The organism is Halomonas cerina, assembly GCF_014192215.1.
GTDB lineage: Bacteria > Pseudomonadota > Gammaproteobacteria > Pseudomonadales > Halomonadaceae > Halomonas > Halomonas cerina.
Map to the genome: position 1 here is coordinate 284,770 of NZ_JACHXP010000001.1, position 54,965 is coordinate 339,734.

Annotated in this window: 52 protein-coding genes, 1 tRNA gene and 1 pseudogene (1 of these 54 running past the window's edge); 29 read left to right on the forward strand and 25 right to left on the reverse strand. The window is 65.9% G+C overall.

What is annotated here, in order from left to right:
• Positions 1-387, reverse strand: the start of a protein-coding gene (gene xdhA, locus FHR94_RS01230) for a xanthine dehydrogenase small subunit (RefSeq protein WP_183323714.1). It extends 1,107 nt beyond the left edge of the window; only the first 387 of its 1,494 coding nucleotides appear in the window; it begins with the start codon at positions 385-387; its stop codon lies off the left edge, out of view.
• 184 nt (positions 388-571) lie between these two features.
• Between xdhA and FHR94_RS01235 the strand changes: the two genes are divergently transcribed.
• Positions 572-1,255 (forward strand): TetR/AcrR family transcriptional regulator, encoded by a 684-nt coding sequence (locus tag FHR94_RS01235; protein WP_183323716.1) that lies wholly within the window; start codon positions 572-574, stop codon positions 1,253-1,255.
• Here FHR94_RS01235 and FHR94_RS01240 read toward each other — a convergent pair.
• Positions 1,242-2,615 carry an NCS2 family permease gene (locus tag FHR94_RS01240; RefSeq protein WP_183323718.1) on the reverse strand — a complete coding sequence of 458 codons (1,374 nt, stop codon included), beginning with the start codon at positions 2,613-2,615 and terminating at the stop codon, positions 1,242-1,244. The genes FHR94_RS01235 and FHR94_RS01240 overlap by 14 nt on opposite strands.
• Positions 2,616-2,791: 176 nt before the next feature.
• Between FHR94_RS01240 and hrpB the strand changes: the two genes are divergently transcribed.
• Complete coding sequence (hrpB, locus tag FHR94_RS01245; RefSeq protein ID WP_246389774.1) at positions 2,792-5,239, forward strand: ATP-dependent helicase HrpB; 2,448 nt, start codon at positions 2,792-2,794, stop codon at positions 5,237-5,239.
• 3 nt (positions 5,240-5,242) lie between these two features.
• Here hrpB and FHR94_RS01250 read toward each other — a convergent pair whose 3' ends face one another.
• Entirely contained in the window at positions 5,243-7,999 is a 2,757-nt protein-coding gene (locus FHR94_RS01250) for a cation-translocating P-type ATPase (RefSeq protein ID WP_183323721.1), read from the reverse strand.
• A 330-nt stretch (positions 8,000-8,329) separates the two neighbouring features.
• Between FHR94_RS01250 and FHR94_RS01255 the strand changes: the two genes are divergently transcribed.
• The 7 genes from FHR94_RS01255 (at position 8,330) to FHR94_RS01285 (ending at position 14,507) form a co-directional block, all read left to right on the forward strand.
• On the forward strand, positions 8,330-8,866 hold the full coding sequence (locus FHR94_RS01255) for a DUF1269 domain-containing protein (protein ID WP_183323723.1): 537 nt from the start codon (positions 8,330-8,332) through the stop codon (positions 8,864-8,866).
• Between the two features lie 50 nt (positions 8,867-8,916).
• Positions 8,917-10,296 (forward strand): c-type cytochrome, encoded by a 1,380-nt coding sequence (locus tag FHR94_RS01260; RefSeq protein WP_183323725.1) that lies wholly within the window; start codon positions 8,917-8,919, stop codon positions 10,294-10,296.
• A 3-nt stretch (positions 10,297-10,299) separates the two neighbouring features.
• On the forward strand, positions 10,300-12,090 hold the full coding sequence (gene ctaD / locus FHR94_RS01265) for a cytochrome c oxidase subunit I (protein ID WP_183323727.1): 1,791 nt from the start codon (positions 10,300-10,302) through the stop codon (positions 12,088-12,090).
• Positions 12,087-12,755, forward strand: coding sequence for a cytochrome c oxidase subunit 3 (locus FHR94_RS01270; protein WP_183323729.1), 669 nt, complete (start codon positions 12,087-12,089; stop codon positions 12,753-12,755). Before ctaD ends, FHR94_RS01270 begins: the two co-directional genes overlap by 4 nt.
• 14 nt (positions 12,756-12,769) lie before the next feature.
• Positions 12,770-13,480, forward strand: coding sequence for a cytochrome c oxidase subunit 3 (locus tag FHR94_RS01275; protein ID WP_183323733.1), 711 nt, complete (start codon positions 12,770-12,772; stop codon positions 13,478-13,480).
• A gap of 35 nt (positions 13,481-13,515) precedes the next feature.
• On the forward strand, positions 13,516-13,833 hold the full coding sequence (locus FHR94_RS01280) for a cytochrome C oxidase subunit IV family protein (RefSeq protein WP_183323734.1): 318 nt from the start codon (positions 13,516-13,518) through the stop codon (positions 13,831-13,833).
• Between the two features lie 65 nt (positions 13,834-13,898).
• On the forward strand, positions 13,899-14,507 hold the full coding sequence (locus tag FHR94_RS01285; protein WP_183323736.1) for a DUF938 domain-containing protein: 609 nt from the start codon (positions 13,899-13,901) through the stop codon (positions 14,505-14,507).
• A 68-nt stretch (positions 14,508-14,575) separates the two neighbouring features.
• On the opposite strand, the gene FHR94_RS01290 is transcribed toward FHR94_RS01285, so the two are convergent.
• Complete coding sequence (locus tag FHR94_RS01290) at positions 14,576-14,767, reverse strand: DUF2188 domain-containing protein (protein WP_183323738.1); 192 nt, start codon at positions 14,765-14,767, stop codon at positions 14,576-14,578.
• A 184-nt stretch (positions 14,768-14,951) separates the two neighbouring features.
• On the opposite strand from FHR94_RS01290, the gene FHR94_RS01295 reads away from it, so the two are divergent.
• On the forward strand, positions 14,952-15,899 hold the full coding sequence (locus tag FHR94_RS01295) for a metallophosphoesterase (protein WP_183323740.1): 948 nt from the start codon (positions 14,952-14,954) through the stop codon (positions 15,897-15,899).
• 87 nt (positions 15,900-15,986) lie between these two features.
• Entirely contained in the window at positions 15,987-16,652 is a 666-nt protein-coding gene (locus tag FHR94_RS01300; RefSeq protein WP_183323742.1) for a metallophosphoesterase, read from the forward strand.
• Positions 16,653-16,737: 85 nt separating this feature from the next.
• Here FHR94_RS01300 and FHR94_RS01305 read toward each other — a convergent pair whose 3' ends face one another.
• The 4 genes from FHR94_RS01305 to FHR94_RS01320 all read right to left on the reverse strand — a co-directional run bounded on the left by FHR94_RS01305 (position 16,738) and on the right by FHR94_RS01320 (position 20,132).
• A complete protein-coding gene (locus tag FHR94_RS01305; RefSeq protein ID WP_183323744.1) occupies positions 16,738-16,950 on the reverse strand; it encodes a hypothetical protein in 213 nt (70 codons plus the stop codon).
• Positions 16,951-17,175: 225 nt separating this feature from the next.
• Complete coding sequence (locus tag FHR94_RS01310) at positions 17,176-18,474, reverse strand: TRAP transporter large permease (protein WP_183323746.1); 1,299 nt, start codon at positions 18,472-18,474, stop codon at positions 17,176-17,178.
• Between the two features lie 13 nt (positions 18,475-18,487).
• On the reverse strand, positions 18,488-19,039 hold the full coding sequence (locus FHR94_RS01315) for a TRAP transporter small permease (protein ID WP_183323748.1): 552 nt from the start codon (positions 19,037-19,039) through the stop codon (positions 18,488-18,490).
• A gap of 91 nt (positions 19,040-19,130) precedes the next feature.
• Complete coding sequence (locus FHR94_RS01320) at positions 19,131-20,132, reverse strand: TRAP transporter substrate-binding protein (RefSeq protein WP_183323750.1); 1,002 nt, start codon at positions 20,130-20,132, stop codon at positions 19,131-19,133.
• Between the two features lie 191 nt (positions 20,133-20,323).
• On the opposite strand from FHR94_RS01320, the gene FHR94_RS01325 reads away from it, so the two are divergent.
• The 5 genes and pseudogenes from FHR94_RS01325 to FHR94_RS20020 form a co-directional block, all read left to right on the forward strand.
• Positions 20,324-21,079, forward strand: coding sequence for a 5-oxoprolinase subunit PxpA (locus FHR94_RS01325; protein ID WP_183323752.1), 756 nt, complete (start codon positions 20,324-20,326; stop codon positions 21,077-21,079).
• Positions 21,076-21,795 carry a 5-oxoprolinase subunit PxpB gene (gene pxpB, locus FHR94_RS01330; RefSeq protein WP_183323754.1) on the forward strand — a complete coding sequence of 240 codons (720 nt, stop codon included), beginning with the start codon at positions 21,076-21,078 and terminating at the stop codon, positions 21,793-21,795. The genes FHR94_RS01325 and pxpB overlap by 4 nt, the downstream gene beginning before the upstream one ends.
• Positions 21,792-22,733 (forward strand): 5-oxoprolinase subunit C family protein, encoded by a 942-nt coding sequence (locus tag FHR94_RS01335; protein WP_183323756.1) that lies wholly within the window; start codon positions 21,792-21,794, stop codon positions 22,731-22,733. Before pxpB ends, FHR94_RS01335 begins: the two co-directional genes overlap by 4 nt.
• Positions 22,734-22,850: 117 nt before the next feature.
• On the forward strand, positions 22,851-23,240 hold the full coding sequence (locus FHR94_RS19435) for an RNA-guided endonuclease InsQ/TnpB family protein (protein WP_221188311.1): 390 nt from the start codon (positions 22,851-22,853) through the stop codon (positions 23,238-23,240).
• A gap of 18 nt (positions 23,241-23,258) precedes the next feature.
• A pseudogene (locus FHR94_RS20020) lies at positions 23,259-23,525 on the forward strand (zinc ribbon domain-containing protein); the annotation flags it as partial.
• A 75-nt stretch (positions 23,526-23,600) separates the two neighbouring features.
• On the opposite strand, the gene FHR94_RS01345 reads toward FHR94_RS20020, so the two are convergent.
• The 3 genes from FHR94_RS01345 to FHR94_RS01355 form a co-directional block, all read right to left on the reverse strand.
• On the reverse strand, positions 23,601-23,813 hold the full coding sequence (locus FHR94_RS01345; RefSeq protein WP_183323758.1) for a hypothetical protein: 213 nt from the start codon (positions 23,811-23,813) through the stop codon (positions 23,601-23,603).
• A gap of 109 nt (positions 23,814-23,922) precedes the next feature.
• Positions 23,923-24,609, reverse strand: coding sequence for a DNA-binding transcriptional regulator CsiR (gene csiR, locus FHR94_RS01350; RefSeq protein WP_183323760.1), 687 nt, complete (start codon positions 24,607-24,609; stop codon positions 23,923-23,925).
• Between the two features lie 141 nt (positions 24,610-24,750).
• Positions 24,751-26,463, reverse strand: coding sequence for a SulP family inorganic anion transporter (locus tag FHR94_RS01355; RefSeq protein WP_183323762.1), 1,713 nt, complete (start codon positions 26,461-26,463; stop codon positions 24,751-24,753).
• Positions 26,464-26,593: 130 nt separating this feature from the next.
• Here FHR94_RS01355 and FHR94_RS01360 point away from each other — a divergent pair, with 130 nt between their 5' ends.
• Positions 26,594-27,868 carry an O-acetylhomoserine aminocarboxypropyltransferase/cysteine synthase family protein gene (locus FHR94_RS01360; protein ID WP_183323764.1) on the forward strand — a complete coding sequence of 425 codons (1,275 nt, stop codon included), beginning with the start codon at positions 26,594-26,596 and terminating at the stop codon, positions 27,866-27,868.
• 35 nt (positions 27,869-27,903) lie between these two features.
• Here FHR94_RS01360 and rarD read toward each other — a convergent pair whose 3' ends face one another.
• The gene (gene rarD, locus FHR94_RS01365; RefSeq protein ID WP_183323766.1) at positions 27,904-28,812 is read right to left on the reverse strand and encodes an EamA family transporter RarD; all 909 of its coding nucleotides are present in this window, start codon (positions 28,810-28,812) and stop codon (positions 27,904-27,906) included.
• 131 nt (positions 28,813-28,943) lie between these two features.
• Here rarD and FHR94_RS01370 point away from each other — a divergent pair, with 131 nt between their 5' ends.
• Both FHR94_RS01370 and FHR94_RS01375 read left to right on the forward strand, forming a co-directional pair.
• Positions 28,944-29,759, forward strand: a complete 816-nt coding sequence (locus tag FHR94_RS01370) for an amidohydrolase (protein ID WP_183323768.1) — start codon at positions 28,944-28,946, stop codon at positions 29,757-29,759.
• Positions 29,759-30,460, forward strand: coding sequence for a pseudouridine synthase (locus FHR94_RS01375; RefSeq protein ID WP_183323770.1), 702 nt, complete (start codon positions 29,759-29,761; stop codon positions 30,458-30,460). The genes FHR94_RS01370 and FHR94_RS01375 overlap by 1 nt, the downstream gene beginning before the upstream one ends.
• A gap of 116 nt (positions 30,461-30,576) precedes the next feature.
• On the opposite strand, the gene FHR94_RS01380 is transcribed toward FHR94_RS01375, so the two are convergent.
• The 6 genes from FHR94_RS01380 to gloB form a co-directional block, all read right to left on the reverse strand.
• Complete coding sequence (locus tag FHR94_RS01380; RefSeq protein ID WP_183323772.1) at positions 30,577-32,175, reverse strand: ABC transporter ATP-binding protein; 1,599 nt, start codon at positions 32,173-32,175, stop codon at positions 30,577-30,579.
• Positions 32,165-33,268, reverse strand: a complete 1,104-nt coding sequence (locus FHR94_RS01385) for an ABC transporter permease (protein WP_183323774.1) — start codon at positions 33,266-33,268, stop codon at positions 32,165-32,167. Before FHR94_RS01385 ends, FHR94_RS01380 begins: the two co-directional genes overlap by 11 nt.
• A 3-nt stretch (positions 33,269-33,271) precedes the next feature.
• Positions 33,272-34,342: a microcin C ABC transporter permease YejB gene (locus FHR94_RS01390; RefSeq protein WP_183323776.1), complete on the reverse strand. Its 1,071-nt coding sequence runs from the start codon at positions 34,340-34,342 to the stop codon at positions 33,272-33,274.
• Between the two features lie 70 nt (positions 34,343-34,412).
• Positions 34,413-36,242, reverse strand: coding sequence for an extracellular solute-binding protein (locus FHR94_RS01395; RefSeq protein ID WP_183323778.1), 1,830 nt, complete (start codon positions 36,240-36,242; stop codon positions 34,413-34,415).
• A 44-nt stretch (positions 36,243-36,286) separates the two neighbouring features.
• Positions 36,287-37,477: a transglycosylase SLT domain-containing protein gene (locus tag FHR94_RS01400; protein ID WP_183323781.1), complete on the reverse strand. Its 1,191-nt coding sequence runs from the start codon at positions 37,475-37,477 to the stop codon at positions 36,287-36,289.
• A 73-nt stretch (positions 37,478-37,550) separates the two neighbouring features.
• On the reverse strand, positions 37,551-38,318 hold the full coding sequence (gene gloB / locus FHR94_RS01405; protein WP_183323783.1) for a hydroxyacylglutathione hydrolase: 768 nt from the start codon (positions 38,316-38,318) through the stop codon (positions 37,551-37,553).
• A 94-nt stretch (positions 38,319-38,412) separates the two neighbouring features.
• On the opposite strand from gloB, the gene FHR94_RS01410 reads away from it, so the two are divergent.
• Genes FHR94_RS01410 through nudC form a run of 4 tightly spaced genes read left to right on the forward strand, consistent with a single transcriptional unit; the run spans position 38,413 to position 41,224 of the window.
• Positions 38,413-39,183 carry a class I SAM-dependent methyltransferase gene (locus FHR94_RS01410; RefSeq protein ID WP_183323785.1) on the forward strand — a complete coding sequence of 257 codons (771 nt, stop codon included), beginning with the start codon at positions 38,413-38,415 and terminating at the stop codon, positions 39,181-39,183.
• Complete coding sequence (gene rnhA / locus FHR94_RS01415; protein ID WP_343064620.1) at positions 39,180-39,650, forward strand: ribonuclease HI; 471 nt, start codon at positions 39,180-39,182, stop codon at positions 39,648-39,650. Before FHR94_RS01410 ends, rnhA begins: the two co-directional genes overlap by 4 nt.
• Positions 39,651-39,686: 36 nt before the next feature.
• On the forward strand, positions 39,687-40,451 hold the full coding sequence (gene dnaQ, locus FHR94_RS01420) for a DNA polymerase III subunit epsilon (protein ID WP_183323787.1): 765 nt from the start codon (positions 39,687-39,689) through the stop codon (positions 40,449-40,451).
• Positions 40,451-41,224: an NAD(+) diphosphatase gene (gene nudC / locus FHR94_RS01425; protein WP_183323789.1), complete on the forward strand. Its 774-nt coding sequence runs from the start codon at positions 40,451-40,453 to the stop codon at positions 41,222-41,224. The genes dnaQ and nudC overlap by 1 nt, the downstream gene beginning before the upstream one ends.
• Before the next feature lie 11 nt (positions 41,225-41,235).
• Here nudC and FHR94_RS01430 read toward each other — a convergent pair whose 3' ends face one another.
• Positions 41,236-41,547 carry an SCP2 sterol-binding domain-containing protein gene (locus FHR94_RS01430; protein WP_183323791.1) on the reverse strand — a complete coding sequence of 104 codons (312 nt, stop codon included), beginning with the start codon at positions 41,545-41,547 and terminating at the stop codon, positions 41,236-41,238.
• A 146-nt stretch (positions 41,548-41,693) separates the two neighbouring features.
• Between FHR94_RS01430 and sohB the strand changes: the two genes are divergently transcribed.
• Positions 41,694-42,731 carry a protease SohB gene (gene sohB, locus FHR94_RS01435; RefSeq protein ID WP_183323793.1) on the forward strand — a complete coding sequence of 346 codons (1,038 nt, stop codon included), beginning with the start codon at positions 41,694-41,696 and terminating at the stop codon, positions 42,729-42,731.
• A gap of 42 nt (positions 42,732-42,773) precedes the next feature.
• On the opposite strand, the gene FHR94_RS01440 is transcribed toward sohB, so the two are convergent.
• Entirely contained in the window at positions 42,774-43,112 is a 339-nt protein-coding gene (locus FHR94_RS01440) for an ArsR/SmtB family transcription factor (RefSeq protein WP_183323795.1), read from the reverse strand.
• Positions 43,113-43,446: 334 nt separating this feature from the next.
• Here FHR94_RS01440 and FHR94_RS01445 point away from each other — a divergent pair, with 334 nt between their 5' ends.
• From FHR94_RS01445 to FHR94_RS01455, 3 genes are all read left to right on the forward strand, one after another.
• On the forward strand, positions 43,447-45,360 hold the full coding sequence (locus FHR94_RS01445; protein WP_183323797.1) for a propionyl-CoA synthetase: 1,914 nt from the start codon (positions 43,447-43,449) through the stop codon (positions 45,358-45,360).
• A 169-nt stretch (positions 45,361-45,529) separates the two neighbouring features.
• Positions 45,530-46,213 (forward strand): 7-cyano-7-deazaguanine/7-aminomethyl-7-deazaguanine transporter, encoded by a 684-nt coding sequence (locus tag FHR94_RS01450; protein WP_183323799.1) that lies wholly within the window; start codon positions 45,530-45,532, stop codon positions 46,211-46,213.
• A gap of 27 nt (positions 46,214-46,240) precedes the next feature.
• Entirely contained in the window at positions 46,241-47,020 is a 780-nt protein-coding gene (locus FHR94_RS01455; RefSeq protein WP_183323801.1) for an alpha/beta fold hydrolase, read from the forward strand.
• Between the two features lie 55 nt (positions 47,021-47,075).
• Here the strand turns inward: FHR94_RS01455 and FHR94_RS01460 are convergent, their stop codons facing one another.
• Complete coding sequence (locus FHR94_RS01460) at positions 47,076-48,239, reverse strand: ABC transporter substrate-binding protein (RefSeq protein ID WP_183323803.1); 1,164 nt, start codon at positions 48,237-48,239, stop codon at positions 47,076-47,078.
• A gap of 152 nt (positions 48,240-48,391) precedes the next feature.
• Between FHR94_RS01460 and FHR94_RS01465 the strand changes: the two genes are divergently transcribed.
• Complete coding sequence (locus tag FHR94_RS01465; protein WP_183323804.1) at positions 48,392-50,098, forward strand: potassium/proton antiporter; 1,707 nt, start codon at positions 48,392-48,394, stop codon at positions 50,096-50,098.
• A gap of 75 nt (positions 50,099-50,173) precedes the next feature.
• Positions 50,174-50,263 (forward strand) — tRNA-Ser (locus FHR94_RS01470).
• A gap of 520 nt (positions 50,264-50,783) precedes the next feature.
• On the opposite strand, the gene FHR94_RS01475 is transcribed toward FHR94_RS01470, so the two are convergent.
• From FHR94_RS01475 to FHR94_RS01490, 4 genes are all read right to left on the reverse strand, one after another.
• Positions 50,784-51,047, reverse strand: a complete 264-nt coding sequence (locus FHR94_RS01475; RefSeq protein WP_183323806.1) for a hypothetical protein — start codon at positions 51,045-51,047, stop codon at positions 50,784-50,786.
• An 85-nt stretch (positions 51,048-51,132) separates the two neighbouring features.
• Complete coding sequence (locus tag FHR94_RS01480) at positions 51,133-51,744, reverse strand: recombinase family protein (protein WP_183323808.1); 612 nt, start codon at positions 51,742-51,744, stop codon at positions 51,133-51,135.
• 700 nt (positions 51,745-52,444) lie between these two features.
• Positions 52,445-53,326, reverse strand: a complete 882-nt coding sequence (locus FHR94_RS01485) for a hypothetical protein (protein WP_183323810.1) — start codon at positions 53,324-53,326, stop codon at positions 52,445-52,447.
• A gap of 251 nt (positions 53,327-53,577) precedes the next feature.
• Positions 53,578-54,870, reverse strand: a complete 1,293-nt coding sequence (locus FHR94_RS01490; RefSeq protein ID WP_183323812.1) for a DUF6538 domain-containing protein — start codon at positions 54,868-54,870, stop codon at positions 53,578-53,580.
• Positions 54,871-54,965: the final 95 nt, after the last annotated feature.

Consider the following 54,965-nt stretch of genomic DNA (forward strand, 5'->3'; position numbering starts at 1 on the left):
CGGCTGGCGGCGCTGGTTCTCGTAGAGGGTGAACAGCGACATCACGATGCCGGGCGTGCAGAAGCCGCACTGGCTGGCGTGGCAGTCGACCATGGCCGCCTGGGCCGGATGCAGACGCTCGCCGGCGGCCAGCCCCTCCACGGTGACCAGATGGCAGCCGTCGAGCTGATGGGCCGGGGTGATGCAGGCATTGGCGTTGTGGTAGACGAGCTTGCCGTCGGCATCCGGCTCGCCGATGGCCACGGTGCAGGCGCCGCAGTCACCGGAGGCGCAGCCCTCCTTGGTCCCGGTCTGGTCGAGCCGCGTGCGCAGCAGTTCGAGGAGGCTGGTGTCGGCGGTCACGTCCTGGCAACGCTGCCGCCTGCCGTTGAGGTAGAAGTCGATCATGGCCGGCTCCGATTGTGGTTATGTCAGCCGATAGGCAAGGGATGGCTTGATTCTTGACCATATGGTCAGCTTTCGCAAGTTTCCGAGGACATTTTTTCGTCCCGCCGCCCGCCCAATTGCCTTGATGGCGCCCTCTCAGGCAAGCTCTGGCCCCGAAGAGACCGTCTTCGAGAAGCGAGGGCCCATGGCCAAGGCAGACCACACCAGCGAACCGGAAGGCGGCGCCATCCGCCGGCGCAACGAGCAGACGATCCTGACAGCGGCGGAACGGGTCTTCGCCCGGCATGGCTACCGCGGGACCAGCCTCCAGGAGATCGCCGAGCAGGCGGGCCTGCCGAAGTCCAACGTCCTCTACTACATGGGCAGCAAGCGCAAGCTCTACGTCCGCCTGCTCGAGCGGATGATGGAGCGCTGGAACGTGATGCTCGACGATATCTCCGCGGAGGACGACCCGGTCGAGGTGCTCTCGGCCTTCATCCGCTCCAAGATGCAGATCTCACGGCGTCACCCCGAGGGGTCGCGGTTGTTCGCCAGCGAGATCCTCGGCGGAGCACCCTTCCTGCAGGAGTACCTGAGCGGCGAGCTGCGCGACTGGGTACAGAGCCGTGCCACGGTGTTCCGGGAGTGGGCCGACCGGGGCTTGATGGATCCGGTCGACCCGGTCTGGCTGATCTTTTTGATCTGGTCCTCCACTCAGCACTACGCCGACTTCGAGGCCCAGGTGCTGGGCATCACCGGTCGCGACTCGCTCAGCGACGACGATCTGGAGCACATTATCGAGTTCCTGACCCGGGTGGTCATCAAGGGCTGTGGGGTGAAGCACCCCGCGCCCCGGGCCAAGGATCCGTGGACCCTCACTGAGCGGTGACCAGCATCAGTACCGACAGTGCGGCGGAGACCCACATCGCCGGCTTGATCTCGCCGACCCGTCCGGTGAGCGCCTTGATCAGCACGAAGCTCATGAAGCCGAAGGCGATGCCCAACGTGATCGAGTAGGTCAGCGGCATCAGGATGATCGCCAGGAAGGCCGGCAGGGCCTGATCGAAGTGCTGCCAGTCGATCTTGCCGATGGGCGCCATCATGAACAGGCCCACCAGCACCAGGGCCGGGGCGGTGGCGATGCCGGGCACCAGCGACAGCAGTGGCGACAGGAACAGGAAAGGCAGGAACAGCAGGGCGATGGTCAGGGCCACCAGGCCGGTACGGCCGCCCTGGGCGACGCCGGCGCCGGACTCGATGAAAGTCTGGGCGGCGCTGGTGCCGAGGGGCGCGGCGATCATCGAGGCGAAGGCATCCACCGTCATGGAGCGCTTGAGGTTGCGCGGGTTGCCGTCCTGGTCCTTGAGGTCGGCGGATTCCGACAGGGCCATGAAGCAGGACAGCGCATCGAAGAAGTTGGTGAACAGCATCACGAAGATGAACGGCAGGTAGACCACCTTCAGCGCCCCGAGGATGTCCACCTGCATGACGGCGCCGAAGTCCGGCCAGGCGGCCAGGCCGTTCCAGGCCACCATGACCTCGTCGCCCCACAGCCGGCCCATGGGCGCCGCCAGCAGGGTGGTCAGGGCGATACCCATGATCAGGGCGCCGTTGAAGCGCAGGATCACGAACACGCCGGTGGCCACCAGACCGATGAAGAAGGTGGCGAGGCTGGCGTCCATGTTGCCAAGCGTGACCAGGGTGGCGTCGCTGCCGACGATGAAGCCGGCATTCTGCAGCCCGATGAAGGTGATGAAGAGTCCGATGCCGCAGGTGATGGCATAGCGCAGCGACAGCGGGATGGCCTCGATGATCGCGCGGCGTACGTTGAACAGTGCCAGCACGGCGAACATCACCCCCGACCAGAAGACGCAGCCCAGCGCCACCTGCCAGGTCAGGCCCGCGCCCAGCACCAGGGTGTAGGTGAACAGCGCGTTCATGCCCATGCCCGGCGCCACCAGGATGGGATTGCGGGCATAGAGGCCCATGGCCAGGCTGCTCATGAAGCTGATCAGCACCGTGGCCGAGAGGGCGGCGGAGAAGGGAATGCCAGCATCGGAAAGCACGGCCGGGTTGACCACGATGATGTACATGCCGGCCAGGAAGGTGGCGATGCCGGCGAGTATCTCGGTCTTGAGGGTGGAACCCCGGCGGCTGACGCCGAAGTAGGTATCCAGCCACGGAGCGGGGGCAGTCTGGGGGGTATCCGCCGTGACGTCCGCGGGGCGGGCAGAGGAGGAATGTTGCATGCGTCTTACCTTTGTTGTTGGTCGGCATGGGGACGTACCCCGACAACTTGACCTTTTGGTCAAGTTGTCGGCGCTTCAAGACTAGTCAAGAAAACAGTAAATAGGCAACAGTCAGAGCAATCCTTGTATACGAAAAGGTGATGCCGTTGCGCCGCCAGAGGAGACCGATGCCACCCATGAACGATGCCGAAGCCTCGCCGATCGCCTTGCCCATCGATACCCGTCTGGCCGAGATCCGCCAGGCTCTGGCCGACCATGCTCGAGCCTTGCTGGTGGCCGAGCCTGGAGCCGGCAAGACCACCCGGGTGCCGCTGGCATTGCTGGAGGCCGACTGGTGCCGCGGCGGGCGGCTGTTGCTGCTGGAACCGCGTCGGGTGGCGGCCCGGCTGGCAGCGGGCTACATGGCCGAGGCCCTGGGCGAGTCGGTCGGTGAGACGGTGGGCTACCGCATGCGCGGCGAATCCCGGGTGGGCCTGGCCACCCGGCTCGAGGTGGTGACCCAGGGCGTGCTGACCCGCATGCTCCAGGATGACCCGCTGCTCGAGGGCGTGGCGGGGATCGTTTTCGACGAGTTCCACGAACGCAGCCTGGAGGCCGACCTGGGGCTGGCGCTGGCCCTGGATGCCCAGTCGGTGCGTGAGGACCTGCGTCTGCTGGTGATGTCGGCGACCCTGGATGTCGCCGCGCTCACCACCGTGCTCGGTGAGGCCACCCCGGTGATCGACTGTCCGGGACGCCAGCATCCGGTCGAGACCCGCTATCGTCCGCCCCGGGCCCGAGACGATGCGGCCCGTCATCAGGCGGCGGTGGTGGCCGAGGCCCTGGCGTCGGCCGACGAGGGCGACATCCTGGTGATCCTGCCCGGGGTCGGCGAGATCCGCCGACTGGCCGGGCTCCTGTCTGAGCGTCTCCCTGACATCGGTATCCACGAGCTTCATGGCCGGCTGCCCCTGGTGGCCCAGCGCCAGGCGCTGCGCCCGGGCCCGCAGGGAAGGCGCAGGGTGGTGCTGGCCACCGCCATCGCCGAATCCAGCCTCACCGTGCCTGGTGTGCACCTGGTGATCGATGCCGGCCGCGAGCGCCTGCCGGTGTTCAAGTCGCGTACCGGCCTGACGCGGCTGGAGACCCGGCGCGTCAACCGGGCCAGCGCCGACCAGCGCCGTGGCCGGGCCGGTCGTCAAGGCCCCGGCGTCTGCTACCGGCTGTGGGCCGAGGAGCAGCCGCTGGCCCCGGACCGCGAGCCGGAGATCCGTCAGGCCGACCTGGCGCCGCTGGCCTTCGAACTGGCGCGCTGGGGCATTGCCGACCCCATGGCCCTGACCTGGGTCACGCCGCCGCCGGCCGCCCCTCTTTCCGCCGGGCGCGAGATGCTCGTGCGCCTTGGCGTGCTGAACGCCGAGCATCGGCTGACGCCGCTGGGCCGGGCCTGTACGCGCTGGCCGACCCACCCGCGCTTGGCGGTGATGCTCGAGCGGGCCGGCGAGTTCGATGCGCGGGCCCTGGCCTGTGGACTCGCGGCGCTGCTCGAAGGCCGCGACGTTGATGCCGAGCGGGATCTGGCCACCGCACTCGAGCGCCGCTTCGCCGTCCCCGGCGAGGATCGCGCCTGGCAGCGCGATACCCGGCGGCTGGCAGGCCGGATGGGGTGTCGGCTCGAGGCGCCGAGCCTGGCGCCGCTCGGCGAACTGCTGGCCCTGGCCTATCCGGAGCGGGTGGCGCAACGGCTCGCACCGGGGCGCTTCCGGCTGGCCGGCGGCGGCCAGGCGACCCTGCCCGGGGACCATCCCCTGGCTCATGCCGAGTTGCTGGTGGCGGTGTCGTTGGACGGCGAGGCCGGTGGCGGGCGCATCTTCCGCGCCGCGGTGCTGGACCCGGCGCGCCTGCCGGCGCTCCATCCTGAGGCCGGGGCGTGGCGCGAGCACCTCGAATGGTCGGACGCGGCGGGGCGCCTGGTCGGCGAGCGTCGGCGTGGCCTCGGGGCGGTGGTCCTCGAGCGACGGCCTCTGCACGACCTGCCCCCGGAGGCGGTGTGCCGGGCGCTGCTCGCGGCATTGCGCCGGCGAGGCCTGCCCCTCGACGAGGAGGTCCGACAACTCCAGGGCCGGGTCGCCCTGCTGCGCCAGGAACTCGGTAAACCCTGGCCCGACTGGTCCGATGCGGCGCTGCTCGAGACCCTGGACGACTGGCTAGGCCCGTATCTGGTGGGCCTGACCCGCCTCGACCAGGTCGAGGCACTGCCGCTGTCACGCATCCTGCTCGACCGCTTGGAATGGTCGCAGCGGGTGCGCCTCGACGAACTCGCGCCGACCCATCTCGAGGTGCCCAGCGGCTCGTGCGTCCGCCTGGACTACCGGGGCGAGACCCCGGTGCTGGCGGTCAAGCTCCAGGAAGTATTTGGCTGGCGCGAGGCGCCGCGGCTGGTGGAGGGCCGGGTGGCGCCCCTGCTGCACCTGCTGTCCCCGGCGCGGCGCCCCCTGCAGGTGACCGCGGACCTGACAAGCTTCTGGGCAAACGGCTACCCGGAGGTGCGCAAGGACATGCGCGGCCGCTATCCCAAGCACCCCTGGCCGGAGGATCCCCTTACCGCACCGGCCACGGCGCGTACCCGGCGGCGAGGAGGATAGGCTTCAGCGTGCCTCGGCGTCGCGATGGCGCGTGCCCGGGACGCCACTACCGACGCCGCGACCACGCAGCACTCCTTTCTCCAGCTCCACCACCAGGTAGATGGCCAGGCTGCCGGCCAGGATGACCAGCCAGTGGCCGATGCCCAAGCCTTCACTGGCGAAGATCCGCTGCATGAAGGGCAGGTAGGTCCAGCCCAGTTGCAGCAACACGATGATGGCGATGGAGAGCCATACCGGGCGGCTGCCGAAGAGGCCCGCCATCGTCAGGGTGCTGCCCAGCAGGAAGCGGCTGTTGATCAGGTAGGCAGCGCTGCCCATCACCAGCATGTTCACCGCGCCGGCACGTGCCAGCGCCTCGCTGCCCCCCTGAGCGAGGATACCGCTGAACATGCCGAAGACCCCGATCAGCAACAAGACCGAGACGAAGATCACCCGCCATAGCAGGAAGAGGTCGAGCAGCGAGGCGTTCGGATCCCGTGGCTGGCGGGCCATGATGTTCTTCTCGCTCGCCTCGAAGGCCAGTGCCAGGCCCAGGGTCACGGCCACGACCATGTTGACCCACAGCGCCTGAAGCGGCGTGACCGGGAGCTGGGTGCCGGCCAGCACGGCGAGCATGATCGCCAGGCCTTGGCCGCCGTTGGTGGGCAGGATGAAGGTGATGGTCTTGCGGATGTTATCGTAGACCTTGCGGCCCTCGCGGATGGCGTTGACGATGGTGGCGAAGTTGTCGTCGGCCAGCACCATCTCGGCGGCCTCTTTGGCGGCTTCGGTGCCCTGGATGCCCATGGCCACGCCGACGTCGGCCCGCTTGAGGGCCGGGCCGTCGTTGACCCCGTCGCCGGTCATGGCGCAGATACCCCCCTTGGCCTGCATCGCCTTGACCAGACGCAACTTGTGCTCGGGTGCGGCGCGGGCGAAGACGTCCACCTCGAGGATGATGGCCTCGAGCTCCGCGTCGGACATCGCCTCGATCTCGCGACCGGAGAGCGCGCGCTCGGTGTGGGCGAAACCCAACTGTCGGGCGATGGCCAGGGCGGTGACGGCATGGTCGCCGGTGATCATCACCGGCCGGATGCCGGCCGTCAGGCAGTCCTTGACCGCCTCGATGGCCTCGTCCCGGGGCGGGTCGAGCAGACCGACGAGGCCCAGCAGTACCAGGCCCTCCTCGGCGTGTTCGTCGTCCAGGGTCTCGACCTTTTGCAGTGGCTTCTCAGCGAGCGCCAGCACCCGCAGGCCGCGGGAGGAGAGGGCATGGATGCGCTCCTCCCACTCCGCCGGGTCCAGCTCGGCCTCGCCACCGTCGTCCCGGACCCGGTGGCACATCTCGAGCAGGCGATCCGGGGCTCCCTTGACCAGTAGCAATGGTTCGCCCTCCACCTCGTGCAGGGTGGCCATGTACTTGCGCTCGGACTCGAAGGGAATGGCATCCAGGCGGTCGTGGTCGCCGCGTAGGGTGCGCGCCTCGAGCCCTGCCTTGGCGGCGGCCACCACCAGGGCGCCCTCGGTGGGATCTCCATGGATGCGCCAGCGCCCTTCTTCTTGGGCGAGCTCGGCGTCATTGCACAGTACCCCCACCTTGAGGAAATGGCACAGGGCATGATGGTCATCCAGGCGCAGCGGGGTATCCTCGGCCGTGTCGTCCGTCACTGCGTGGAAGCTGCCTTCCGGCTCGAAGCCGGTGCCCTCCACCCGGAACTCGCCCTCCGGCAGCCAGATCGCCTGGACGGTCATCTCGTTGCGGGTCAGGGTGCCAGTCTTGTCGGAGAAGATGGTTGAAATGGAGCCCAGGGTCTCCACGGCAGGCAGGCGGCGGAGAATGGCGTTGCGCCGCGCCATGGCCTGGACGCCCAGCGCCAGGCCGATGGTGACGATGGCCGGCAGGCCCTCGGGAATGGCGGCCACGGCAAGGCCGACGCCGGCCATGAACATCTCGCCCAAGGGCTGACCGTGGACCAGGACCCCGAAGGTCCCGGTCAGCCCCGCGGCGACCAGGATGCAGATCGCCAGCACGCGGCCGGCGTGATCGATCTGGCGCAGCAGGGGGGTCTTGAGCTTCTCGACCTCGCGCAGCATCTCGGAAATCCGGCCGATCTCGGTATGGGCGCCAGTGTCCACCACCAGGCCGCGGGCGCTGCCCTGGACCACGATGGTGCTGGCGTAGACCATGCTGGTGCGGTCGCCCAGTTCGGTCTCCTTCTCCACCGCCTCGGTGTCCTTATCCACGGCGGTGGACTCGCCGGTGAGCGAGGCCTCGTCGGTACGCAAACGTCGTGCTTCCAGCAGGCGCAAGTCGGCGGGAACCCGATCGCCGCTCTCCACCAGCACGATGTCGCCGGGCACCAGCTGCTCGGCGGGAAGGGTCTGGCGCCGGCCGTCGCGCAGCACCTTGGCCTGGGGGGAGAGCATGTCACGGATGCTGTCCAGGGCGCGTTCGGCCTTGCCTTCCTGCAGGAAGCCGATCAGCGCGATGATCGCCACCACCCCGGCGATGGCCAGGGCGTCGACGACCTCGCCCAGCATCAGGCTGGCCACGGCGGCGACGATCAGCACCAGCATCAGGATGTTGTTGAACTGCGCGAGCAGGCGTTTCCACCAAGGGCGCGCCTCGGCCTGCTGCAGCTGGTTGGGGCCATACCGGTCCAGACGTTTTTTCGCCTCGGTGCTGTCGAGCCCGTCGGGACGGGCCTCGAGGCGTTGCCGGGACTCGTCACCCGACAGGGTGTACCAGGGTGTGGGGTCACGGTGATGTGAGTCGGTCATCCTTCTCCTCCGGCGCGAAAGCGGGTGGTAGTGTAAGGTCTACCACACACCATGCTGCAGCGCAGTGGCTCAGAACCGCTTCTGCTTGCAGTGCCTGATTCTCCCAGGGTCCGGCGAACAGACACAGCCCAGCGGCGATGTGCGATGAAACTTGCCGATCCCGCGATTATCGACAACCTTGAGGACAAGCAAGATTCCAACAGGCGGCCGGCAAAGGCGCCGCACGATCACACGAGAAGGCGAAGAGTGGAGCGTCAAGCACAGGGAAGTGTGTGTGCAGCCTTATGGAGATGCGTCGTCCGCCGCGTTCATGTTAATGGAGGGCGTGGCATGCATCGTCTCTACTTTCTGACCCCCGATCTGGATACCACCGTCAAAATCTCTCACGAACTGAGCGAGCTCGGCCTCACCAAGGATCAGGTGCACGTGACCGGTCGCGACTGGAAGGCCCTGGCCGACCGTGGTGTCAACAACGCTACCCTGCGACAGACATCGGATGTGGTCCATGCGGTCTGGCGTGGCCTCAAGTATGGTTTGCCGCTGGGCGGTGTGCTGGGCATCGTGGTGTATTACGTTCTCGGCGAGGAGTTCGGCCCTCTGGGGATCGCGATGCTCATCCTGGGCATGGGCGTGTTCGGCGGGCTGTTCGGCATCTGGACCAGCACCATGATCGGTGTCTCGGTGCACGACGTGAAGATCGATAAGTATGAACGAGAGATCCACGACGGTGCCTTTTTGATGATGGTCGATGTCCCGGAGGAGCGAGAGCAAGCGATCTATTCGATCATTCATCGTCACCATCCGGAAGTCGTGATCGACAAGGTCAGTCAGGAAGAGCTCAAGCAACATGGCGGAACGGGTGCCTGAGCCGGGTCGCGACAGTCGGCCGGTAGGGCGGGCGGCAACAGGAGGCGCCGATGGCGATTGCGCTGATCATGCTGGCGACGGGCTCTGTGCTTTTCTATTTCCTGAGCCCGTGGCAGCTGACGCCTCTGGCATCCAACTGGGGGGCCATCGACCGGACTATCAGCATCTCCTTCTGGGTGACCGGGGTGGTGTTTGTGGCCGTGACGCTCTTCATGGTCGTGGCCCTGTTGCGCTACCGCGACAGGGGGCAGCGACGCGCCCATTACGAGCCGGAGAACAAGCGGCTGGAGCTCTGGCTCACGGCGATCACCACCCTGGGCATTGCCGCCCTGCTGGCCCCCGGGCTCTTCGTCTGGGGCGATTTCGTTCGTGTTCCGGACGATGCCCATGAGGTCGAGGTGGTCGGTCAGCAGTGGCACTGGAGCTTTCGCTTTCCGGGAGAGGATGGCGCGTTCGGTGCGGCGCGCAATGGCCTGGTGGACGACGCCAACCCCTATGGCCTCGTCGCCGATGATCCCCATGGCCGCGACGACATCCTGGTCGAGACCCCTCGGGTACTCCTGCCCGTGGATCGCCCCGTGAAGCTGATACTGCGCTCCAAGGATGTCCTGCACAACTTCAAGGTGGCCCCCTTCCGCGCCAAGATGGATGCCATCCCGGGGCAGCACACCTATTTCTGGTTCACGCCTACCCGAACGGGCGAGTTCGAGGCGGTCTGCGCGGAGCTGTGTGGCATCGCCCATTTCGCCATGCGAGCACGCGTGGAGGTGGTGGAGCCGGAGACCTTCGACGATTGGCTCGGTGAACAGCCCACCTTCGCCGAGCTTGCCGGGCGCCAGGCGGATCCCGAGGCAGGGGCCGAGCAATTCGCGACCTGCGTCTCCTGCCACGGGCCTCGCGGCGGGGGCCGGCAGGAGAACGACGCCCCCCGTCTGGCGGGCCTCAATTCCGACTATGTCGCGCGTCAGCTGCGCAATTTTCGCATGGGGGCACGCGGCGAGCGCGAGGCGGATCGCTTCGGTCAGCAGATGCGTCCCTTCGCCATCTCCCTCGAGGATCAACAGGTCGAGAACCTGGCGGCCTATATCGAGACGCTGCCGGTTGAGCCCACACCGACCACCATCATCGGCGATGCCCGGCGTGGGAAGGCGCTCTATCGCAGCTGTGCTAACTGCCATGGCGCCGCTGGGCTGGGACGGACGGCCTTCCGGGCACCGCGCCTGGCCGGCATGAACGACTGGTATCTGGTGCGCCAGCTCCAGCACTTCCGTGCCGGCATCCGCGGGCGGCATCCCCGGGATGCCTATGGCAACCAGATGGTCGACATGGCCCAGATCCTGGTGGACGATGCTGCGGTTCGCGACGTGGTGGCCCATATCAACCGCCTCGCTGAGCCGGCGATGGCCGAGGGACGGGAGCCGGAGGAGTAAGCCATGGGCGAACGCGAATATGACGCCAGTTCCTACGCGCCACCGGCCGAGGTGGAGGAGATGGAGCTGCCCCATCCCAAGGGCTTTTTCGGCAAGTACGTGTGGAGCCAGGATGCCAAGGTCATCGCCGTGCAGTATGGCCTCACCGCCACCGCCATCGGCCTGGTGGCGCTGGTACTGTCGTTGCTGATGCGGCTGCAGCTGGGCTTTCCCAACAGCCTGTCGCTGATCGACCCGGGGAGCTACCTGCAGTACGTGACCATGCATGGCATGATCATGGTGGTCTACCTGCTTACGGCCATCTTCCTCGGCGGTTTCGGCAACTACCTGATCCCGCTGATGTGCGGGGCGCGGGACATGGTCTTTCCCTACCTCAACATGCTCAGCTACTGGATCTACCTGGCCTCGGTACTGATCCTGGTGGCGGGGTTCTTCGTCGCGGGGGGCAGCACGGGGGCCGGCTGGACCCTCTACCCGCCTCAGGCGATCAGCCCAGGCACCCCAGGTGTCGATACGGGCATCGTGCTGATGCTGGTCTCGCTGGCGGTGTTCATCGTCGGTTTCACCATGGGGGGACTCAACTACGTGGTGACCGTGTTGCAGGCGCGCACCCGGGGCATGACGCTGATGCGCCTGCCGCTCACGGTATGGGGCATCTTCATGGCCACCGTCATGGCCTTGCTGGCCTTTCCGGCGCTGTTCGTGGCGGTGCTGATGATGCTGATGGATCGCCTGATCGGGACCAGCTTCTTCATGCCGGAGATGCTGTCGATGGGGGAGTCGTCCGACCATCGGGGCGGCAGCCCGCTGTTGTTCCAGCACCTGTTCTGGTTCTTCGGGCATCCCGAGGTCTACATCGTGGCCCTGCCGGCTTTCGGCATCGTCTCCGACCTGATCGCCACCCATGCGCGCAAGAACATCTTCGGTTACCGCATGATGGTCTGGGCGATCATCATCATCGGCGCGTTGAGTTTCGTGGTCTGGGCACACCACATGTACGTCAGCGGCATGAGCCCCTATTTCGGCTTCCTGTTCGCCACCACGACGCTGATCATCGCCGTGCCCACGGCGATCAAGGTGTACAATTGGGTACTGACCCTGTGGCGGGGCAACATTCGCCTGACGCTGCCCATGCTGTTCGCCATCGGCTTTCTGTTTACCTTCGTCAACGGTGGGCTCAGTGGACTCTTCCTGGGCAATGTCACCGTGGACGTACCGCTCTCCGACACCTATTTCGTCGTCGGTCACTTCCACATGGTGATGGCCGTGGCGCCTATCCTGGTGATCTTTGGTGCCATCTACCACTGGTATCCCAAGATCACCGGCCGCATGCTCGATGAGACCCTGGGCAAAGTTCACTTCTGGATCACCTTCCTGGGCACCTACGTCATCTATTATCCCATGCATTTCATGGGACTGGAGGGGGTGCCACGCCGCTACTACGCCTACGGCGAGACCACCTTCATCTCGGACTCCGTCCAGTCCTTGAACGCCGTCATCACTGTGGCGGCCTTCATCGTCGCCCTGGCCCAGCTGCTCTTCCTGTTCAACCTGGCCTGGAGCTATTTCCGGGGGCGCGAGGCGGGCTCCAACCCTTGGCAGGCCACTACCCTGGAGTGGCAGACGCCCCACACCCCGCCGCGCCACGGCAACTTCGGTAAGGCACTGCCGATCGTCTATCGCTGGCCCTATGACTACAGCGTTCCCGGCGTGAAGCAGGACTTCATTCCCCAGAACGTGCCGCCGGAAGCGGTGGAGCGTGAGTCCGATACCCGGCGGGGAGGAGAACGATGACGGTGACCCTGGTCCTGGTCGTGCTGATGATGGCAGCCTTCGCTGGTTGGCTGTTCCGGCAGTCATTCAATGTCCGGCCCTGGGTCGCAGCGAGCGCCCGGGGGCAGCTTCCGGCACCGATCCCGCCGTCTGTCACGGCGCCCCGCGTGGGGCTAGGGGTGCTGCTGGCGGTGGTAACCTCGGTGTTCGCCCTGACCGTGAGCGCCTATCTGATGCGCAGGGAGATGGGGGCAGACTGGCAGTCACCGCCCCTGCCTGGCCTGCTCTGGGGGAATACGCTGGCCCTGGCGCTGGCCAGCCTGGCCCTGCAAGTCGCCTGGCAGGCGGCACGGCGCGGCGCGACACGCCGCCTGCACCAGGCGCTGGCAGTGGGAGGAGGCTTGACCCTGGCCTTCCTCGTGGGCCAGTTGGTGGTCTGGCGACAGCTGGAGGCGGCCGGTTACTATCTGTCGAGCAATCCGGCCAATGCCTTCTTCTATCTGTTGACTGCCTTGCATGCCGCGCACCTGCTGGGTGGCCTGGTCGCCTGGGGGCGCGTCCTGGCGAGACTCCATGGCGGTGCCGGGGCGCTGCGGCAGCGAGCCGGTGTCGAGCTCTGCGCGCTCTACTGGCATTTCCTGCTGCTGGTCTGGGCCCTGGTGTTCGGTCTGATGCTTTCGAGCTGAGGGGAGGACGAACCATGACAGACAGGATGCCCCGTAGGCTGACCCTGGAACCCGGTTGGCGGGGGATGGTCGGCGATCTGGCGTCCGACCAACGCGCCTTCAAGAAGGTGCCCTGGAGCAAGGTGATGATGTGGGCCTTCCTGGTCAGCGACGTCTTCATCTTCGCCTGCTTCCTGGTCGGTTACATGATGGCGCGGATTGCCTCATCGGCCCCCTGGCCCAACGCCAGCGAGGTGTTCGCCCTGGACGTCGCCGGCCGACAGGTGCCGCTGCTGCTGATCGCCATCATGACCTTCATCCTGATCAGCAGCAGCGGCACCATGGCGCTGGCGGTCAAGTGCGGCTATGAGAGGCGGCGTTTCGCTACCGGCGGACTGCTGATCGCGACAGCGCTGCTGGGCACCATCTTCGTCGGGATGCAGGCCTTCGAGTGGACCAAACTCATCCACGAGGGCGTCAGGCCCTGGAGCAATCCATGGGGGGCGGAGCAGTTCGGTGCCGCCTTCTTCCTGATCACCGGTTTCCACGGCACCCACGTCAGCGTCGGGGTGCTGTTCCTGGTGGTCATGGCCATCAAGGTGCTGCGTGGCTCGCTTCAGGCCGGCCGCCCCGGCTTTTTGACCGGACGTCGCGGTCGCTACGAGATGGTCGAAACACTAGGTCTCTACTGGCATTTCGTCGATCTGGTGTGGGTCTTCATCTTCGCGTTCTTCTATCTCTGGTAAGGCGAGGCTTAACAGGCAAGCGTCGGGAGGTTGATATGGCACAAGGTGAGGGTCAGCAGCATGCCATCGGCATCTACCTACGGGTATGGTTCCTGCTCTTCGTGCTCAGTGCCTTCTCTTACCTGGTGGATGTGGTGGGTTTCGAGGGCTATCTGAAGTGGTTTCTGATCACGCTGTTCATGCTGCTGAAGGCCGGCCTGATCGTCTCGGTCTTCATGCATCTGGTCTGGGAGCGCCTGGCACTGATCTGTGCGGTCCTGGTGCCGCCGGGTGTGCTGCTGTTCCTGATGCTGCTGATGGCGATCGAGGGCCAGCATGTGCTGTCGAGCCGTCTGGCGGTCGTCCTGCCGTGACCCGCGGACAGGCGACGATAGAGTCGCTACACTCGGCGCGAGTTCCCCCACCTCGTGAGCCTGCCATGACCGACGCACGCCTGATGAGTCCTGCCGCCGCCCGAAACCGCCAGCCGATCCTGGAAGTACTCAGGGAGGTGCTGCCGGACAGCGCCCGAGTGCTGGAGCTGGCCAGTGGCAGTGGCGAGCACGCCGTGCATTGTGCCGGTGCCATGCCGGGCTGGCAGTGGCAGCCCAGTGATCCGAGCGGCAAGGCGCTGGCGTCTATTGCCGCTTGGCAGGCGCAGACGGGGCTTCCCAACCTGGCCAAGCCCATCGCCCTGGAGGCCACCGGTGAGTGGCCACCGGGGCCCTTCGAGGCCATCGTGGCCATCAACCTCATCCATATCTCGCCCTGGGCGGTTACCGAGGCGCTGATGGCACGGGCAGGAGAGCGACTGGCCCCGGGCGGGATGCTCTACCTCTATGGCCCCTATCGGCGCGATGGGCGACGCACGGCGCCCAGTAACGTGACCTTCGATGCCGATCTGCGGGCCCGCGATCCCCGCTGGGGCATTCGCGACCTGGAGGCGGTGGTGGCCGAGGCAGCCCTTCAGGGTCTTGTGCTCGAGCGGGTGGTAGAAATGCCTGCCAACAACTTCAGCGTGGTGTTCCGCGGGCAGGCGGTCGACTAGCCTCGATTCGCCCCGATCAGCCAGCCCAGCAGAGTGCGCAAGCTAACGTCGGCCTCGGGCCCAGGGAATCATTGCTGCTGGACAGAGCCGTCCCGACGATGGATCACCAATTCGGTCTTCTGGTTGAAGCTGACCTGGCGACCGAAGGTTTCGGCTTCCTTCTTGGTGGCAAAGTGCCGCGTGGCACGCTTGGCGCCCCCTTTCTTGACGCGCCACCCTCCCGCACTGTTCGGTTCGACATGGTGAGTTGTCTGGGTCATGGTGGCTCACTCCTGGCTTGTCGGCCCCTGTCGGACCTATTTGCATTATTATAGTCTTTCGCTGCTAACTCTACCTTGGCATTGGCGCGCAGGGTGCCGCCCCGCCGGCGACAAGGGGGCCGGGGGAAGCGATTCGGTGCCTGGGAGGCAGCAGCAGGAGCCAGTTTGGCAGGTGATCCCATTTATGTATGATCTGATCGGTGATATTCACGGCCACGCCGTCGCGCTCGAGCGCCTGCTCCATCGCCTCGACTATCGGGAAGCCGATGGCGTGTGGTCCCACCCCGAGCGACGGGTGATCTTTCTCGGTGACTTCGTCGATCGCGGTCCCGACCAGGTCGCGGTCGTACGCCTGGTCCAGGCCATGGTCGAGGCGGGGCAGGCGATGGCGGTGATGGGCAACCACGAGTTCAATGCCGTGGCCTGGGCAACCGAGGATCCTGACCGTCCCGGTGAGCCGCTGCGTCGTCACTCGGCACGGAATCTTAGCCAGCACCGGGCCTACCTGGAGCAGGTGGGGGAGGGCAGTGCGCTGCACCATGAGCACATCGACTGGTTCAGAACCCTACCGCTCTATATCGACCTCGAGGGGCTGCGCGTCATCCATGCCTGCTGGCATCGTCCCTCGCTGGATGTCCTGGACCCCTACTTGGAGCGTTCACGATGCATCCGAGCCGAGGCCTGGCCGGCCCTGGCGCGCAGTGGCAGCGAGGCCGGTGACGCCCTCGACGTCATCCTCAAGGGCCTGGAGGTCCCGTTGCCGACCGGATACGAGTTCCTCGACAAGGATGGCCATGCTCGCCAGCGAATCCGGACGCGCTGGTGGGAACTGGACAAGATCACCTACCGTGATCTGGCCATGGTGCCGGAAGAAGCTATCGAGGAGATCCCCCACGAGCCGATTCCGGACGATGTGCTGCCGGGCTACGATGGTGACAAGCCGTTGTTTGTGGGCCACTACTGGCTGACCGGGACCCCAGCACCGCTCAACCAGTATATCGCCTGCCTCGACTATAGTATCGCCGCCGGTCCCTCCCGGGCGGGCGTCACCGGCAAGTTGTGTGCCTATCGCTGGCAGGGGGAACGTGAGCTCACCGCGGACCACATGGTATGGGTGACGGCAAGCCGTTGAGCGCCGGGATGGGGCGCTGGGGCCAGGCATTCGATAAGGTGCAGCGCGGCGTCGTGTCGTGCTGCGAGAGTAAGGCGAGGTAACGCCATGACGTGGATCGAGAAGCACGGCGAGAACCATCAAGGCCGCGATTTCTTCGTCGGCGACCTTCATGGGCAATATCACCTGCTCGAACAGGCCATGCATGAGGTTGACTTCGACCCGTCACGCGATCGTCTGTTCTCCGTCGGTGACCTGATCGACCGCGGCGCCGAGAGCTTCAGATGTCTGTCGCTAACCTTCGAGCCATGGTTCCATGGGGTGCGGGGCAACCATGAAGTGCTGGCCCATGACGCCCTTGCGCAGGGCACCCGAGGCGCTTGGGAATTATGGCAGGTGAATGGCGGAGGCTGGGTAGCTCGCCACGACGTGCACGAGGTGAGAGTCAGCCTCGAGAAGGCGTTACGGCACCTGCCCTATGCCCGAGAAGTCACGGTGGCCGGCAAGCGCATCGGCATGGTGCACGCCGAGCCTCCGCGCGACTGGCGCCTGCTCGAGACTGCTGACCACGCGATCGAGCAGGCGCTGGTGTGGGGTAGGACCCGTATTCACAGCGGGGACTGCACGCCGGTGGCCAACATCGATGCGGTGGTCGTGGGACATACCATCCTCGAGACGCCCACCACGCTGGGGAACGTGCATTACATCGACACCGGGGCATTCCATACGGGTCGCCTGACGATGATCGATGCGCGGGACGTGCTGGCGTCGTGATCGAGCCTCATGGCCTGGCCGACGAGCCTCGTCCACGGCTGGCGCCACATAGGGAAATGCACCCTGTCGGTCTCCCTGCGATGGTTCAGCTTCGAACTTTCCAGATTTGTAACAGCGGTGCCTTGAGGCCATTGCGTCTGGCCAGGTACTCGACGGCGCGTCGCGCATTCGCGGCTTGTTCGACCGTCATGGGGCCATCATCCTGGTCACGACGTGTGGCAGCCATCCTGTGTGCCGTCGACAGGTGGGAGACACCTGACGGGCTACGAGGCGAGTGGATTGCCGGTTGCTTGTTCATGGGACACGCTCCTGTTCGGCCATGAAGGGCTCAAGACCCCCCTTTTCGCTGACGCTCGCTTGCAGCGGCAGAGCAGTGGGCTTCATAGGAAACATTAGTACACATTTTGTTACTATCAAGCATTTGACAGCCTTGCCGTGGTCAGGCCGTGCCGGCGAGGATAGGTGATGGCCTGTTGAGGATGGGGGTGGACGATGGTGCCTATCGGGATCACGAAAGATCCCCTTATCGGTTCCCCATGGCGGTGGGCAGGTAGGTGACGATCTCGGGGAAGAGGCCGATCAGCACCACGCCGAGCATCATCAGGAAGAAGAAGGGCATCGCCGCCCAGGCGATGCTCAGGATGTTGCGGCCGGTCATGCCCTGGAGGACGAAGAGGTTGAAGCCAATCGGTGGGGTGATCTGCGACATCTCCACCACGATCACCAGGTAAATGCCGAACCAGATCAGGTCGATGCCTGCCGCCTCCACCATGGGCAGCAGGATCGAGGTGGTCAGCACCACCACCGAGATGCCATCCAGGAAGCAACCTAGCAAAATGAATAGCACCGTGAGGGCCGCCAGCAGCATCACCGGTGAGAGCCCCAGGGTGCCGATCCAGGCGGCCAGGTCGCTGGGCAGGCCGGTGAAACCCATGGCGGCGGTCAGGAAAGAGGCTCCGGCGAGGATGAAGGCGATCATGCAGGAGGTGCGCACCGCCCCGAGCAGGGCATCGCGGAACACGATTCGGTCCATGCTGCCCTGGACCCGGGCCAGCAGCAGCGAGAGCACCACGCCCACGGCGGCGGCCTCGGTGGGCGAGGCCAGGCCGGCGTAGATCGAGCCGATCACGCCGATGATCAGGCCCAGCATGGGGATCAGCCGCCGCGAGCGGCGCAGGCGTTCTCCCCAGCCGACCCGGGCGTCGGCGGCGGGGACCTTGTCGGGATAGCGCCAGGCCCAGAGCATCAGGTAGCCGGCGAACAGGCTGATCAGCATCAGGCCGGGAAAGATGCCGGCGATGAACAGTCGGGCGATGGACTGGTCGGTGGCCACCCCGTAGACGATCAGGATGATCGAGGGGGGGATCAACAGGCCCAGGGTAGCCGAGCCGGCCAGGGTGCCGATGACTAATTGTTCATCATAGCCGCGTCGGGTCAGCTCGGGGATGGTCATCTTGCCCATGGTCGCGCAGGTGGCGGCCGAGGAGCCCGATACCGCGGCGAAGAGCCCACAGCCCACCACGTTGGTGTGTAGCAGTCGGCCCGGGATGCGCTGCATCCAGGGGGAGAGGCCGGTGAACATGTCGTCGGCCAGCCGCGACCGAAAGAGGATTTCCCCCATCCAGATGAACATCGGCAGGGCGGTAAGCTCCCAGCTGTAGCTGGCCCCCCAGATGTCGGAGGCCATCACGTCCCCGGTGGGGATGGTGGTGAATTGGCTGAGCGCCACCCAGCCCAGGCCGAGCAGGGAGAAGGCCACCCAGACGCCGCTGCCGAGCAACACCAGCAGTGTCACGAAGAGTGTCGTCGTCAGTAGCAGCATGCGGACGCCTCGCTCACCCCTTGGGGTGGTCGTCGATGGTGAAGCTCGCCGGGTGGTGCCGTGCCGCCACCAGGGTCTGCCACCAGGCCTCGCCCAGAGCCAGGCAGAACAGGCCGATACCGGCCAGCATGGCCGACTGCGGCAGCCACAAAGGGATGCTGAGCAGGCCGTAGGAGGTCTCGCCGAAGGCGATGCTGTCGGCCAGCAGGCGGTAGAGGTAGAAGGCCAGGTAGAGGCACAGCGCCAGGGCCACGCTCAGGCAGGCTACCTCGACGAAGACGCGATATCGGGCCGGCAGCCGTCCGATCAGCAGCGTCACGCGGATGTGCGCCCCGTGGATGAAGGTATAGGCCAGGCCCAGGAAGGTGGCGCCCACCAGCAGGAACCCGGCGATCTCGGCGAGCCCGGGAATCGCCAGGCCGATACGCTCGCCGCCTACGCTCGTGGCCAGGACATCGATGATCCGCCCGAGGATCTGGGCGGTGATCAGGGTACAGATCAGCACCAGGCAGGTGGCGGACAGGTAACCGCCGAGGTTGTACAAGGGCCTGAGTCGATAGGTCATGTCGCTTACCCGCAGGCTGCCGGGCGAGGGCCCTGGCAGGTTGGTGAGGGGGCTGGCGAGGGCCGCCAGTGCCTGGACGGCCGTGTCCCCGTTACTCCTTGGCGGTCCGGTAGGCCTCGAGGATGGCCTCACCCTGCTCGCCGGCGCGTTCGGCCCACTCCTCGGTCATGGTGGCGCCGACCTCCTCGAGCTTAGTGGCGAGTGCCGGCGTCGGGGTGGTCACCATGATGCCGTTCTCCTCAAGTACCTTGAGTGCCTCTTCGGTCTCCTGGCGGCTCATCTCCCAGCCGCGCTCCTCGGCGGTGGCGGCGGTATCCAGCACGGCCTGCTGGGTAGTCTCGTCGAGACGCGAGAAGGCGCGCTCGCTGACGATCACCATGTTCTTGGGCAACCACAGCTGGGCGTGATTGAAATGGCTCAGGTAGTCCCAGGCCTTGGTATCGGCGCCGGTGGCCGGTGAGGTGATCATGGCATCCACCCGCCCGGTACTGAAGGCGGTGGGGATGTCCGGGACCTCGACCTGGGTGGGCACGGCGCCGACCAGCTGGGCCAGGCGTTCGCTGGCGGCGTTGTAGGCGCGCATGCTCAGGTTCTGCAGGTCCTCGGGCGTATCGATCTCCTGCTGGGTGTAGATCCCCTGGGGTGGCCAGGGCACGGCAAACAGCAGGCGTAGATCCTGCTCGGCCAGCTCCTCGGTGATGATCTCCCGGGAGGCCTCCCAAAGGGTGCGGGCGTCCTCGTAGCTCGACGCCAGATAGGGCACGGAATCCACCTCGAAGATAGCATTCTCGTTGGCTAGCCGGGACATGATCAGCTCGCCGATGGGGACGATGCCGCGGCGTACCGAGTTCTTGATCTCGGGATGGCCGATCAGCGAGCCATTGGAGTGCACCGTGATGTCCAGCTCGCCGTCAGTGGCCTCACGAACGTCATCGGCGAACTCGCGGATATTGACGGTGTGGAAGGTGCGATCGCCATAGGGCGTGGGCATGTCCCACTCGGTGGCGGCCTGGGCGACAGCGCCCAGGCTGGCTAGGCTGATACACAGGGCAGTGGCCGTGGCCAGTCGGGGGAGGACGGTGCGGACAATCATGAGCGGCTCCTCTCGTGGGGGCTATAGTGTCGGGCCGCTAACGGCTCGAGCTGGCTTGAGCATAGCGGGTGATGGCGGCAACGGTCAGGTCGCCAGACAGGCGGTCGCCAACGTTGTTGCGGCCAAACCGTGAGGCTGTGAAGATAAGACACGGCGTATTCAACGAGAATGAGTCCTGATACGAGGTGGCCATGAAGACCCTGCTCCTCAACGCCGACATGGGGGAAAGCTTCGGGCCCTGGGTGATGGGCCTGGACCACGAGGTCATGCCCCATGTGGACCTGGCCAACGTGGCCTGTGGCTTTCATGCGTCCGACCCGGACGTGATCCGCATGACGGTGCGCCTGGCGCGCAAGCACGGCGTCACGGTAGGGGCCCACCCGGCCTATCCCGACATGGTGGGATTCGGCCGTCGCTCCATGGCCTGCGCGCCGGAGGAGGTCGAGAACCTGGTGCTCTACCAGGTCGGCGCCCTGGCGGGTATCTGTCGGGCCGAAGGGCTATCGGTGGGCTACCTCAAGCCTCATGGGGCGCTCTACAATGACATGATGCGTGACCCCGAGATCCTCGCCGCGGTGATGCGGGCGCTGGCCGCCTATGACCCCGACCTGCCGCTGATGGTCATGGCTACCCGCGATCCCTCCGAGGCTCAGGCACTGGCGGAGCGGCACGGGGTGACCCTGTGGTTCGAGGCCTTCGCCGACCGCGCCTACGATGGCGAAGGCCGGCTGGTGTCGCGCCGCGAGACCGGGAGCGTGCACCATGACCCCGAGGTGATCGTCGATCAGGCCCGTCGTATCGCCCGGGGCGAGCCGCTGATCGCCCGTGATGGTAGCGAGCTGGTTCTTGAGGCCGATACCCTCTGCGTCCATGGGGACAATGCCGAGTCCATCGCCGCCATCAAGGCCATTCGCGCGGCCCTGCACGGCGAGGAATCGCAGGCATGACACATCCCGGACTGCCGCGGCTCGAGTCTGCCGGTCTGGACGGCTGGCTGGTGCGCCTGTTCGCCGAGATCGACGAGGCCAACCTGCCCTGGCTTACTGCCCTGGTCCGCGACTGCGAGGTGGCCCTCGGTGAGGCCCTGGTGGATCTGGTGCCGTCCTATACCACCCTGCTGGTCATCTTCGACCCCCTGAAGATCACGCCGAGCGAGGCCCGACAGCGACTGGTGGCCACCCTGGCGACGCTGGTGCCCGAGGAGGAGGACACGCAGGCTCCTCTCCAAGAGTTGCCCACCTGGTACGACACCACGGTCGGGCCCGAGCTCGCTCGACTGGCCGAGCGCAGCGAGATGACGAAAGAGCAGGTCATCGAGTGCCACTGCCAAGCCACCTACCGCGTCTTCGCTCTGGGGTTTGTCCCAGGATTTGCCTTCATGGGCCGTGTCGATGAGCGCCTTGCGTTCCCCCGCCTGGAAACGCCTCGCCAGCGGGTGCCCGCCGGCAGCGTGGGGATCGCCGGTCGCCAGACGGCGGCTTATCCCGTCGCATCGCCGGGGGGCTGGAACCTGATCGGCCGCACCGCCGCGGTGCTCTTCGACCGGGATCGCGAAGGCTTCAGCCTGCTCAAAGTCGGCGATCGGGTGCGCTTCACGGCGGTGGGGCGCGATGAGTTCGAGCGTCTGGGCGGTGATCTCCGAGCCATGGAGGAGAGACGATGAGCGGTGCCGTGCCGGGATTGAGGGTGCGGCGTGCCGGTCCCTTGGCCCTGCTGCAGGACGCCGGGCGCTTCGGGGTGCGCCGTCTGGGAGTGACGCAGGGCGGGCCGATGGACCTGCATGCCTGGGCCTGGGCCAACCAACTGGTCGAGAATGCCTGGGGCACGACGGCCCTGGAGGTGACCCTCGGGGGGCTCGCGCTCGAGGCGGAGCGCGACCTGACGCTGGCGGTCTGTGGGGGCGACCTGGGGGCGACCCTGGACGAGGCGCCTCTGCCGTTATGGCGTGGCCTGTGGGTGCGGGCAGGACAGGTGCTGCGTTTCGCTCAGCCGACCAGTGGGCTTCGCACTTATCTGGCGGTGGCCGGTGGCTTCCAGGCCGAGCCGGTACTCGGCAGCACGGCCTGCGTGGTTCGCGAAGGGCTAGGTGGCCATGACGGTCAAGGGCATAGCTTGGACGAGGGGGATCGCCTGAGGGTCGATCCGGCGGCACGAGCTCGGGAGGGAGCCGAGGCCCCCGAGTCGGTCCGGCCGGATTACACGTCGGTCCCGTGGCTGGGGCTCATTCCCGGGGCCCAGGTCGGCGACTTCACCGGACCGAGCCTCTACCGGGCGTTCAACCACGAATGGCGGGTGGATGACCGGGCCGATCGCATGGGGATTCGCCTCACGGGGCCGCGGTTGCACTGCCGCCTGGAGACCCTGATCTCCGAGGGGCTCGGGCTCGGCGCGGTGCAGGTACCGCCGGACGGTCAGCCGATCGTGCTGGTCAATGACCGCCAGACCATCGGTGGCTATCCCCGGCTTGGCGCCCTCACCCCGCTGGCCTGCTCGCGGCTGGCCCAGTGCGTTCCGGGCCAGACGGTGCGGCTTCGGGCCATCACCCTGGAGCGGGCCTTGGCCGACTACCGGCGCTTTCGGCGAGGCTTCGCCTCGGCCTGACCAAAGTGCGCGACATGCCCCGTACTTTATAGTGCGGGGAAGGATGGGGCCGCCCAGGTAGCGCGGGCGCCGAAGACGCCCTATAATACTGGATATAAAGACAGCTATAGGGCCACTATGCAACGTCTCCAAGCCTTCAAATACGAGCTGATGCCGAACGGCGAGCAGGTGCGCAAGATGCGCCAGTTCGCCGGCATGGTGAGGTTCGTGTTCAACCGAGGACTGGCGTTGCAAAAGGCGCGGCATGAGGCAGGCGACAAGAAGCTCGGCTATGCCGCCTTGTGCAAGGAACTCACCAGCTGGCGCAACAGCGCCGAGACGCCGTGGCTCAAGGACGGCCCGATCCATCCTCTCCAGCAGTCACTGAAGGATCTGGAACGCGCCTACGCCAACTTCTTCGCCAAGCGGGCGGATTTTCCTCGCTTCAAGAAGAAAGGCCAGCGCGACAGCTTCCGCTATCCCGATCCCAAACAGATCAAGCTCGACCAGGGGAACCGTCGCCTCTAACTTCCCAAGCTCGCCTGGAGAGGCGCGCATCTGGTGGTGGTGCCACCGCATAACACCAGTCGCACCTGTCCCGACTGTGGGCATGTGGGCGCGGAGAACCGGCGCAGTCAGGCACGCTTTGCCTGTGTCGAGTGCGGATTCGAGGCCAACGCCGATCATGTCGGCGCGATCAATGTATTAAGGGCAGGACATGCCCGGCTCGCCTGTGAAGTGAGCGGTGCAGCAAGGCCGCCAGCAGCAGGAACCCACCGAAGCGACTCAGGGGGAGCCGTAGGCTGCGCCTGAGCGCCGTAGGAATCCTCTTCCTTCCCGCCGTCAGGCGGCAACGTCCTGAGACGTTGAGGGAGAGGAGGATGTCAATCAGGCGCCCAGGCCGCTCTCGCGAAGCAGCTGGTCGATGGAGCGCTCGGCACGGGGGCGGTCGGCGCCCTCGATCAGTAGCTGGTGCTCCAGGTCGGTCACACTGTCCGCGACCATGCGCTCGATCAGGTCGGTCTTGGCCAGGCCGGTCTGCTGGCTGAGGCGCTCGAGGCGGGCTTCCAGTTCTCGGGAAAATCGCAGCAGGTGGGGCATGGGAGGTCTCCTTGGCGTGTCGCCGATAATCGATGGACATCACTGTCAGTGTCGGGTTCGCGGATGACATCATGATGACCGGTGATGGGGCGCAAGGAAAGCCGGTACGTCACGCCAGGCCCCGGCGCTTCATGACCTCGGTGATGATGGGCACCGGGGTCATCAGGTGGTGACGCATCATCTCCCTGGCCCGCGGGGCATCACGGGCCAGAATCACCTCCACCAGGGCGGCATGCTCACGGCGCTTGCGCGCGAGGGCCTCCTCGGAGAAGACGGTCTCGCGCAACCACAGGTGCCGGTAGCGTTCTACCTGGTCGAACAGGCTTTCTCGCACCTGCATCAGGTGCGGCGAGTTGCAGCCCGCGGCGATGGCGGTATGGAAGGCCTTGTGCCGGGCATCCCAGACATCGAGCAGCTCATCGGGGCTGTTGACCTCCATGACCTTGGCCAGGGTATGCACCTTGGCCAGGATGTCGGCCTCCCAGGCATCGTCGCCACGCTGGATCGCCAGCTCCAGCACCAGGCCTTCGAGCTGGGCGCGGGCGTCGTAGAGATCCTCCAGCTCCTCCAGTGACATGGAGGCGACGCGATAGCCGCGCTGGCTGATGGCCACGACCAGCCGTTCCGCCACCAGCTGGGAAAGCGCCTCGCGCATCGGCCCGATGCCGAGTCCATAGCGTTCCTTGAGGCGGCTCATCAGTAGCTTCTCGCCGGGCTGGAAGCGGCCGCGGATGATGTCGTGCTTGAGCCAGGTGTAGGCGCTGATGCCGAGGTTCTGCTTGGAGGTGCTATCCATGGGGCTGCTGCATCCTGAGGTTCCTGTACCATCCTGCCCAAATATCGTCATCGTCAGAAATGATAGTGTCCCTGGCATAACATCGAAACTCAACGGGAATGGCAGTAATTCCTGCGTGCCAGGCTGCGGCGATTGTCGCCATTACTCGCTGGGGTGCCGAAGTTCCGTCCAGGCCGCGTAGGTGCTGAGAAAGACACGGCCGGTGAGGTCGTCGAGGAAGTCGCAGAGCTTCAGGCGGTCCATGACCGGTCCTTTCACCTCTGCCAGGTGCAGCGTTACCCGGGAATCTTTGAGGCGGGCATTGATGGCGTCCAGGCTTTCCAGGGCCGAGGCATCGATCAGGTTGACCGCCGAGCAGATCAGCACCACGTGTTCCAGCTCCGGGCGCGTCGCCACCAGGCCATAGAGGGTGTCCTCCAGATAGCGGGCGTTGGCGAAGTAGAGGCTCTCATCGATGCGCAGCAGCGCCACGTGGCTGACCGTTTCGGTCTCGTGGCGTTGGATGCTGCGGAAGTGCTCGGTGCCGGGAATGCGTCCCACCAGGGTGCTGTGGGGGCGGCTGGTGCGGTAGAGGAAGAGCATGATAGAGAGCAGCACGCCGCTGACGATGCCGGCCTCGACGCCCTCCAGCAAGGTCAGGGCCATGGTCACTGCCATGGCCGAGAAGTCGCTGCGTGAGTAGCGCCAGGTCTGACGGATCATGGGGATGTCCACCAGGGTCAGGATGGCCACCGTGATGGTGGCGGCCAGGGTGGCCACCGGCAGGTAGCGCAGCAGCGGGGTCAGGGCCAGGGTGGCCAGCGCGATCCCCACGGCGGCGAAGAGGCCGGCCATGGGGGTGCGTGCCCCCGACTCGAAGTTGATCACGGTGCGTGACAGGCCCCCGGTGACCGGCATGCCGGCAGAGAGGCCCGCCGCCAGATTGGCGCCGCCCAGACCGATCAGTTCCTGGTTGGGCGAGATGCGCTCGCGACGCTTGGCAGCCAGCATCTGGGCCATGGAGATGGATTCCACGAACCCCACGATGCTGATCAACAGGGCCGGTACCAGCAGGGCTTGCCACAGCGGCAGGTCGAACTCCGGCCAGGTCAGGGGGGGCAGGCCGGTGGGGACCGCACCGACCACCGCGACCCCGTGCGCTTCCAGGTCGAGAAGCCAGCTGAGCAGGGTGGTGGCGATGACCGCCAGCACCGGGCCGGCCCGGGTAAGCAGCGCGGCCAGGCCGCGGGGGAGGCCGGTCCGGGTCAGCAGATCCCGGCCGTAGCGACGTACCCCGACGAGAAAGCCCAGCGTGCTCAGGCCGAGGACCAGGGTCGGCCCGTGCAGGCTACCGAGGTGAGTGAGCAGGTCGGCCAGCAGGGCCACCGCCGTGTAGCCCCCAGCCTGAATACCCAGCAGGTGGCCGAGTTGGCTAATGGCGATCAGCACCCCCGAGGCGGAGAGGAAGCCGGCGATCACCGGGTGGCTGAGAAAGTTGGCGAAGAACCCCAGCCGCGCCAGCCCCATGGCGGTGAGCATCAGCCCCGAGAGCAGCGAGAGCACCAGAGCCGCCTGCAGGTACTCGGGGCTGCCGGGTGGGGCCAGGGGGCTGAGCGCCGCCCCGGTCATCAGGGCAATGATCGCCACCGGGCCCACGGCGAGGGTCCGGCTGGTGCCCAGCAGGGCGTAGGCGATGGCGGGCAGGATGCTGGCGTAGAGGCCGACCACCGCCGGTAACCCGGCAAGGATGGCATAGGCTAGCGACTGGGGGATCACCATCACGGTGACGATCACCCCGGCCAGCAGGTCGGCGCCGGCGAGGCGGCGCGTGTAGTGGGGCAGCCAGCTGAGAACCGGCAGATAGCGCTTGAGCATCCGTGTCGCCAGGTCGGTGGGAGGGGTCCCTCAGGGTTCCTACCAGACTAAACGATATTGGTCGCGGGTTTCAGGCTTGGTTAGCATCGGGTAACACCGCCGACATTCACGATACGCGCAAGGACCCGCCATGAAACCCGAGACCCTCGCCCTCCATCACGGCTATCTCCCCGATGACCAGCATGCCGTGGCGGTCCCTATCCACCAGACCACCTCCTTCGCCTTCGATAGCGCCCAGCACGCCGCGGATCTGTTCGATCTCAAGGTCGAGGGCAACATCTACTCGCGGATCATGAATCCCACCTGCGCGGTGCTCGAGCAGCGCGTAGCGGCCTTGGAAGGTGGTATCGCCGGCCTGGCGGTCGCGTCGGGCATGGCCGCCATCACCTATGCGCTCCAGACCATCGCCGAGGCAGGGGACAACATCGTCTCCATCAGTGAACTCTACGGCGGTACCTACAACCTCTTTGCCCATACCCTGCCGCGCCAGGGTATCGACGTGCGCTTCGCCGACAAGGCCGATATTAGTGGTATCGAAGCCCTGATCGATGCGCGCACCAAAGCGGTGTTCTGCGAGAGCGTCGGCAACCCCTCGGGCAGCGTGGTGGACCTGGCGGCCCTGGCACAGGCCGCCCATCGCCACGGCGTGCCGGTGATCGTCGATAACACCGTGCCCACCCCCTTCCTGTGGCGGCCCATCGAGCATGGCGCCGACATCGTCATCCACTCGGCCACCAAGTACATCGGCGGCCATGGGACCACCGTGGGGGGCGTGATCATCGATTCCGGCCGCTTCCCCTGGGCCGACCACCCCGAGCGCTTCGCGCTGCTCAACGAGCCAGACCCCTCTTACCATGGTGTCAATTACACTCGGGATCTCGGCGCGGCGGCCTTCATCGGTCGCGCCCGGGTGGTGCCGCTGCGCAACATGGGCGCGGCACTCTCCGCCCAGGCGGCCTGGAACCTGCTACAGGGCCTCGAGACCCTGGCGCTGCGCATCGAGCGCATCTGCACCAACGCCCAGCGAGTGGCGGAGTACCTGGAAGGTCATCCCGCGGTGACCTGGGTGCAGTACGCGGGCTTGCCTGGCCACAAGGACCACGCCTTGGCCCAGCGCTACATGGGGGGGCGTGCCTCGGGGATCCTCAGCTTCGGCATCCACGGCGGTCGAGAGGCCGGCGTGCGCTTCTACGACGCCCTGGGACTGATCCTGCGGCTGGTCAACATCGGCGATGCCAAGACCTGTGCGTCGATCCCGGCCACCACCACCCATCGCCAGCTCAACGACCGCGAGCTCAAGGCCGCCGGCGTGACGCCGGACATGGTGCGGCTCTCCATCGGCATCGAGCATGCCGATGATATCGTCGCCGACCTGGATCAGGCGCTGGCGGTCAGCCAGGCCTGAGGTAAACGTTGCCCCCGGGGCAGCGCCCCCGCGGCTCAACGCGCCGCGGCTACCGGGTGGCGTCCCTGCCAGGCTGACCAGGAGTAGAGGGCAAGCCCCGCCCAGATCAGCAGGAAGGTCGTCAGCTGCACGGGCGAAAGCGGCTCGCGAAAGACCAGCAGCGCGATCAAAAACTGGATCGAGGGATTGAGGTACATCAGAAAGCCCAGCGTCGCCAGGCGCAGGCGCCGAGCCGCCCCGGCAAAGGCCAGCAGCGGCAGGGCCGTGATCACGCCGCTGGCCACCAGCAGGGCGGTGGTGCGCGGTGCCTCCCCGAAATGCGACAGTCCGGCCTGGGAAAGCCAGGCCAGCGCCAGCAGGCCCAGCGGCATCAGCAGCAGGGTCTCGACGAAGAGCCCGGAGAGGCCATCCAGCGGTACCTGCTTGCGCAACAAGCCGTAGACGCCGAAGGAGAAGGCCAGCACCAGGCTGATCCAGGGCAATTCGCCGAGCAGCAGGAGTTGGATGATGATGGCCAGCACGGCCAGCACCACCGCCAGGCCCTGGAGGCGCATCATGCGTTCGCGTAGCACGATCATGCCCAGGGCCACATTGACCAGCGGCGTCATGAAATAGCCCAGGCTCGCCTGGAGCACATGGCGCGTCTCCACCGCGTAGATGTAGAGCCCCCAGTTGATGGCGATCAGCACGGCACAGCCCAGCACCCGGCCGAGCCGTCGGGGCGCCTTCAGCGCCAGGCTGACCGGTGCCCAGCGCCTGAGCAGGGTGACCAGTCCGATCAAAAAGACGCAGGACCAGATCACCCGATGGATCAGGATCTCGTAGGCGGGCACGTCCTGGAACAGGGCGAAGAACAGCGGGAAACAGCCCCACATGAGATAGGCGGTCAGGCCGAAGGCGACGCCCTGGCCGGCCTCGGGGGTGATGTCGGAGGTGCGGGTCATGGTGAGGTGTGTCCCTGTAAAAGCCGCCTAAATTACCATAGTCGCCACCCGGTTGCCGCGGCGAGGCTGTCAGCGCGTGGCGTGTCGGTTAGGCTGTAAGCCATGGGTCAATGCCGAGGAGGACGTCTTTGATGAGTGAACTGAGAACCACCCTGGTCCAGAGCGACCTGCGCTGGGAGGACCCGGCGGCGAATTGCCGGATGCTCGAGGAGACCCTGGGCGACCTGAATGCCGAGGAGACCGACCTGATCGTGTTGCCGGAGATGTTTTCTACCAGCTTCACCATGAACTCCCGGGAGATGGCCGAGCCCATGGCCGAGAGCCCCACCGTGGCCTGGCTGCAGGATCAGGCGTCTCGTCGCGGCTGCGTGATCACCGGTAGCATCTCCATCGCCGAGGAGGGCGATTACTTCAACCGCCTGGTCTGGGCGCGTCCCGACGGCAGCCTGGTGCACTACGACAAGCGCCACCTGTTCCGCATGGCCGGCGAGCACGAGCGCTATTCCATGGGCCACGAGCGAGTGATCGTCGAGCTCAATGGCTTTCGCATCCTGCTCAGCGTCTGCTACGACCTGCGCTTCCCGGTCTGGCTGCGCCAGCAGCCGGGCCCGGAGGAGCATTTCGAGTACGATGCCCTGCTCTGCGTGGCCAATTGGCCGGCGCCACGGCGCCATCCCTGGCGGGTGCTGCTGCAGGCCCGGGCCATCGAGAACCTCTGCCCGGTGATCGGCGTCAACCGGGTCGGCGAGGATGCCAGGGGAATGACCTATGCCGGTGACTCCATGCTGGTCGACGCCAAAGGCGAGGCACTGATCGACGAGCCACGTGACCTTCCCTTCGTCCGCACGGGGGCGCTGTCGCTCGATGAGCTCCAGGCCTTTCGCGAGAAGTTTCCTGCCTGGCGCGATGCCGACCACTTCCGCCTCGCCGACGGGGTGGGGTTCTGATGCGTCTTGACCGCTTCCTGGCCGAGACCACCGACCTGACCCGCAGCCGGGCGAAGAAGGCCCTGCATCGTGAGGAGGTGCGCGTGGATGGCGAGATCGTCAAGAATCCCGCCACCCGGGTCGATGGGCGGCGCGTGGTGACCTGGCAGGGCGAGCGCCTCGCGCTGGTCGGCCTGCGTTATGTGATGCTCCACAAGCCGCCGGGCGTGGAATGCAGCGCACGACGCGGCCTCTATCCCCTGATTCGGGAACTGGTCGACCTGCCGAAGGCCGAGCGCCTGCAGCCGGTGGGGCGCCTCGACGTCGACACGACCGGCCTTCTGCTGCTGACCGACGACGGCCAATGGGCCCACCGAGTCACCGCCCCCCGTCGACGCTGTGGCAAGGTCTACCGGATCCAGCTGGCCGAGCCCCTGGAGGGCGAGGCCCTGGCCCGGGCCGTCGAGCGTTTCGCCGAGGGGATGTTTCTTGAGGGGGAGGAGAAGCCGACGCGGCCCGCCGAGCTGACCATGCGCTCTCCCCAGGTTGCCGAGCTGACGCTTCACGAGGGCCGGTATCATCAGGTGAAGCGCATGTTCGCCGCCATCGGTCACCACGTAGAGGCCCTGCACCGCGAGGCGATCGGTCCGCTGATCCTCGACGAGGCGCTGGCACCGGGGGAGTGGCGCGAGCTGTCCGCGGCGGAGGTGGCGCGCTTCTGAGGTATGGCCCGCCGCGAGTCCGAGCGGTACAGGCCGTAGCGGCGGCCGAGCCGTTCCGATATTTATACCGTTATCACATGGATACCCCATCGTGGCATGCCACATCGCAAAGGGAATCAGGATGCGTCGATGACCGGAGAGAGGCCGGCCGCCTCTACTAAGGCGCGGGTATAATCGGTGGCGGGGGCCTCCAGGACCTGGCGACAGTCACCCTGCTCGACCACCTCGCCGTCCTTGAGGACCATGACCCGGTGCGCCATGGCGCGTATCACGGCCAGATCATGGCTGATGAACAGATAGCTTAGCCCGTGGCGTGCCTGCAGGTCGCGCAACAGGGCCACGAGCTGTTTCTGCACGGTGCGATCCAGCGCCGAGGTGGGCTCGTCGAGCACCACCAGGCGAGGTTCGAGGATGATTGCCCGGGCCACGGCGATGCGCTGGCGCTGACCGCCGGAGAATTCGTGGGGATAACGGGCACCACAGTCCTTGGGCAGGCCCACCTCGCGCAGCGTGTCCCGTACCTTGCGCGCCACGTCGTCGGCCGAGAGCTCGGGATGGTGGAAGCGAAGCCCTTCGCTGACGATGTCGGACACGGGCAGACGTGGCGAGAGGGAGCCGTAGGGGTCCTGGAAGACTACCTGCAGGCGGCGTCGCTGACGGCGCAGGGCGTTGCCGGTCAGCCGGTCCAGGCGCTCATCGCCGAAGGCGATCTCGCCGCGGCTCTCGGTGAGCCGCAGCAGGGCCAGCGCCAGGGTGGTCTTGCCGGAGCCCGACTCGCCGACGATGCCCAGGGTCTCGCCGCCAGCGACCTCGAGGTCCAGTGGCTTGACCGCCTCGAAGGCCGGCGGACGGCGGCTGAACAGGCGCTTGGGGCGCTGGAAGCGGACCCCGAGGCCCGTCGCGCGCAGCAGCGGTGTGCTCTCCGTGAGGGGCACGGGACGGCCGGTCGGTTCGGCCTCCAGCAACTGGCGGGTGTAGGGGCTGGCCGGCGTACGGAAGACGGTCTCGACGCTGCCGGTCTCCTGTTCCCGCCCGCGATGCATCACGCAGACCCGGTCGGCATGGCGGCGCACCAGGTTGAGGTCGTGGGTGATGAACAGCATGCCCATGCCCTGCTCGTCACGCAACTCGGCGAGCAACGCCAGGATCTCTTGCTGCACCGTCACGTCAAGCGCGGTGGTGGGCTCGTCGGCGATCAGCAGTTGCGGGCCGTTGGCGATGGCCATGGCGATCATCACCCGCTGGCGCTGTCCACCGGAGAGCTGGTGCGGCCAGACGTCGAGCAGTTCCTCGGCGCGGGGCAGCTTCACCTGATCGAGCAGGGCCCGGGTGCGGTGACGGGCGGCCTTGCCATCGAGCCCCTGGTGCAGCCGCAGGGTCTCGCCGATCTGCTTGCCGACCGGGTGCAGCGGGTTGAGCGAGGTCATGGGCTCTTGGAACACGAAGCCCACCCGACCGCCGCGCAAGCCCCGCCACCCCCGTGCAGAGAGCGACGCCAGGTCGGTATCGCCCAGCTGTCGCCGGCCGCTGACCGCCGCATTGGCTGGTAGCAGGTTCATGGCACCCAGTGCCGAGACCGACTTGCCGGAACCGGACTCGCCGACCAGCGCCAGGGTCTCGCCCCGGCTGACCGTGAGCGAGAGGGCCTCGACCACGGGGCTGGCGTCGAAGGCGATGGTCAGATCTTCGAGGCGAAAAAGCGGTTCAGACGGCATGGGAATCGGTCCTGTCGGTGGCCTGACGGTCGCTGACCTTGGCAGGCGTTGCGGCGTGCTGGATGTGGCGGGGGTCGAAGGCATCACGCAGGCCCTCGCCGATGAACACCAGCAACGAGAGCATCAGCGACAGGCTGACGAAGGCGGTGATGCCGAGCCAGGGAGCCTGCAGGTTGTTCTTGCCTTGGGCGACCAGCTCGCCCAGGGACGGCGATCCCGGCGGCAGGCCGAAGCCCAGGAAGTCCAGCGCCGTCAGGGTGGTGATGGCCCCGGTGAACAGGAAGGGGATGAAGGTCAGGGTCGCGACCATGGCATTGGGCAGCACATGGCGCCACATGATCAGTCGCGAGGGTAGGCCCATGGCCTTGGCGGCGCGCACGTACTCGAGGTTGCGGGCCCGCAGGAACTCGGCCCGCACCACATCGACCAGGCCCAGCCAGGAGAACAGCAGCATGATGCCGAGCAGCCACCAGAGGTTGGGCTCGACGAAGCTGGCCAGGATGATCAGCAGGAAGAGCACTGGTAGCCCCGACCAGATCTCGGTGAGGCGCTGACCGATCAGGTCCACCTTGCCACCGAAGTAGCCCTGCACACCGCCGGCCAGCACCCCGAGGACCAGTGAGCCTGCGGTGAGCACCAGGGCGAAGATCACCGAGAGGCGAAAGCCATAGATCACCCGGGCCAGCACATCGCGCCCCTGGTCGTCGGTGCCCAGCCAGTGGCGTGAGGAGGGCGGCGACGGGGCCGGATGGGGGAGGGCCATGTCCAGGGTGTCGTAGCTAAAGGGGATCGGCGGCCACAGCAGCCAGCCGTTGGCCTCGATTTCGTCCTGTATGAAGGGGTCGCGGTAATCGGCCGGGGTGGGCAGGAAGCCGCCGAACTCGGTATCCGGGTAGTCCACCAGCAGCGGCACGTACCACTGGCCCTGGTACTGCATGACCAGCGGCCGGTCGTTGACGACCAGCTCGGCCATCAGGCTGACCAGGAACAGCGCCAGGAAGACCCAGAGCGAGAGGCGGGCCCGCCGGTTATGGCGAAAGACGTCGAGCCGGCGACGGGTGATGGGGGACAGGCGCGGGCGTAACAGGCTCATGACTCAGGACTCCCGTGTCTCGAAGTCGATGCGCGGGTCGACCCACACATAGGTCAGATCCGAAACCAGCTTCAGGATCAGCCCGATCAGGGTGTAGAGGTAGAGGGTGCCGAAGATCACCGGGTAGTCGCGCTGCATCACCGCCTCGAAGCCCAAAAGGCCCAGGCCGTTGAGGGAGAAGATCACCTCGATCAAGAGCGCCCCGGTGAAGAAGATGCCCACCAGCGCCGAAGGCAGGCCGGCGATGATGATCAGCATGGCGTTGCGGAACACATGGCCGTAGAGCACATGGCGGTCGCTGGCGCCCTTGGCGCGGGCGGTGAGCACGTACTGCTTGTGGATCTCGTCGAGGAAGCTGTTCTTGGTCAGCATGGTCAGGGTGGCGAAGCTGCCGATCGCCGCGGCGATCACCGGCAGGGTGATGTGCCACAAGTAGTCGGTGACCTTGCCCCAGGCCGAGAGCTCGTCGAAGTCGGGGGAGGTCAGGCCGCGCAACGGGAAGAGGTCCCAGTAGCTGCCCCCGGCGAACAGCACGATCAGCAGGATGGCGAACAGGAAGCCGGGGATGGCGTAACCCACGATCACCAGCCCCGAGGTCCAGACATCGAAACGCGACCCATGGTGCAGCGCCTTGCGGATGCCCAGGGGGATCGACACCAGGTAGACCACCAGGGTGGTCCAGAGCCCCAGGGAAATCGACACCGGCAGGCGCTCGAGCATCAGCGTGGTGACTCGTTCGTCACGGAAGAAGCTCTCACCGAAGTCGAAGGTGGCGTAGTCGGCGAGCATGCCGAGGAAGCGCGCGTGGGGCGGCTCGTCGAAGCCGAACTGGGCCTCGAGCTTCTCGATCAGTTCCGGGGCCACGCCACGGGCTCCTCGCGACTCGCCGCTGGCGATATCGCCACCGCCGCCCTCCATGCGGGTGCTGGCCTGGCTGGAGAGCCCTTGGAAGCGCGCCAGCACCTGGTCGATGGGGCCGCCGGGGGCGGCCTGGACGATCACGAAGTTGAGCAGCATGATCCCCAGCAGGGTGGGGATCATCAGCAGCAGGCGGCGAAGCACATAGGCGGCCACGGGCATGTCCTTGTGGGTTGGTCGGCGTGGAGCGTCCCGGCAAGGCCTCGGCCTTGCCGGGACGCTCGGATCAGCGGCTGCGCTGGCGGGCCTCGATCATGGCGGCGCGGTCGGGGTCGATCCACCAGGCGTCGAGATCCAGATTGTAGATCGGGAAGGGCTCTTGCCAGCCGAACTTGTCCCACAGCGCGATGCGGGTCTGGCCCAGGTGCCACTGGGGAATCACGTAGAAGCCCCAGCGCAACACCCGGTCCAGGGCGCGGGCGGCGGTGTCCAGGGCCTCCCGGGAATCGGCGGCGATCAACGTGTCGACCAGTTCATCGATGACCGGGTCGGCCAGGCCGATCAGGTTGCGGCTCTGGGGTACGTCGGCGTACTCGCTGGTCCAGAAGTCGCGCTGCTCGTTGCCGGGGTTGGCCGACTGGGGGAAGCTGCCGACGATGATATCGAAGTCGAAGCGGCGCAGCCGGTTGAGGTACTGGTTGACGTCGACGATGCGGATGTCGCCCTGGATACCGAGCTTGGCCAGGTTGCGCAGCAGCGGCTGGACGACCCGCTCGAACTGGGTGTCGAAGAGCAGCACCTCGAGGCGCAGCGGCTCGCCGGTCTCGGCATCGACCATCACGCCGTCCCGAACCACGTAGCCGGCCTCACTGAGCAGCTCGAGGGCCTTGGCCAGACGAGGACGCATTGCGTCCGGCTGTTCCATGGGCAGCGGCTTTTCGAAGACCCGCTCGGGCAACTGGTCGCGGTAGGGCTCGAGCAGGGCCAGTTCGGCCTCGCTGGGCAGGCCCTTGGCGGCCATGGCCGAGTTCTCGAAATAGCTGCGAGTGCGCTGGTAGGCGCCGTAGAAGAGGTTGCGGTTGAGCCACTCGAAATCGAAGGCCAGGTTCAGCGCCTCGCGGACGCGTACGTCCTGGAAGGTTTCTCGGCGCAGGTTCATCACGTAGGCCTGCATCCCGGCGGGCTGGCCGTCGGGGACCATCAGCCGCTCGACGAAGCCGTTCTCGGCCGCCGGGAAATCGTAGGCGGTGGCCCAGTTGCGGGCGCTGGTCTCGATGCGCAGGTCCAGGTTGCCGGCCTTGAAGGCCTCCAGGGCCACGGTCTGGTCGCGGTAGTAGTCGTGGACCAGCCGCGCGATGTTGTGGCGTCCCCGATTCACCGGCAGGTCACGCCCCCAGTAGTCGTCGACACGAGCATAGACGATACGCCGCCCCGGCTCCACCTGGGCGATGCGGTAGGGGCCGGAACCGAGCAATGGATCGAGGATGGTGGCCTCGAAGTCGCGCCCTTCCCAGTAGTGGGCCGGGAGCACCGGCAACTGGCCGATGATCAGCGGCAGCTCACGGGACTCGCTCTCGGCCAGGTCGAAGTGCACGGTATCCGCGTCCACGGCCCTGACATCCACCACGTCGGCGTAGTAGGCGGCGTAGAAGGGCTGTCCCTGTTCGACGAGGGTCTCGAAGCTGAACACCACGTCGGCGGCATCCACCGGCTCGCCGTCGTGGAAACGCGCCTCGGGGTGCAGGTCGAACTCGATCCACTGGCGCTCGGGGTCGAGGCGAATCCCGCTGGCCAGCAGACCATACAGCGAGAAGGGCTCGTCGGGGTTGGCGGCGAGCAGGGTGTCGTAGATGACGGTCAGGTCGGTGGCCGGGGTGCCGCGGATGATGAAGGGGTTGGTGGAGTCGAAACTGCCGATGGCGGCCCGCGTCAGGGTGCCCCCCGCCGGGGCCTCGGGGTTGGCATGGGGAAAGTGGGGAAAGTCGGCCGGCAGGGCCGGCTCGTCATACAGGGCCAGGCCGTGCACGGTGGGCACGTCGGCCGGGTCGGCGGCCTGGACGGGCAGGCAGGCCATCAGGCCTGCCAGCAGAAGCGGGGCAGTCGCGGCATGTCGCATCGCAGAGTTCCTTCTCGGGGCGGGGCGTCAGGCGGCCCCTCTCGTTACCTACCGGAAAGTGTCAGCTGCTGGCCCGGTTGTAAAGTATCGAGGCGCTGGATGTCGTTCCAGCGCGCCAGGTCGACCATGGCGACGGCGTGGCGTGAGGCGATGGCGGAGAGGGTGTCACCGCGTTGGACCACGTGAATGGACGGATTGCCATCGCCGGCCGGGGACTGTCGGGTCTCCAGTGCCGCGAGCAGGCGTTCGGCACGCTCGGCCGGCACCAGCAGGCGGCGCACCTGACGCGGGGTGGCACGGCTGGCCAACAGGCCGGGGTTGAGCTCGGCCAGTTGGCCTTGGGGCACGCCGGCCAGGCGGGCCGCCTCGCTCAGGGTCAGGGCGCGAGTCACCGGGATCTGGGCGAAGGCGGGAGCCTCATCGATCTCGGGCAGGCTCACGCCATAGCGAATCGGGTCGGCGATGATGGCCGAGATCGCCAGCAGCTTCGGTACATAATCCATGGTCTCGGCGGGCAGGTCGAGGTCCCAGTAATGCCCCGGCCGGCCGCGGGAGAGGGCGATGCGCCGGGCCCGGTTGACGGTGCCGGCCCCGGCATTGTAGGCGGCCAGGGAGAGCTCGATATCGCCCTCATACCACTGGTCGGCCTGCAGTTCGATGTAGTCGAGGGCCGCCCGGGTTGAGCTGACCACGTCGAGGCGGCCATCCCAGGCGCCACTGCGCTGCAGGCCCAGCGCCTCGCCGGTGCGCGGCATGATCTGCCACAGGCCGGTCGCGCCCATGTGGCTGCGGGCGCGGGGATCGAAGGAGCTTTCGATGAAGGGCAGCAGGGCGATCTCGCCGGGCAGGTCGCGGGTCTCGATCTGCTCGGTGATCCAGGCCAGCCAGGGGCGCGCCCGCTCGGTGATCTCGACGATGTTGTGGGGGCTCGCCCGGTAGTGGTCGATCCAGGCCTGCACCCGCGGGTGACGATGGTCGGCCTGCCACTGGGCCTGCCACTGGAAGGCCTCGCGAAGACGCGACCAGGCGGTCTGCGGCTTCAGGGCCAGGGCGTCCCAGAAGTGTTGACCTGGCGCCACGCCAAGGCCGTCGGACGAGGGAGTCTCGATGCCGTCCTGCTGGGTTGTCGGGAGCGTTGAGGCCTGGCTAAGGGAGCCGGACGTCATCAGAGCACCCGTCAAGGCCAGCGAGCTGGCGAAACCGAGTAGTCGTCTACGGCTGGTGTGGTAGGTCATGGTGCTTTGCTCTCCTATGGTCGTTACCGGGCTTGCCATCCGGGCAAGCGATGGAACGTCCATCGGGTCGGGGTCAGAACGAGTCTTTCCATGCTCGTAGGGTGGTAAAGGTGGCGAGCCGTGAATCGGTATCGCCATGCTGGGCGGCGGCCTGGCGAACCCCGGCCGAGTCGCAGCGCAGGAAGGGGTTAATGCGGCGCTCGCGGCCCAAGGTGCTGGGCAGGGTGGGACGGTCGAGCTGTCGGGCGCGACGGCACTCCGCCTCGGCCGCCTCGATGTCGGTGTTGCCCGGGTCCGCCTCACGCGCGAAGCGCAGATTGGCCAGGGTATATTCATGGGCGGCGAAAATGAGGGTATCGTCGGGCAGCGCTGCAAGCCGCTCGAGGGAGGCATGCATCTGTGCCGGCGTGCCTTCGAACAGGCGGCCGCAGCCGGCGCTGAAGATCACGTCGCCACTGAACAGCAAAGGCGGAATGCCGGCGGTGAAATAGGCGATGTGATCCAGGGTGTGGCCCGGCACGCCGATCACCTCGAGGAGGCGTCCCATCACCCGTACTTCGTCGCCGTCGCCGACCCGCTCGTCGATCCCCTCGATCGAGGGGGTGTCGGGACCGATCACCCGAGGGGCGTAGCGCTGGATCAGTTCCGGCAGGCCGCCGACGTGATCCGCGTGGTGATGGGTGATCAGCACGGTGCCCAGGGTGAGTCCTTCCCGCTCGAGCAGCTCGATCACCGGGGCGGCATCGCCGGGATCGACCACGCAGACATCATGGCTCGTGTCCTGGCGCAGCAGCCAGATATAGTTGTCGCTAAAGGCGGGAATCGGTGTCACGCTCAACATGGGCTCGGCGTCCTGGTTGCGCCTGCGATGGGGCAGGTGCGACGTGAATCGGAATGGCTCACAAAATCGCTGACTGTGGAGAAATACGTGCATCATGTCAAATGCTCCGGAACCCGAGAACCTGGCGCGGCTGGTCCGCGACGGTCGACGCTACTGGGCAACGCCGGGTGGTCAGGCCGTCTGGTCGGCGGAACGGGCCTGTCTGGGCCCGGTCTGTGAACGACTCTTTGGCCATCATAGTCTGGAACTGGGCCTCGGGCCGCGCCTGGCAGACATGTGCCCGGTCCATCACGCCCTGCGCTGGTCCCCCACTCGGGAGCTTGCCGAGCAGCCCGAGACGCTGGTGTGTCTTCCCGATGTACTGCCGCTGCCCGATGACAGCCTGAGCCTGGTAGTGGTCCACCACCTGCTGGAGGTGGCTCCGGATCCGCATCATCTGTTGCAGGAGGCCGCCCGGGTCACCGCCGATGACGGCGCCCTGGTGATTTTTGGCTGGATGCCGTTTGGTGTCGGCGGACTGTCGCGGGCTTGGCACTGGCGCCGCCACCAGCTGCCGTGGCGAGGACACTGGCGCTCGCCGGGCCGGTTGGGCGACTGGCTGGCGTTTGTCGACTTCGAGATCGAGCGGGTAGACTACTGTGGCTTTCGTCTTCCCGGCCGCGGGGTGCGTAACGCCGCCCTGGAAACCCTGGGACGGCGGCACAACCTGCCGCTGGGCGATAGTTACATGCTCCATGCCCGGCGTCGTTCCCGACTGGCTCCGCCCCCGCGCACCCGGCTCGAGTTCGCCAGGTCGCTGGGACCGGCGACGCTCGGGGGGGCCACACGGGTCTCGCCGCAACCGAAAAGGAAGATCGAAGCGTGACCGAGGAGCGTGAGGTCGGCGACCTGCCCGAGGTGACCATCTACACCGATGGGGCTTGCCGGGGCAATCCGGGACCGGGTGGCTGGGGGGCGCTGCTGGTCAGCGGTCGCCATCAGAAGCCGCTCAAGGGCCATGAGGCCAGGACCACCAACAATCGCATGGAGCTGATGGCGGCCCTCATGTCCCTTCGTGAGCTCAAGCGGCCCTGTCGCGTGGCGCTATGGACCGACTCGGAATACCTGCGTCGGGGCATTACCGAATGGATCCATGGCTGGCTCCAGCGTGACTGGCGGACGGCCTCCCGCAAGTCGGTGAAGAACGCCGAGCTATGGCGGGAGCTTTATGAAGAGACCCATCGTCATCGCATCGTGTGGCACTGGGTCAAGGGGCATAGCGGCCACCCCGGGAACGAGCGGGCCGATAAGCTGGCCAATGAGGCCATCGATGAACTCCTGGCCGGTGCCTGAGGCGCCGGCCCCACTCGCCGAGCACGAGACCCTTTCATGCGCCAGATCATCCTGGATACCGAGACCACCGGCATCGACCCCCGCGAAGGCCATCGCCTGATCGAGATCGGGGCAGTGGAGGTGGTCAACCGGCGCCTGACCGGCAACACCTATCATCAGTACATCAACCCTGAGCGGGATATCGAGGCCGAGGCCGTGGCGGTCCACGGCATCACTCGCGAGAAGGTCGCCGATGAACCGGTGTTTGCCGAGATCGCCGATGCCTTCTGGGCCTTCATCGTGGGGGCAGAGCTGGTGATTCACAACGCCCCCTTCGACGTGGGCTTCATGGATCACGAGTTCCACCTGCTCAATGACGCTCGGGGCGAGCCGCGCCTGGGCCCGGTGGCCGAGCACTGTCGTATCCTCGATACCCTGCGGATGGCACGGGACAAGCACCCCGGCCAGCGCAACAGCCTTGACGCCCTGTGCAAACGCTACGAGATCGACAACGGCCATCGGGTCCTGCACGGTGCCCTGCTGGACGCCGAGATCCTCGCCGACGTCTATCTGGCCATGACCGGCGGCCAGACCGCCCTGTCTCTAGATGCCTCCGCCGAAGGGGCGGTCGAGTCGACTGTGTCGCAGGGGCTCGCTCGGCGGCGCCTAGCTGTCTCGCCCGGCCAGCTGCGAGTGCAGGCGCCCAGTGGGGAGGAGCTGGCCGCGCACTATGCCAAGCTGGCCCGTATCCGCGAGGTCGCCGGAGAGTGTCGCTGGGACGGGCTGGCCGGCTGGCCAGGCAACGAAAAGGCCTCGTCCTGATGCTGCGCCGCGAGCTGCCCCATGATCAGGCGGCAGGGCGGGTGATCCGGCTGAGCGAGGGACGGATCGCCGAGGGGATAGACGGCACTCCGCTGCAGGCGTCGCGCCCCTGGACGCCGGACCTGCAGCCACTGTGCTGGTGGAACGAGGAGCCGGTGGCGCTCGCCGTGGAGGAGGCCGGCGACGAGACCTGGCCGGAGGGACGCGAATGGCTGGCGCGGCTGCCGGAATCCTGGTATCCCCTGGTCGCCACGGCCCTGCAGGTCGGGGCCTGGTGGCGCAACCATCGCTTCTGCGGGCGCTGCGGAGCACAGGCCACGCGGCTCGGCGACGAGTTCGCGATGCACTGCACCCGATGTGGACATCGCAACTATCCCCGCATTTCGCCCTGCATCATCACCCTGGTGACGCATGGGGAGTCGCTGCTGCTGGCCCGTAGCCCGCGATTCCCGCCGGGACGCTACTCGACCCTGGCCGGCTTCATCGAGCCGGGCGAGTCCGTCGAGGAGGCGGTGCGCCGGGAAATCCACGAGGAGGTAGGGCTGACGGTGGGGCGGCTGCGCTATTTCGGCAGCCAGCCCTGGCCCTTCCCGCATTCCCTGATGCTGGGTTTCTTCGCCGAGGCGGCCGGCCGCGAGTTGCGCATCGACGGCGTGGAGATCAGCGACGCGGCCTGGTTCTCGCCGGGGCGGCTGCCCCAGCTGCCGCCGCTCTACTCCATCTCTCGGGCCCTGATCGAGACCCACCTGGCCGAGGTTCGGGCCCGGCCCTGACGGCGGTCGCGTCAGTCGCCGGGAAAGAGGCGGGTCAGCTGGGTAGCCAGCATGACGTTGCCGGTGGCCCTGAGCTTGCCGCTCATGAAGGCGCTCATGCCATTGAGTTCGCCACTCATCACCTTCTTCAGGGTCGCGGAATGCATGCTCAGGCTGACCGAGGGCTCGTCGTGCTCGCCCTCGCGGATGTCCAGGGTGCCGTTCCTGACCACCAGATGGTGATCGCCGGCATCGCTGAAGTGGAACTGAAAGACCGCGTCCATGCCCTGGGCAGCCTGGGCGTCGAAGCGGTCGTGAAGCTTGGCGATGATGGCGGCTGACATCGGGCGGATCCTGACGGTGGGCATGGTAGGGGAAGGCAGCCTATTGAATCTCGTCGTCTTGATCAAGCGCGGGTGCCGGGAGGATGCCTTGTGTCGGCCCGACCCGGCGGGCAGGATAGAACGATAGACAGACGCAGGAGAGCGCGGTGAGCGAGTGGCTGACGGATTTCGGCATGTTCGTGGCACAGTTGGTGACCCTGGTGGTGATCGGTGGCCTGGTGGTGCTGGTCATCACGCGGGCCAAAAGCGAGGTGGGCGACCGCACCCGGCTCAGGCTCGAGGAGTTCAACGCGCGTCGGCGCCACCGTCGTCGTCGGCTGACCCTGGCGGCCAGTGCCCCCGGAGCCCGCAAGCGGCTGCTAAAGGGCTTCCGGCGCGATGACAAGGCTCGCGACAAGCACCACGAGTCAGACGCCGCCGCGGGGCCGACCGTCTGGGTGCTCGACTTCCAGGGAGACCTCAAGGCCAGCGCTACCGGCAGGCTGGCCGAGGAGGTCTCGGCGGTGCTCGATGCCGCCAGGGAGGGTGACGAGGTCGTGGTACGCCTGGAATCGGCTGGTGGGCTGGTCCATGCCTATGGGCTGGCCGCAGCGGAGATGGACCGCCTGCGGCAGGCCGGATTGCGCACGACCGTCTGTGTCGACAAGGTCGCGGCCAGCGGTGGCTATCTGATGGCGTGCTGCGCCGACCAGTTGCGAGCTGCCCCCTTCGCGGTGCTGGGGTCCATCGGTGTGGTCGCCCAGCTGCCTAACGTGCATCGCCTGCTCAAGCGCCACGACATCGACGTGGAGGTGCTGACCGCCGGGCGCTACAAGCGCACCCTGACCGTGTTCGGGGAGAACACCCCGGAGGGACGCGACAAGTTCCTGGATGACCTCGAGACCGTCCATGGCCTGTTCAAGAACTATGTCGCCGAGCGTCGGTCGGACCTCGACATCGAGGCGGTGGCCACAGGGGAGGTGTGGTACGGGCGCGATGCCCTCGACCGCGGGCTGGTCGATGCGCTGGGCACCAGCGAGGCCTATCTGGTCGAACGCATGAAGGAGGCGAGGGTGATCGGCCTGCGCCTCGAACGCCACTTGAGTCTTGGCGAGCGTCTCGGCCTGATGGTCACGCGGGTGGTGGAGCGCGGAGTCGAGCATGGCCTGGAACTGCTCGACGCCAGTCGCTGGCAGAAGCGCTGATACTGTCGTGGAAGGGGAGCCCTCGGAGGCGGGGGAACGTCGTCACGGTGGGGAGGCGTCGTCGGGCAGGCCCATCCGGGCAAGGGCCTCGATGATGATCCGGGCCCGCTCGCCCTGCAGCGAATAGTAGATGGTCTGCGAGGAGCGGCGCGTGGTGACCAGATTCTCGCGCCGCAGGATGGCCAGATGTTGTGACAGGGCCGATTGGCTGAGGGCGAGTCGCTTGTTAAGTTCGGTTACCGACAACTCCGCGTCGTCCAGCAGGCACAGAATGCGCAGCCGGTTGTCATTGGCCATCGCCTTGAGTAGCGCGCTCGCCTGGTCGATCACCGCCTCGCCACCTGCCAGCAGGTGCGAGGCGCTGCGTTGCGGATTGCCCATGATGATGTCCCCTGTACTGTCGGGGCCGATCCTCTCGCCTCAGCGGAGGTCGGCCGGGCTGGCGTTGTCGGCGCCGCCAGAGGGGGCGGGCCGCCCTGGCTCTGCTGATTTTCTGATACAGGCAATTCTCAACTATAGTCCACGGCGTGTTTTTCCACCGGATCGACACCCTGTCAATGGCAGGGCGTGAGGCGTCGCCGGGATTTATTGTCGACAACAATGTCGGGAAGCATCGTCCTTTTGTCGAAGATTAGCCGATAGTATGAAGATTGTTCCGTTCGGCTGATCTAGAGTGTCAACAATCTCGATGCCACTCGCTTGCGACAGGATGCTCATGAGCCGCTATCACGACGAATTCCGCCGTTCCATCGACCAGCCCGAGGCCTTCTGGGCCGAGCAGGCTAAGCGTATCCCCTGGTTTACCCCTCCGAGCACCATCCTGACCCGGGACGAGGGCGATCATGCCCGCTGGTTTCAGGATGGTGAGCTCAACCTCTGCCATGCGGCCCTGGACCACCATGTGGCGCAGGGGCGTGGCGACCAGCCGGCGATCTACTGGGACTCCCCGGTCACCGGTGCCAAACGCACCCTCACCTACCGCGAGATGCGTGACGAGGTGGCGCACTTCGCCGGTGCCCTTCAGGCGTTGGGGGTGGAGAAAGGGGATCGGGTGGTGATCTATATGCCTATGGTGCCCGAGGCCCTGGTGGCGATGTACGCCTGCGCCCGGCTGGGTGCCGTACATTCGGTCGTCTTCGGTGGCTTCGCCCCTCACGAGCTGGCGGTACGCATCGAGGATGCCGAGCCCCGGGTGGTGGTGGCCGCCTCGTGCGGGGTCGAGGTCGACAGGGTCCTGCCCTACAAGCCCATCGTCGATCAGGCCATCGCCCAGAGCGCCCACAAGCCGGAGGCCTGTGTGATCCTGCAGCGCGAGCAGCTGCGTGCCGACCTGGGAGCGGCCATCGATCACGATTGGGCGACGCTGGTGGCGTCGGCCGAGCCCGCCGACTGCGTCGCGGTGAAGGGCACCGACCCGCTCTACATCCTCTATACCTCCGGTACCACCGGCAAGCCTAAGGGGGTAGTGCGCGACACCGGCGGCTACGGCGTGGCGCTGCACTATTCCATGGAGGTCATCTACGATATGGCGCCGGGGGAGGTGTTTTTCTCCGCTTCCGACGTGGGCTGGGTGGTCGGTCACTCCTACATCGTCTATGCGCCGCTGCTGCGGGGTTGTACCACCGTGGTCTACGAGGGCAAGCCGGTACGGACGCCGGATGCCGGGGCCTTCTGGCGACTGATCAGTGAGTATCGGGTCAAGAGCTTCTTTACCGCACCGACGGCCTTCCGCGCCATCAAGAAGGAGGACCCGGACGCCCGGTTGCTCGAGCAGTATGACATCTCCTGTCTGAAGGCGCTGTTCCTGGCCGGTGAACGGCTGGATCCGCCCACCTTCCACTGGCTCGATGACCTGCTCGACGTGCCGGTGATCGACCACTGGTGGCAGACCGAGACCGGCTGGCCCATCGCCGCCAACCTGCAGGGGCTCGCGCCGATGCCCACCAAGGCGGGCAGTGCCACCGTCCCGGTACCCGGCTTCGATGTGCAGATCCTCGATCGGGAAGGCCAGCCGGAGGGGCCCATGGAGCAGGGCAGCGTGGTGATCAAGCAGCCGCTTCCGCCGGGTTGTCTGGCCGGGATCTGGCGCGACCCCCAGCGCTTCCATGCCGCCTACATGGCTGCCTTCCCGGGCTACTACCTGACGGGGGACGGCGGCTATGTCGACGAGGAGGGTTACCTGTTCATCATGGGGCGGACCGACGATGTCATCAACGTGGCAGGACACCGTCTCTCCACCGGCGAGATGGAGGAGGTGGTCGGTGGCCACCCGGCGGTGGCCGAGTGTGCGGTGATCGGCATCCATGATCACCTCAAGGGGCAGGTGCCGGTTGGCCTGGTGATTCCCAAGGATGGCTTCGAGGGTGACGAGGTGACCCTCGAGAACGAACTGATCGCCTTAGTGCGGGAGCAGATCGGCCCCATCGCCTGTTTCAAGCAGGTGCTGGTGGTGGATCGCCTGCCCAAGACCCGCTCCGGCAAGATCCTGCGCAAGCTGTTGCGCAACATCGCCGACGGCCAGGCGTACGGGGTACCCTCGACCATCGATGATCCCGCGAGCCTGCAGGATGTGCACGAGGCGATGAAGGCGCGAGAGGTCGGGGCGGCCCACGACGCCCGTCAGCAGTAATATCTCTCGGCACCGCATGGACACCGCCGCCCTACGGGGCGGCGGTGTCGTGTCGGGTTGGCCAGGGCGTTGTCCGCCTGCGTATAATGCGCGCCTCCACCGGCGTGCCGACCTGCGCCCGGCCTCATCAGGGTTCCCTCACCCCTTTCTTGCCAAAAAGGATCTCGCCATGTTTCGCCTCTCCGCCGTGCAGTATCGCCGTTGCCTGGCTCTGATGGTCACCTTTCATATCCTGGTGATTGCCGCCAGCAACTACCTGGTGCAACTGCCGTTCACCCTGCTGGGGTTTCATACCACCTGGGGGGCGTTCAGCTTTCCCTTCATCTTCCTGGCTACCGACCTGACCGTGCGCCTGTTCGGCAAGGAACCAGCGAGGGCGATCATCCTGCGGGTCATGTTGCCGGCCCTGGTGATCTCTTACGTCGTCTCGGTGGTGTTTCCCCAGGGCGGCTTCGCGGGAGTCGCGGCGCTTGGTGAGTGGAACCTCTTCGTGGCGCGCATTGCCCTGGCCAGTTTCATGGCCTATGTGCTGGGCCAACTGCTCGACGTGACGGTCTTCGACCGGCTGCGCCGGCGGCGAGCCTGGTGGGTCGCCCCGGCACTCTCCACGGGAGTCGGCAATCTGGCGGATACGTTTGCCTTCTTCTCCATCGCCTTCCATCGCAGCCCGGACCCCTTCATGGCCACCCATTGGCCGGAGATTGCCTGGGTGGACTACGTGATCAAGCTCGGTATCAGTTTGCTGTTCTTCCTGCCGCTCTACGGCATCCTCCTCGCCTGGCTGAGCCGTCGGCTGGTAGCCGTTACCGGCCAGCCGGACCGGCCACCACGACAGGCCCAGGTCCATTACTGACATCACTGCAACAACAAGGAGACGTGCATGGCCATCGACCTTCATCATATCGATACCGGCGGCGAGGGCGTGCCCCTGGTGGTGATCCATGGTCTGCTCGGGAGTGCCGATAACTGGCGCTCCCTCCTTAAGGCATGGCAGGCGGATCGCCGGGTCATCGCCGTGGATCTGCGCAACCATGGCCGCTCCCCTCACGTGGCGGGCATGGGCTACGCCGAGATGGCGGCCGATGTGCTCGCTCTGCTCGACCGGCTCGGAATCGAGCAGGCTCATCTGCTCGGCCATTCCATGGGCGGTAAGGTGGTGATCAGCCTGGCCAGGCTTTCCCCCACGCGAGTGGCCTCGCTGATCGTGGCCGACATCGCGCCGGTGGCCTACGGTCATGGTCATGACAGCGTCTTCGCCGCACTGCGCCGCGTCGAGTCGGGCGAGCCGACCAATCGCCGCGAGGCCGATGCCCTGCTGGCCGAGCATGTCGAGGAGCGAGGGGTGCGACTGTTCCTGGCCACCAATCTGGTGCGGGATGACCAGGGAATCCTGCGACTGCGGATCGGATTGGACGAGATCATGGCGGACTACCCGGCGATCATGGGCGAGCCGGCGGGGGAGGGCGCCTTCTCGGGGCCGGTTCTGGTGTTGCGGGGTGGCCGGTCGGCCTATGTTACCGATGCGCAGCTGCCGGCGCTGCACGAGGTGCTGCCCGAGGCCGAAGTGCAGACGCTGGATGCCGGGCATTGGCTACATGCCGAACAGCCGGAAGCCTTTCAGGCGGCGGTCAACGCCTTCCTTGAGCGTCTCGCGGACTGAGACGGCGGGCCTGGCCCTGTGCCGGCCGCGTCGCGACGCCGGACCAGGCTTGCGGTCAGGGCAGGCCGGGATCCATGGCCAGGCGCTCCCAGGGCGTGCGGGTCTTGATGATGCCGGCTTCGAACAGGAAGGTCTCGAAGTTCGCGTAGCGGGCCTGGTCGACGGCCGCCGGACGCAGGCTGAGGCGTGCCCGGATCTCCGGCCAGGCAGCCCGGTTGGCGCGCGTGTCGAGGGTGGGCTGTGTCGTCACCAGCAGCGTCCAGGCCTCGTCGGGATGGTTGAGGATCCAGGCGGTGGCTTCCTCGACGGCCGCGACGAAACGCTGGATGCCGTCCCGGTGCTGGGCCAGCCGATCCCGGTTCGCCACCAGGATGAGACCATCATGCAGGGGGACGCCGTGCTCCTCGACCGGATAGGTGCGCACCGCCATGCCCTCGTCGGCGAGCTGGCGCGGAAGCAGGTGACGCATGGCACCGATCACGCCGTCCACCCGCTCCAGGGCCATCGCCTGCTCCAGGCCGAAGTGCACGTTCGGGCTGTCGACCTCCTCGCGGGTCACCTCATGCCGGGCGAGCAGGGCGGCCAGCAGGACCTGCTCGCCATCGCGGTCCGAGTGCCCGATGCGGCGGCCGGCCAGGCCGGTCAGCGCGTCGGGGGCTCGATGCTCCTTGAGTACCAGGGTGGCCAGGGGCAGACCGACCAGGGTCGCGACACGGATCAGCGGCATCCCTTGTTCGACCTGCAGGTGAAGGAGGGGCTGACGAGTGACCGCCAGCTCAACACGGGCGGCGGCCAGCAGCTTGGTGGGCACCTCGGGGTCAGCCGGGGTGGAGAGGGTCACCGACAGGCCACGCCGCGCGAACAGCTTCCTTTCCTGGGCAATGAGCAGGGCGGCGTGGTGCAGGCTCGGATACCAGTCGAGCATCACCTCTAGGTCTGTGACCGGCGGTGGCGCGATGGGGTCGGCGGGGCGAAGGGCCATCGCCGGGGCAAGGGGGCGCGAGGGGGTATCCACGGCCGGCCCACTGGGCAGGCCGGCAAATCGTTCCCAGGAGGTGTCGGACGGTCGGGACAGGTCCAACACCCTGACCTCGCTGTCGAGCGAAAGGAGAGGCGCGGTCGAGTCCTGCGCCGCTATCAGCCCGGCGAACGGCAAGCTACCCAGCAGCATCAACGAAATGGCGTCCCTGATCAGGCGACGTCGGGCGTGTGGGATCATGAATGAGGGCTCCGGAACAACGAACCCGGTATCTGCCGGGCGAGGCTAGTCTAGCGGCAGCCGGATTGCCATGACCAGTGCCGGCGGTGACGATGATCGCGGCCTTATCGGCGCCATGCGATAATGGTGCGACCTTCCCGAGGCAGGATGCCATGGATTCGATCAATACCCTCTTCCTGCTCAGCGGCTTCCTCATCGCGCTGAGCATTCTCGCCAGTCGACTCTCCACCCTGGTCGGGGTGCCCTTGCTGCTGATCTTTCTGGGTCTGGGCATGCTGGCCGGGGAGGAAGGGGTGCTCGGCATCCAGTTCGATGATTATTCTCTTGCCTTTTTGATCGGCCACCTGGCGCTGGCCATGATCCTCCTTGACGGGGGACTGCGCACCCGGCTCAAGACCTTTCGTGTGGGCTTCCGACCCGCGCTCTCGCTGGCCACCCTCGGCGTGTTCGTGACCAGTGGCATCGTGGGGGCCATCGCGATGTGGGTGTTCGACCTCACCTTGGTCCAGGGGCTGCTGGTCGGGGCCATCGTCGGCTCTACCGATGCCGCGGCAGTCTTCTCGATGCTGGGCGGACGCGGCATCAACCTCAACGAACGCGTGGGGGCCACCCTGGAGATCGAGTCGGGTACCAATGATCCCATGGCCATCTTCCTGACCCTGATGCTGGTAGAGGTGCTGGTCGGCGAGATCGGTGGCGTGGTCGACACGCTGCTCTTCCTGGTGCTGCAATTCGGCCTGGCCACCGTCATCGGCGTCGGGATCGGGTGGCTCGCTGGTCGCCTGCTTGGCTGGCTGGACCTCGCCCCCGGGCTCTACTCGCTGCTGGCCCTGTCGCTGGGGTTTCTGGTCTTCGGCATGACCAGTGTCCTGAACGGCAGCGGCTTTCTGGCGATCTACCTCGCCGGACTGATGATCGGCAATCATCCCGGCCGACATCTCAACTTCATCTTGCCGGTGCACGACGGTCTGGCCTGGCTCAGCCAGATCGGTCTGTTCCTGGTACTGGGGCTGCTGGTCACGCCCAGCGACCTGCTCGACTATGCGTTGCCGGCGTCTGTCGTGGCCCTGGCCCTGATCGTCGTCGCCCGTCCTCTGGCGGTACTGATAGCCGTCAAGCCGTTCTTCCGGTTCCGCTGGCGCGAGGTCGGCTTCATTTCCTGGGTCGGGTTGCGCGGTGCCGTGCCGATCGTGCTGTCGATCTTTCCGGTCATCGGTGGGGTCGAGAATGCCTCGCTCTACTTCAATGTCGCCTTTGCCGTGGTGCTGCTCTCGTTGCTGATCCAGGGCGGAACCCTGCCCTGGATGGCCCGGAAGATGCGGGTCGAGGTCCCGGCGAGCGTCTCCCCCAACCGTCGCGGGCCGCTGGGCATCCTGCACAGGAACGACTACGAGATGTTCGTCTATGTGGTCGAGAACTCGGATCTCGAGAATGTCCCCATCCGCCTGCTGCGCTTTCCCTCCGGGGCCCTGATCGCCGCGCTGTTCCGTGAGCAGACCATGCTGCACCCCAAGGGCAGCACCCGATTGTGTCTCGGTGATGTGATCTGCGTGATTGGGCGCAGTGATGACCTGCCGGCACTCAACCGGCTCTTCAACGGGGATGCCAAGCTCAAGCGCGAACAGGCCTTCTTCGGCACCTTCACCTTCGATGGCGATGCCCCGATGCGGGACATCGCCGATGCCTATGGCCTGACCCTGAGTCCGGGCGAACGCGAGATGACGTTGGCCGATTTCGTTTCCCTGAGAGTCGGAGGGCATCCCGTGGTGGGGGACGATGTCGACTGGCACGGCATTCACTGGGTGGTGAGTGACATGGAGGGCAATCGGATTACCCGGGTGGGCCTGCGACTCTACTGAAGGCTGGCTAACGTCTTGATCGTACGCAGCTCTTGACCCAGGCGAAAAAGCTGATAGTATACATCGCCGTGAGCCGGAGGGATGGCAGAGCGGTTGAATGCACCGGTCTTGAAAACCGGCGAAGGTGAGAGCCTTCCCAGGGTTCGAATCCCTGTCCCTCCGCCACTCCGACTTCTAGGGCATGTTTTCGAGGCTTTTCAAGAGCTTAGAGGACATGCCTTTTCGCTTATTTACCACATGTGTTTACCACATCCCCCTCCCGACCTTCGCGCCAAACCTCAGCACTGCCCACTGTATCTTGTAGGCTTAGCACATACGTCACCTACTAACCCTACGCATGGACGCTGATGAGCGATGGAGACTCTCTACTACCTTCTACACCAATGCCAAGGCCAGCCTCGCCGATTTAGGCATCACGCCGGGGCAATTTGGTCTCGCCTTGCTGGGTGCGATAGCGACTCTTGGTGGGGCTTGGATCGGTGCCGAGCGAGGCGCCAAAGGAGCCTACAGGGCCTCAGTCAAGTCGAATTATGACCTGATGCGCAGAAACAAGCAGGAAGAGGCGATTACGGAACTCCAGCGATTACGCCATGATGAGTTCATGAGAATGGTCAAAGTCCATGCGGAGCTAAGCCGAAATGGCCCCTTGTGCTTCTTGGGGACTCTCTTCTTGGTGTGAATGTGATTATGAGACCCATGCACCTACTATCTGGATGGCAAAACCTAGGAGCAGACACACAAGCCCAACCCCCATGAACCCTCGCCTCCTCTTCTCATATTTGGTGTACTCGGGGTTTACCTTTGGAGAGAAGCCGCCGCCTAGTGTCCCGGAGTCTCCTCCGTCTATGGTCGTGGGGCCTTTGAAGGTCTTGACGACCTCACTTGCTACAAGCACAGCGCCCACCATGTCTAGTGATAGCCCCATCGTTGTCAGCATGGCTCCTGTCATATCGCCCTCCTTCGTATTGAGAGACTTCCGTTAGCAACGTCGCAAAAATAGACTCTACCACAAAGGCAGAGCCTATAGAATCAAACTATTGAATCGTCATCTTTGATAGCTGTTTTTGAGAATCACTGGCACTTACCTTCGCTACCCGACAGGCCCGCTTCACGGATGCCGGTGAGATGTCGAAGTGTTCCGCCGTGGCCTTGATGCTGGCGCTGTTCTCCTGGCGCCACTGAGCCACGTCCTCATCAATGATGACCTTCTCCCTGCCGAGGGCCTTACCCTCCGCCTTGGCCCGCTTGATACCCGCCATCTGGCGTTCCTTGATGTTGGAGCGTTCCAGCTCAGCCATAGCGGACAGCATGGTGAGCATTGCCTTGCCCATCGGTGTGCTCATGTCGAAGCCCTCACGGATCGACAGCACCGCCACTCCCTTGGCGTTGAGCGCCTCGACCGTCTCCAGCACGTCGATGGTGTTCCTGCCCAGGCGGTCGATGGCGTAGACGATGACGGTGTCACCCTCACGGACATAGCTCAGTAGCTCACCGAGCCCTTTCCGGTCCTTCGCCTTGATGGCCCCAGAGGTCGCCTCATCGACAAACCAGCGGTCGACCTTGTGGCGTTCCTCGATGGTGGCTCGCTGTGTGTCGGTGGACTGGTCCTCGGTGCTGACTCGGACGTAAGCGATGGTGGCTGACATGTCGGCTGCTCCTTCACCGTGGCTCATTGAGTGTGGCTCACAATGTAGGGGATGGATCATTGAAAATCAACAGCTATGAGCCACTCTGAGCGCCAGCCCACAGCATGGGCCACAAGGTACACCCTTTGAGCCAAGCCAATGCAGCCTGTAGCGACCGTGCCTGTGGGGCGGAGTGGCCGTCGTCCATCCCCAGTGGGCACCTAGAAATCGACTTCCAGCCGCCACCATGCGCTCGCTCGAGGCGGGCACCGGGGAAGCTCATTCTTCTTTATACACTCCAATACCGGCTCACGTGTGCGCCGCAAAATGGCCGGGGTGGGCCGGTAGGAGTCCCATTCCTCCAGCTCAGCGATGGACAAACGGAGTCAGCCGAACACAGGTAGATCACGTTCCGGCGCGTCTGCTGCCCGCGCCACCGTGGCGATCCCTCGATGTGACCCTGAAAGCGCCGTCGTGTGAGCAAATCGGCAGGGCCAACGCCTTGATGGTCAGCCAGATTTCGCGAGAGCGGGCCATTCTGTCGAAGCTCTGCGTAGACCTACCGCCCCCGGTGCCTATGCCATGGCACACCCTCCATTGTGCCAAGTACACCAGCCAGGGAAGGCACAGCCTGACCGTCCATCTGCTGGTCCTTCGGCGGATGACTACCCATTCCACCGATGTGCCTGGATCATCCCTGATCCATCTCCCCCCAACCACTTCAGAAGTCGACCGTTTCCAGTTCCTCCGGCTCCTCCAGCTCCTCCGGTTCGTGGAGGATCGGTCCTAGCTCCTTGGCCAGTCGCTCGGAGTACAGTTCGAGCGCCCGCGCAGCGACTTCCGGCTGCTCCGCGAACTTGGTGCCGAACGCCTTGCCCAGGCGACGGCTCCACTCGGTTGCTTGCCGTTCCTGCCATGAATCGTCGTATTCCATTGCTTCGTCCTTGCCATACCGCTGTGCCTCGCGCCAGGACATCTCCAGGGCCAGCGACTTCCAGTCGTCCGGCTCGCCTTCCTGAATCGCCCATAGCTGGGAGCGCATCCTGGCGACTGTTCTGGAGCCGATCTTGCAGGTGTTCGCAACAGCTGACTTGGATAACTTGGGGTACAGGACCGTAAGCCGCCATGCGCGGTTCATCTTCTCGTCCTTGGTCATCGAGAGATGGTCCTTGGAGTTCGTCCGCGTGGCCTCAATGAGTGCCTGTTGCAGCGAGCCCCGGAAGCAACGGACGGGCACCATCCACCGGTCGGTCTTGCTGCCGTCCGGCTGGTGCTGCTTGAAGCCGGTCTTCCTGACGCGGCCATAGGCCAGCAATCGGTGGTGGCCGTTCAGAACGGTCCAGTGCTTACCGCTCCACCAGATCGTCACCGTATCGAGCCGGTTCGATGGCTCCGCCTTGATGGCCTCGCTCAATGCACGGACATGGTCTTCTGTCCTGGCCGTTTCTTGGAACTCTCGCGGCTGAAACACTGAGTGCCGCATCTTGATGTCGTCGAGGGGTAGCTCCATCGGCTCTTCCTGCGGGCAGGGTGTGCCATCCGCTAGCTCGGCCTGGACCCGCTGAAGCCCCTCCTCGAATGAAATCGTGTCGTTGTAAGACATGGATCGTGCTCCTATACCAGTTCTCTGACGGAGGATTCCCCCCAGAAGTGGGCTGCATTCCTCTTCAGGTGGGTGGTAACCGCGTGGGGCGACTCCTCCTCCCCAAGAGGGCCGTAATTGGTATGCGGCAGGAGCAGCGTGTATGACGGTGTGAGCGCCTTCTACAACAGCCCACTATGGTGCCCCATGGGCCTGGCTGGGAATGCGCCCACAGGAAGGCATGAGGGACTTCAGAAGGAAACGGCCAGGTATCAGCAAGGGTATCGGAGCAGCTCCACAGCCTCCCGCTTGCTCTTCAGCGAGTGGCCGCCGGAGTACAGCCCGTAGGTCACCCGTGGCTTCTCGTGGCCAACGATGTCTGCCGTGAGGTTCTCCGATACGCCCGCATCTTCGAGGAGAGTCACCACCGTTTTGCGGATGGAGTGGAAGACGTAGGAAGTGCCGAAGCCGTGGCGAGCCTTGAGCCGACCGAACCGCTTCCCGAGGGCGTTGGACCTGTCCCCGTACTTGTTGAAGGTAAGCCCGGAGAGCAGGTAGCCGTCCCTGGACTCAGCCAGGAGGCGCTCAACGGTGGGCTTCAACTCAGAGTGAACCGGAATCTCCCGAATCCCCGCATCCGTCTTGCTGTCGGTGATCCTGAGCCTGTCCGTGGAGCTATCGTCCGTGCGCAGCGAGCACAGCTCCTCGATCCGTGCCCCGGTGTACATACCGAGGTCTAACAGGTCTGCCAGGGCATCATCGCCATCATCCATGGCTTCACGGCGTAGCCTGACCACATCGACGGGCTCGAAGGCGATCCACCCTTTCGCCCCGTTGCGGGCCTTGCTGGCGCTGGCTGCCCGCTCCTGACGCTGGACGAAGGACGGCAGCTTGAAGGGCTCGCGATCTGCTGGCGCCTTACCCGTCTCTTGGAGGTGGTGCCAGACACTCCGGGCCGCTGAGAAGCAGCGTTTGACCGAGGACACGCCATAGCCGTAACCGTCTTGGTCCTTGGGCGCCATGAGCACCTTGGCCCACTCCCTCACGCTCTCCGGGCCGATGGCCTCGATAACCTCGAAGTAAGCCGCCATCCGCTTGGCGTCCTTCTCCATCTGCTCGGCCGTCTTGGGCTTGAGGTGGAGCCCGTCCCGCCATTCCCGAAGCTCTGGCTCAATGGGCGTCTGCTGGCCGAGCGCCACACCGGCAAGCCGTTGGGCATCTTCGGCTCGGCCTTGAGCATCGAGTTTCTCGGCCTTCTCAAGGATGGTGCTGGACAATGCCTCATGGTGGAGCCTCTGGCCGCTTCGCTGGAGGTCTTCAAGTTGGTGGCGATACTCCAGCACCCCGTCGAGGAACGATCCTTCCTCCTTCTCATTGCCCCGCGCCCTGGCGATCTGGTCTTTCCACTCAGCCACCAGCGCATAGGCCCTCGACTGGGCCACCCGCTTGTCAGCTGTCCCAGTGCTCTTCACGAATCGAATCTTGCCGCCCAGCTTGGGGCGTGCGTCCTTGGGGATGGTCAGCACCGCATACCAGCGGTTGGCGCGTCTCTCCAAGTGGCTCATGGCGTGGCGTCCTGATGGTGCATTTACCACACTAATTTACCACATGAAAACGACGTAACGCATTGACTGACTTGGGAATCAATGGGATATGAGCA

Excerpts from the sequence above, each read along its gene's own strand:
- FHR94_RS01235 (WP_183323716.1), top strand. The coding sequence starts at position 572 with ATGGCCAAGGCAGACCACACCAGCGAACCGGAAGGCGGCGCCATCCGC.
- FHR94_RS01240 (WP_183323718.1), bottom strand. The coding sequence starts at position 2,615 with ATGCAACATTCCTCCTCTGCCCGCCCCGCGGACGTCACGGCGGATACC.
- hrpB (WP_246389774.1), top strand. The coding sequence starts at position 2,792 with ATGAACGATGCCGAAGCCTCGCCGATCGCCTTGCCCATCGATACCCGT.
- FHR94_RS01250 (WP_183323721.1), bottom strand. The coding sequence starts at position 7,999 with ATGACCGACTCACATCACCGTGACCCCACACCCTGGTACACCCTGTCG.
- FHR94_RS01255 (WP_183323723.1), top strand. The coding sequence starts at position 8,330 with ATGCATCGTCTCTACTTTCTGACCCCCGATCTGGATACCACCGTCAAA.
- FHR94_RS01260 (WP_183323725.1), top strand. The coding sequence starts at position 8,917 with ATGGCGATTGCGCTGATCATGCTGGCGACGGGCTCTGTGCTTTTCTAT.
- ctaD (WP_183323727.1), top strand. The coding sequence starts at position 10,300 with ATGGGCGAACGCGAATATGACGCCAGTTCCTACGCGCCACCGGCCGAG.
- FHR94_RS01270 (WP_183323729.1), top strand. The coding sequence starts at position 12,087 with ATGACGGTGACCCTGGTCCTGGTCGTGCTGATGATGGCAGCCTTCGCT.
- FHR94_RS01275 (WP_183323733.1), top strand. The coding sequence starts at position 12,770 with ATGACAGACAGGATGCCCCGTAGGCTGACCCTGGAACCCGGTTGGCGG.
- FHR94_RS01280 (WP_183323734.1), top strand. The coding sequence starts at position 13,516 with ATGGCACAAGGTGAGGGTCAGCAGCATGCCATCGGCATCTACCTACGG.
- FHR94_RS01285 (WP_183323736.1), top strand. The coding sequence starts at position 13,899 with ATGACCGACGCACGCCTGATGAGTCCTGCCGCCGCCCGAAACCGCCAG.
- FHR94_RS01290 (WP_183323738.1), bottom strand. The coding sequence starts at position 14,767 with ATGACCCAGACAACTCACCATGTCGAACCGAACAGTGCGGGAGGGTGG.
- FHR94_RS01295 (WP_183323740.1), top strand. The coding sequence starts at position 14,952 with ATGTATGATCTGATCGGTGATATTCACGGCCACGCCGTCGCGCTCGAG.
- FHR94_RS01300 (WP_183323742.1), top strand. The coding sequence starts at position 15,987 with ATGACGTGGATCGAGAAGCACGGCGAGAACCATCAAGGCCGCGATTTC.
- FHR94_RS01305 (WP_183323744.1), bottom strand. The coding sequence starts at position 16,950 with ATGAACAAGCAACCGGCAATCCACTCGCCTCGTAGCCCGTCAGGTGTC.
- FHR94_RS01310 (WP_183323746.1), bottom strand. The coding sequence starts at position 18,474 with ATGCTGCTACTGACGACGACACTCTTCGTGACACTGCTGGTGTTGCTC.
- FHR94_RS01315 (WP_183323748.1), bottom strand. The coding sequence starts at position 19,039 with ATGACCTATCGACTCAGGCCCTTGTACAACCTCGGCGGTTACCTGTCC.
- FHR94_RS01320 (WP_183323750.1), bottom strand. The coding sequence starts at position 20,132 with ATGATTGTCCGCACCGTCCTCCCCCGACTGGCCACGGCCACTGCCCTG.
- FHR94_RS01325 (WP_183323752.1), top strand. The coding sequence starts at position 20,324 with ATGAAGACCCTGCTCCTCAACGCCGACATGGGGGAAAGCTTCGGGCCC.
- pxpB (WP_183323754.1), top strand. The coding sequence starts at position 21,076 with ATGACACATCCCGGACTGCCGCGGCTCGAGTCTGCCGGTCTGGACGGC.
- FHR94_RS01335 (WP_183323756.1), top strand. The coding sequence starts at position 21,792 with ATGAGCGGTGCCGTGCCGGGATTGAGGGTGCGGCGTGCCGGTCCCTTG.
- FHR94_RS19435 (WP_221188311.1), top strand. The coding sequence starts at position 22,851 with ATGCAACGTCTCCAAGCCTTCAAATACGAGCTGATGCCGAACGGCGAG.
- FHR94_RS01345 (WP_183323758.1), bottom strand. The coding sequence starts at position 23,813 with ATGCCCCACCTGCTGCGATTTTCCCGAGAACTGGAAGCCCGCCTCGAG.
- csiR (WP_183323760.1), bottom strand. The coding sequence starts at position 24,609 with ATGGATAGCACCTCCAAGCAGAACCTCGGCATCAGCGCCTACACCTGG.
- FHR94_RS01355 (WP_183323762.1), bottom strand. The coding sequence starts at position 26,463 with ATGCTCAAGCGCTATCTGCCGGTTCTCAGCTGGCTGCCCCACTACACG.
- FHR94_RS01360 (WP_183323764.1), top strand. The coding sequence starts at position 26,594 with ATGAAACCCGAGACCCTCGCCCTCCATCACGGCTATCTCCCCGATGAC.
- rarD (WP_183323766.1), bottom strand. The coding sequence starts at position 28,812 with ATGACCCGCACCTCCGACATCACCCCCGAGGCCGGCCAGGGCGTCGCC.
- FHR94_RS01370 (WP_183323768.1), top strand. The coding sequence starts at position 28,944 with ATGAGTGAACTGAGAACCACCCTGGTCCAGAGCGACCTGCGCTGGGAG.
- FHR94_RS01375 (WP_183323770.1), top strand. The coding sequence starts at position 29,759 with ATGCGTCTTGACCGCTTCCTGGCCGAGACCACCGACCTGACCCGCAGC.
- FHR94_RS01380 (WP_183323772.1), bottom strand. The coding sequence starts at position 32,175 with ATGCCGTCTGAACCGCTTTTTCGCCTCGAAGATCTGACCATCGCCTTC.
- FHR94_RS01385 (WP_183323774.1), bottom strand. The coding sequence starts at position 33,268 with ATGAGCCTGTTACGCCCGCGCCTGTCCCCCATCACCCGTCGCCGGCTC.
- FHR94_RS01395 (WP_183323778.1), bottom strand. The coding sequence starts at position 36,242 with ATGCGACATGCCGCGACTGCCCCGCTTCTGCTGGCAGGCCTGATGGCC.
- FHR94_RS01400 (WP_183323781.1), bottom strand. The coding sequence starts at position 37,477 with ATGACCTACCACACCAGCCGTAGACGACTACTCGGTTTCGCCAGCTCG.
- gloB (WP_183323783.1), bottom strand. The coding sequence starts at position 38,318 with ATGTTGAGCGTGACACCGATTCCCGCCTTTAGCGACAACTATATCTGG.
- FHR94_RS01410 (WP_183323785.1), top strand. The coding sequence starts at position 38,413 with ATGTCAAATGCTCCGGAACCCGAGAACCTGGCGCGGCTGGTCCGCGAC.
- dnaQ (WP_183323787.1), top strand. The coding sequence starts at position 39,687 with ATGCGCCAGATCATCCTGGATACCGAGACCACCGGCATCGACCCCCGC.
- nudC (WP_183323789.1), top strand. The coding sequence starts at position 40,451 with ATGCTGCGCCGCGAGCTGCCCCATGATCAGGCGGCAGGGCGGGTGATC.
- FHR94_RS01430 (WP_183323791.1), bottom strand. The coding sequence starts at position 41,547 with ATGTCAGCCGCCATCATCGCCAAGCTTCACGACCGCTTCGACGCCCAG.
- FHR94_RS01440 (WP_183323795.1), bottom strand. The coding sequence starts at position 43,112 with ATGGGCAATCCGCAACGCAGCGCCTCGCACCTGCTGGCAGGTGGCGAG.
- FHR94_RS01445 (WP_183323797.1), top strand. The coding sequence starts at position 43,447 with ATGAGCCGCTATCACGACGAATTCCGCCGTTCCATCGACCAGCCCGAG.
- FHR94_RS01450 (WP_183323799.1), top strand. The coding sequence starts at position 45,530 with ATGTTTCGCCTCTCCGCCGTGCAGTATCGCCGTTGCCTGGCTCTGATG.
- FHR94_RS01455 (WP_183323801.1), top strand. The coding sequence starts at position 46,241 with ATGGCCATCGACCTTCATCATATCGATACCGGCGGCGAGGGCGTGCCC.
- FHR94_RS01460 (WP_183323803.1), bottom strand. The coding sequence starts at position 48,239 with ATGATCCCACACGCCCGACGTCGCCTGATCAGGGACGCCATTTCGTTG.
- FHR94_RS01465 (WP_183323804.1), top strand. The coding sequence starts at position 48,392 with ATGGATTCGATCAATACCCTCTTCCTGCTCAGCGGCTTCCTCATCGCG.
- FHR94_RS01475 (WP_183323806.1), bottom strand. The coding sequence starts at position 51,047 with ATGACAGGAGCCATGCTGACAACGATGGGGCTATCACTAGACATGGTG.
- FHR94_RS01480 (WP_183323808.1), bottom strand. The coding sequence starts at position 51,744 with ATGTCAGCCACCATCGCTTACGTCCGAGTCAGCACCGAGGACCAGTCC.
- FHR94_RS01485 (WP_183323810.1), bottom strand. The coding sequence starts at position 53,326 with ATGTCTTACAACGACACGATTTCATTCGAGGAGGGGCTTCAGCGGGTC.
- FHR94_RS01490 (WP_183323812.1), bottom strand. The coding sequence starts at position 54,870 with ATGAGCCACTTGGAGAGACGCGCCAACCGCTGGTATGCGGTGCTGACC.